The sequence below is a fragment of the Aeromicrobium sp. genome, assembly GCF_047606445.1.
In the GTDB taxonomy this organism is placed as follows: Bacteria; Actinomycetota; Actinomycetes; order Propionibacteriales; family Nocardioidaceae; genus Aeromicrobium.
This window is the reverse complement of the sequence record NZ_JASGEK010000079.1, coordinates 1-41,800: the sequence shown is the minus strand read 5'-3', so window position 1 is coordinate 41,800 and position 41,800 is coordinate 1. Positions and strand designations below refer to the sequence as shown.

The 41,800-nt window shown below is 68.7% G+C and carries 48 protein-coding genes, 1 tRNA gene and 1 pseudogene; 18 read left to right on the top strand and 32 right to left on the bottom strand.

Annotated features, from left to right (window positions below; translation table 11 throughout):
• Positions 1 to 293: 293 nt before the first annotated feature.
• Both QM621_RS14745 and QM621_RS14740 read left to right on the top strand, forming a co-directional pair.
• Entirely contained in the window at positions 294 to 485 is a 192-nt protein-coding gene (locus tag QM621_RS14745; protein WP_414991144.1) for a hypothetical protein, read from the top strand.
• 120 nt (positions 486 to 605) lie between these two features.
• Positions 606 to 1,130, top strand: a complete 525-nt coding sequence (locus QM621_RS14740; protein WP_414991143.1) for a hypothetical protein — start codon at positions 606 to 608, stop codon at positions 1,128 to 1,130.
• A 7-nt stretch (positions 1,131 to 1,137) separates the two neighbouring features.
• Here QM621_RS14740 and QM621_RS14735 read toward each other — a convergent pair whose 3' ends face one another.
• Positions 1,138 to 1,278, bottom strand: coding sequence for a hypothetical protein (locus tag QM621_RS14735; RefSeq protein WP_414991142.1), 141 nt, complete (start codon positions 1,276 to 1,278; stop codon positions 1,138 to 1,140).
• 382 nt (positions 1,279 to 1,660) lie between these two features.
• Here QM621_RS14735 and QM621_RS14730 point away from each other — a divergent pair, with 382 nt between their 5' ends.
• The 8 genes from QM621_RS14730 (at position 1,661) to QM621_RS14695 (ending at position 6,330) form a co-directional block, all read left to right on the top strand.
• On the top strand, positions 1,661 to 2,059 hold the full coding sequence (locus QM621_RS14730) for a helix-turn-helix domain-containing protein (RefSeq protein WP_414991141.1): 399 nt from the start codon (positions 1,661 to 1,663) through the stop codon (positions 2,057 to 2,059).
• 238 nt (positions 2,060 to 2,297) lie between these two features.
• A complete protein-coding gene (locus QM621_RS14725) occupies positions 2,298 to 2,450 on the top strand; it encodes a hypothetical protein (protein WP_414991140.1) in 153 nt (50 codons plus the stop codon).
• A complete protein-coding gene (locus QM621_RS14720; RefSeq protein WP_414991139.1) occupies positions 2,447 to 2,647 on the top strand; it encodes a hypothetical protein in 201 nt (66 codons plus the stop codon). The genes QM621_RS14725 and QM621_RS14720 overlap by 4 nt, the downstream gene beginning before the upstream one ends.
• Positions 2,648 to 2,809: 162 nt before the next feature.
• Positions 2,810 to 3,046, top strand: coding sequence for a hypothetical protein (locus QM621_RS14715; protein ID WP_414991138.1), 237 nt, complete (start codon positions 2,810 to 2,812; stop codon positions 3,044 to 3,046).
• A gap of 13 nt (positions 3,047 to 3,059) precedes the next feature.
• Positions 3,060 to 3,311, top strand: coding sequence for a hypothetical protein (locus QM621_RS14710; protein ID WP_414991137.1), 252 nt, complete (start codon positions 3,060 to 3,062; stop codon positions 3,309 to 3,311).
• A gap of 89 nt (positions 3,312 to 3,400) precedes the next feature.
• Positions 3,401 to 4,027 carry a hypothetical protein gene (locus tag QM621_RS14705; protein WP_414991136.1) on the top strand — a complete coding sequence of 209 codons (627 nt, stop codon included), beginning with the start codon at positions 3,401 to 3,403 and terminating at the stop codon, positions 4,025 to 4,027.
• Positions 4,024 to 5,076 (top strand): helix-turn-helix domain-containing protein, encoded by a 1,053-nt coding sequence (locus QM621_RS14700; protein WP_414991135.1) that lies wholly within the window; start codon positions 4,024 to 4,026, stop codon positions 5,074 to 5,076. The genes QM621_RS14705 and QM621_RS14700 overlap by 4 nt, the downstream gene beginning before the upstream one ends.
• 93 nt (positions 5,077 to 5,169) lie before the next feature.
• Positions 5,170 to 6,330 carry a tyrosine-type recombinase/integrase gene (locus QM621_RS14695; protein WP_414991134.1) on the top strand — a complete coding sequence of 387 codons (1,161 nt, stop codon included), beginning with the start codon at positions 5,170 to 5,172 and terminating at the stop codon, positions 6,328 to 6,330.
• 119 nt (positions 6,331 to 6,449) lie between these two features.
• Here the strand turns inward: QM621_RS14695 and QM621_RS14690 are convergent.
• The 6 genes from QM621_RS14690 to QM621_RS14665 all read right to left on the bottom strand — a co-directional run bounded on the left by QM621_RS14690 (position 6,450) and on the right by QM621_RS14665 (position 9,625).
• Positions 6,450 to 6,522 (bottom strand) — tRNA-Ala (locus QM621_RS14690).
• 70 nt (positions 6,523 to 6,592) lie between these two features.
• Positions 6,593 to 7,237 carry a histidine phosphatase family protein gene (locus QM621_RS14685; RefSeq protein ID WP_414991133.1) on the bottom strand — a complete coding sequence of 215 codons (645 nt, stop codon included), beginning with the start codon at positions 7,235 to 7,237 and terminating at the stop codon, positions 6,593 to 6,595.
• A complete protein-coding gene (rsfS, locus tag QM621_RS14680) occupies positions 7,234 to 7,587 on the bottom strand; it encodes a ribosome silencing factor (protein WP_414991132.1) in 354 nt (117 codons plus the stop codon). Before rsfS ends, QM621_RS14685 begins: the two co-directional genes overlap by 4 nt.
• Positions 7,574 to 8,206, bottom strand: a complete 633-nt coding sequence (gene nadD / locus QM621_RS14675) for a nicotinate-nucleotide adenylyltransferase (protein WP_414991131.1) — start codon at positions 8,204 to 8,206, stop codon at positions 7,574 to 7,576. Before nadD ends, rsfS begins: the two co-directional genes overlap by 14 nt.
• A gap of 2 nt (positions 8,207 to 8,208) precedes the next feature.
• Complete coding sequence (locus tag QM621_RS14670; protein WP_414991130.1) at positions 8,209 to 8,352, bottom strand: hypothetical protein; 144 nt, start codon at positions 8,350 to 8,352, stop codon at positions 8,209 to 8,211.
• A 13-nt stretch (positions 8,353 to 8,365) separates the two neighbouring features.
• Entirely contained in the window at positions 8,366 to 9,625 is a 1,260-nt protein-coding gene (locus QM621_RS14665) for a glutamate-5-semialdehyde dehydrogenase (RefSeq protein ID WP_414991129.1), read from the bottom strand.
• 59 nt (positions 9,626 to 9,684) lie between these two features.
• Between QM621_RS14665 and QM621_RS14660 the strand changes: the two genes are divergently transcribed.
• On the top strand, positions 9,685 to 10,410 hold the full coding sequence (locus QM621_RS14660) for a hypothetical protein (RefSeq protein WP_414991128.1): 726 nt from the start codon (positions 9,685 to 9,687) through the stop codon (positions 10,408 to 10,410).
• 66 nt (positions 10,411 to 10,476) lie between these two features.
• Here QM621_RS14660 and proB read toward each other — a convergent pair whose 3' ends face one another.
• The 8 genes from proB to vapB form a co-directional block, all read right to left on the bottom strand.
• On the bottom strand, positions 10,477 to 11,568 hold the full coding sequence (gene proB / locus QM621_RS14655; RefSeq protein WP_414991127.1) for a glutamate 5-kinase: 1,092 nt from the start codon (positions 11,566 to 11,568) through the stop codon (positions 10,477 to 10,479).
• Positions 11,568 to 13,112, bottom strand: a complete 1,545-nt coding sequence (gene obgE, locus QM621_RS14650; protein ID WP_414991126.1) for a GTPase ObgE — start codon at positions 13,110 to 13,112, stop codon at positions 11,568 to 11,570. Before obgE ends, proB begins: the two co-directional genes overlap by 1 nt.
• Before the next feature lie 82 nt (positions 13,113 to 13,194).
• Positions 13,195 to 13,452, bottom strand: coding sequence for a 50S ribosomal protein L27 (gene rpmA, locus QM621_RS14645; protein WP_414991125.1), 258 nt, complete (start codon positions 13,450 to 13,452; stop codon positions 13,195 to 13,197).
• A gap of 11 nt (positions 13,453 to 13,463) precedes the next feature.
• Positions 13,464 to 13,769 (bottom strand): 50S ribosomal protein L21, encoded by a 306-nt coding sequence (gene rplU, locus QM621_RS14640; RefSeq protein WP_414991146.1) that lies wholly within the window; start codon positions 13,767 to 13,769, stop codon positions 13,464 to 13,466.
• 101 nt (positions 13,770 to 13,870) lie between these two features.
• Positions 13,871 to 16,312 carry an Rne/Rng family ribonuclease gene (locus tag QM621_RS14635; RefSeq protein WP_414991124.1) on the bottom strand — a complete coding sequence of 814 codons (2,442 nt, stop codon included), beginning with the start codon at positions 16,310 to 16,312 and terminating at the stop codon, positions 13,871 to 13,873.
• A gap of 343 nt (positions 16,313 to 16,655) precedes the next feature.
• A complete protein-coding gene (locus tag QM621_RS14630) occupies positions 16,656 to 17,369 on the bottom strand; it encodes a TIGR03936 family radical SAM-associated protein (RefSeq protein WP_414991123.1) in 714 nt (237 codons plus the stop codon).
• The gene (locus QM621_RS14625) at positions 17,362 to 17,772 is read right to left on the bottom strand and encodes a type II toxin-antitoxin system VapC family toxin (protein WP_414991122.1); all 411 of its coding nucleotides are present in this window, start codon (positions 17,770 to 17,772) and stop codon (positions 17,362 to 17,364) included. The genes QM621_RS14630 and QM621_RS14625 overlap by 8 nt, the downstream gene beginning before the upstream one ends.
• Positions 17,769 to 18,002 carry a type II toxin-antitoxin system VapB family antitoxin gene (vapB, locus tag QM621_RS14620; RefSeq protein ID WP_414991121.1) on the bottom strand — a complete coding sequence of 78 codons (234 nt, stop codon included), beginning with the start codon at positions 18,000 to 18,002 and terminating at the stop codon, positions 17,769 to 17,771. Before vapB ends, QM621_RS14625 begins: the two co-directional genes overlap by 4 nt.
• On the opposite strand from vapB, the pseudogene QM621_RS14615 reads away from it, so the two are divergent.
• Positions 17,968 to 19,155 (top strand): annotated as a pseudogene (locus QM621_RS14615) (MFS transporter); the annotation flags it as partial. The gene vapB and the pseudogene QM621_RS14615 overlap by 35 nt on opposite strands.
• A gap of 202 nt (positions 19,156 to 19,357) precedes the next feature.
• Here the strand turns inward: QM621_RS14615 and QM621_RS14610 are convergent.
• Positions 19,358 to 21,286 carry a TIGR03960 family B12-binding radical SAM protein gene (locus QM621_RS14610; protein ID WP_414991120.1) on the bottom strand — a complete coding sequence of 643 codons (1,929 nt, stop codon included), beginning with the start codon at positions 21,284 to 21,286 and terminating at the stop codon, positions 19,358 to 19,360.
• Positions 21,287 to 21,320: 34 nt separating this feature from the next.
• On the opposite strand from QM621_RS14610, the gene QM621_RS14605 reads away from it, so the two are divergent.
• Positions 21,321 to 21,965, top strand: coding sequence for a hypothetical protein (locus QM621_RS14605; RefSeq protein ID WP_414991119.1), 645 nt, complete (start codon positions 21,321 to 21,323; stop codon positions 21,963 to 21,965).
• 143 nt (positions 21,966 to 22,108) lie between these two features.
• On the opposite strand, the gene ndk is transcribed toward QM621_RS14605, so the two are convergent.
• The 3 genes from ndk to QM621_RS14590 are packed head-to-tail and all read right to left on the bottom strand — an operon-like array spanning position 22,109 to position 24,220.
• Positions 22,109 to 22,516: a nucleoside-diphosphate kinase gene (gene ndk, locus QM621_RS14600; RefSeq protein ID WP_414991118.1), complete on the bottom strand. Its 408-nt coding sequence runs from the start codon at positions 22,514 to 22,516 to the stop codon at positions 22,109 to 22,111.
• Positions 22,517 to 22,526: 10 nt separating this feature from the next.
• Positions 22,527 to 22,871, bottom strand: coding sequence for a DUF4233 domain-containing protein (locus QM621_RS14595; RefSeq protein ID WP_414991117.1), 345 nt, complete (start codon positions 22,869 to 22,871; stop codon positions 22,527 to 22,529).
• Positions 22,871 to 24,220 (bottom strand): bifunctional folylpolyglutamate synthase/dihydrofolate synthase, encoded by a 1,350-nt coding sequence (locus QM621_RS14590; protein ID WP_414991116.1) that lies wholly within the window; start codon positions 24,218 to 24,220, stop codon positions 22,871 to 22,873. The genes QM621_RS14595 and QM621_RS14590 overlap by 1 nt, the downstream gene beginning before the upstream one ends.
• Positions 24,221 to 24,286: 66 nt before the next feature.
• On the opposite strand from QM621_RS14590, the gene QM621_RS14585 reads away from it, so the two are divergent.
• From QM621_RS14585 to valS, 4 genes are read left to right on the top strand one after another with little or no spacing between them, the layout of a single operon-like run.
• The gene (locus QM621_RS14585; protein WP_414991115.1) at positions 24,287 to 26,473 is read left to right on the top strand and encodes an MMPL family transporter; all 2,187 of its coding nucleotides are present in this window, start codon (positions 24,287 to 24,289) and stop codon (positions 26,471 to 26,473) included.
• A gap of 43 nt (positions 26,474 to 26,516) precedes the next feature.
• Positions 26,517 to 26,747 carry a ribbon-helix-helix domain-containing protein gene (locus QM621_RS14580; RefSeq protein ID WP_414991114.1) on the top strand — a complete coding sequence of 77 codons (231 nt, stop codon included), beginning with the start codon at positions 26,517 to 26,519 and terminating at the stop codon, positions 26,745 to 26,747.
• The gene (locus QM621_RS14575) at positions 26,744 to 27,070 is read left to right on the top strand and encodes a type II toxin-antitoxin system RelE/ParE family toxin (protein WP_414991113.1); all 327 of its coding nucleotides are present in this window, start codon (positions 26,744 to 26,746) and stop codon (positions 27,068 to 27,070) included. Before QM621_RS14580 ends, QM621_RS14575 begins: the two co-directional genes overlap by 4 nt.
• A gap of 29 nt (positions 27,071 to 27,099) precedes the next feature.
• The gene (valS, locus tag QM621_RS14570) at positions 27,100 to 29,682 is read left to right on the top strand and encodes a valine--tRNA ligase (RefSeq protein WP_414991112.1); all 2,583 of its coding nucleotides are present in this window, start codon (positions 27,100 to 27,102) and stop codon (positions 29,680 to 29,682) included.
• A gap of 108 nt (positions 29,683 to 29,790) precedes the next feature.
• Here the strand turns inward: valS and clpX are convergent, their stop codons facing one another.
• From clpX to QM621_RS14525, 9 genes are all read right to left on the bottom strand, one after another.
• The gene (clpX, locus tag QM621_RS14565) at positions 29,791 to 31,068 is read right to left on the bottom strand and encodes an ATP-dependent Clp protease ATP-binding subunit ClpX (RefSeq protein ID WP_414991111.1); all 1,278 of its coding nucleotides are present in this window, start codon (positions 31,066 to 31,068) and stop codon (positions 29,791 to 29,793) included.
• A gap of 16 nt (positions 31,069 to 31,084) precedes the next feature.
• Positions 31,085 to 31,687: an ATP-dependent Clp protease proteolytic subunit gene (locus QM621_RS14560; RefSeq protein ID WP_414991110.1), complete on the bottom strand. Its 603-nt coding sequence runs from the start codon at positions 31,685 to 31,687 to the stop codon at positions 31,085 to 31,087.
• Between the two features lie 79 nt (positions 31,688 to 31,766).
• The gene (locus QM621_RS14555) at positions 31,767 to 32,345 is read right to left on the bottom strand and encodes an ATP-dependent Clp protease proteolytic subunit (protein ID WP_414991145.1); all 579 of its coding nucleotides are present in this window, start codon (positions 32,343 to 32,345) and stop codon (positions 31,767 to 31,769) included.
• Between the two features lie 152 nt (positions 32,346 to 32,497).
• Positions 32,498 to 32,980, bottom strand: coding sequence for an SRPBCC family protein (locus tag QM621_RS14550; RefSeq protein WP_414991109.1), 483 nt, complete (start codon positions 32,978 to 32,980; stop codon positions 32,498 to 32,500).
• Positions 32,977 to 33,438 carry an SRPBCC family protein gene (locus QM621_RS14545; RefSeq protein ID WP_414991108.1) on the bottom strand — a complete coding sequence of 154 codons (462 nt, stop codon included), beginning with the start codon at positions 33,436 to 33,438 and terminating at the stop codon, positions 32,977 to 32,979. Before QM621_RS14545 ends, QM621_RS14550 begins: the two co-directional genes overlap by 4 nt.
• 21 nt (positions 33,439 to 33,459) lie before the next feature.
• Positions 33,460 to 34,713 carry a lipase family alpha/beta hydrolase gene (locus tag QM621_RS14540; RefSeq protein ID WP_414991107.1) on the bottom strand — a complete coding sequence of 418 codons (1,254 nt, stop codon included), beginning with the start codon at positions 34,711 to 34,713 and terminating at the stop codon, positions 33,460 to 33,462.
• 142 nt (positions 34,714 to 34,855) lie between these two features.
• Complete coding sequence (tig, locus tag QM621_RS14535; protein WP_414991106.1) at positions 34,856 to 36,220, bottom strand: trigger factor; 1,365 nt, start codon at positions 36,218 to 36,220, stop codon at positions 34,856 to 34,858.
• A 126-nt stretch (positions 36,221 to 36,346) separates the two neighbouring features.
• Positions 36,347 to 36,748 (bottom strand): hypothetical protein, encoded by a 402-nt coding sequence (locus QM621_RS14530; RefSeq protein WP_414991105.1) that lies wholly within the window; start codon positions 36,746 to 36,748, stop codon positions 36,347 to 36,349.
• A gap of 166 nt (positions 36,749 to 36,914) precedes the next feature.
• Positions 36,915 to 37,814 (bottom strand): hypothetical protein, encoded by a 900-nt coding sequence (locus tag QM621_RS14525; protein ID WP_414991104.1) that lies wholly within the window; start codon positions 37,812 to 37,814, stop codon positions 36,915 to 36,917.
• A gap of 229 nt (positions 37,815 to 38,043) precedes the next feature.
• Here QM621_RS14525 and QM621_RS14520 point away from each other — a divergent pair, with 229 nt between their 5' ends.
• On the top strand, positions 38,044 to 38,520 hold the full coding sequence (locus QM621_RS14520; RefSeq protein ID WP_414991103.1) for a hypothetical protein: 477 nt from the start codon (positions 38,044 to 38,046) through the stop codon (positions 38,518 to 38,520).
• Between the two features lie 368 nt (positions 38,521 to 38,888).
• Here QM621_RS14520 and QM621_RS14515 read toward each other — a convergent pair whose 3' ends face one another.
• The 4 genes from QM621_RS14515 to QM621_RS14500 form a co-directional block, all read right to left on the bottom strand.
• Positions 38,889 to 39,347 (bottom strand): hypothetical protein, encoded by a 459-nt coding sequence (locus tag QM621_RS14515; RefSeq protein ID WP_414991102.1) that lies wholly within the window; start codon positions 39,345 to 39,347, stop codon positions 38,889 to 38,891.
• 173 nt (positions 39,348 to 39,520) lie between these two features.
• Positions 39,521 to 39,973: a hypothetical protein gene (locus QM621_RS14510; RefSeq protein WP_414991101.1), complete on the bottom strand. Its 453-nt coding sequence runs from the start codon at positions 39,971 to 39,973 to the stop codon at positions 39,521 to 39,523.
• Between the two features lie 658 nt (positions 39,974 to 40,631).
• On the bottom strand, positions 40,632 to 41,372 hold the full coding sequence (locus QM621_RS14505; protein WP_414991100.1) for a nucleotidyl transferase AbiEii/AbiGii toxin family protein: 741 nt from the start codon (positions 41,370 to 41,372) through the stop codon (positions 40,632 to 40,634).
• Positions 41,373 to 41,800: hypothetical protein (locus QM621_RS14500; RefSeq protein WP_414991099.1), on the bottom strand; the 428-nt coding region annotated here is incomplete at its 5' end. It lies immediately after the preceding gene.

The following is a 41,800-nucleotide window of genomic DNA, read 5'->3' as shown; positions in this document are numbered from 1 at the left end:
TTCGGCTTGCTCGGCTCGACGTGCGTCGTCGTTGGCCCAGTAGCAGCAGCGGGCCGCCCAGAGACACGCGCAGATCGTGACCGTGAGACAGATCGAGGCGAAGACCTCCGCGAGCATGCTCATGCCGACGCCACCGCCTCAGCCTCGACAGGCTCCGTGGGGACGGCCTCGTCCCGGTCTGACGCTGGCGGGACAGCAGAAGAAGAAACTGTCCCGCCAGTGTCAGTGGGCTCTCCTGCGCTTGAAAGACACGACGGCGTAAGGGCACCGTCGGCAGCAGAAGGAGAAGTCTCATGTTCAAGAAGGCCCGTAACATCCAGTCGACGATTCGTTCCGTCCTCGGTGCCTCGGCGAACGACCTTGTTCGCGTCTCCGAGATCCAGAACGAGACGGTCGAGGACGCGATCCACAAGATCCAGATCCAGATCTTCGAGTTGTCCGACGCGCTCGCCGAGCTCGTACGTGATCTCGACAACCGGGTATAAGCCTGCCTCGGCTGCGAGGCGAGCCACCTCACCCAAACGAGCGGACGGCGTGAGATAGGACGACTGGATGCTCATGCCAGCACCCCCTCGGCCTGGGCGGCAGGGTGGGATGCTGCGGGCATGACTTGGGTGACGATCGGTGCGGTTGCCACGCTGGCTACGGCCGTGTCGGCCGTGGTGACGGTGGTGACGTCGATCTGGTGGCGTTGGCGTGACCGGCCCGCTGCGGAGTGGATGGCGGTCAGTTCCTCGGCGTGCTGGCTGGAGGAACGACCCGGCATTGGGGCCGACTCGTTTCCGACTTTGTGGTGTGCGATCTCGAACGTCGGTGACGGGTCGGCGTATCGGGTGGCTGTGTCAGCACCGACCGCACGGTGGCTTGTGACGAACTTGCCGGAGGAGTTACGGCCGGCGAAGGTCAGCGATCCGAAGGTGATCGGCGCGATGCGGCCCGGTGACACGTTCATTGTGGACATGGGCTGTGACGCAGAGCTGTGGGACTCCTGCGAGATCGTCGTGGAGTGGTCCGCGCCGCCGACCAGACGCCGTAGGAAGTGGTTTGGTGTCGTGTCGACGAGGCAGCGGCAACGGCTCCGGCTGCCAGCGATCGAGGCTCGGCCGGAGATCGAGCCGTATCGGCCGTGACGGGTGCTCATAGTCCCAACCACTCACCGATCGCGCCGAGAAACAGGGCGAAGATGGTCAGCGTCACGTTGAACCAGATCACCTCGGCGGGCACGCCGACCGCGATGCCGAACAAGAGCGCCAAGAAGCTCGGGATGCTCGCGACCACAGCCAGGCCTAGCACGACGCCACCGCCTCGGGAACCGGCTCAGCCTGAGCGCCCGCGAGAACACGCTCGGCTGTCCGCGACAGATCACTCGCGGAGGTTCCGCATGTCGATGCGATGCGGATCAGTTCGGAGAAGGTGAACGAGCGATCTCCGTTCAGCCCTCGTAAGAACGTCCTCTCGGACATTCCGCTCGTCGCGGCCACCTCCGAGTGAGACCTGCCAGCGATGGCGGCCGCGCTCTTGACCGCTCGCCCGATGGCAACCGCCTCGGGATCAACTCTGCTTGCCATGCCTGACACGTTACGTGCCAGATTTGGAACAGTCAAGTCTTAATCGTGCCAAATCTGGCGTAAAATGTACCTAGCGGGTATCGTTTCGTGTCATGACTGAACAGGAAGCGCAACGATTTCTCGTCGCGCTGGGCGCTGAGATCGCCTCGTGGCGGAAGTTCAAGAAGCTCAGCCGGGAACAGCTCGCCGACAAGGTCGGCGTGTCCCAGAGCACCATCGGGCGAATCGAACGGGGCGACTCCGTCACCGCTGCCGGCGCGAGCGATGTCTGGCGTATTGCGCGGGCCTTGGGCCTCAGTCTCAGTTCCCTTGTCTCGCGCGCGGAGGAGACCATGCAGCTCGCCGCCCAAGAACAGGCCCAGGGCGCTCAGGCTCAGCAGCAGTCTGCGCCGACGAAGCCGGTGTTCCCTGATCTGCCTGACGGGTACGTGTTGGCGGCGAACCGGGGCGAGCCGGAACCATTCGACGACGAGCCCGGTGACGGTGCCTGACCGTGGCTGTCCTGTCCTTGCCAAACAATCAGAGTAATGCTATGATAGTTACATCAACTCAAGAAAGGAGGAAACATGACAGAAGTGACAGACGCTATCGCGAAGCTCATGACCGCCACGGCGGCGCTCATCGCCGCGATAGCCGCTCTCATCAAGGCCCGCAAGGGCAAATGAGAGACGGGGAGGGAGCCAGAGTGAGTGGCTCCCTCCCCACCGTCACCCTGACATGACAACCGCCATGGACACAACCATGCTCAAGATCGCCGCAGCACTCACACTCATCATCGGCGCGCTCGCCCTGCTCGACGTCAACCGGTACGCCACCGGTGTGCTCGCCATCGCCACCAGCGTGCTCATCGTCACCAGCCTGCCCCGTGAGGATCAGCGATGACCACCCGCTACCTGTCCTACGGGGAGGTCGCCGACCGGCTCGGCATCACCACCGGGGCGCTCGGCTCGGCGAACCTGCCCGACCCCGACGCGCTCATCGGCCGCACCCGGGGATGGCGCGAGGCCACCATCGACGAGTGGGCCGCGAACAGGCCCGGCCGGGGCGTCGGGGGAGGGAGGCCGCGCAAGGGCGCGTGAGGCCCGCACGCGGGCGCGCTCGCCCACCTCCTCGGCGTCACTCCACGAATCGTGTTCGCCTACCGTCGCGTGTTGGCTCGGCGGGCGTTGGCGGCGTGACCCGCCTACTCGTTCGTAAACCTTCCCTTGACATTACCTCATTCGTAAAGGTATTATTTACACGTGGAGATCACGCAGTCCGCCCGTGAACACGGCGTCACCGACGCCGACATCCTCCACGCCTGGGACAACGCCATCCGCACCGTCGAGGCCGAACAGTACGGCGAGGACCGTCTCATCGTCGTCGGCCCCGACCGGCACGGAGCGCTCCTCGAACTCGTCGCCGTCCCAGCAGGCGAACCCACCCGTGTCATCCACGCAGACCGACTCCGCCCCAAGTTCTACGACCTTCTCCGATAGGAGGGTGACCCCCATGAGCAAGAACACCACCAGCCCCACCGACACCGAAGCGTGGCTCGACTCACTCGACCCGGCCGCCCTCGAAGCCCGCGACGCCTCGAACTTCCGACGCATCATCGCCGCCCGCAAAGCCGTCGCCGACGCCGACGCCGAACTCCGTGCCGCCGTCGCGGCGGCACGTGAGGCCGGCGACTCGTGGACCGTCATCGGAGCCGCCCTCGACATCACTCGACAGGCGGCCTTCCAACGCTTCGGCCGTGACTGAGACGCGCCGGATGGGCGAGCCGATGGCCCCGCATGAGTCCGTCACTGGCCAGATCTACCTACCGGTATATTTCCTGGTATATTTTCGACATGTTTTCACCACGTGACCAAGACGCCGTCCTCACCGAACTCGGCAGCAAGTTCCCCGCCGCGCTCATCACCGCGACCAACTCAGCGAGGAACGATCTCGACGCGCTACGCGAGTGGCGACCCGGCTGGGTGCTCGCCATGTTCCAACGTGAGGTCGCCGGGTTCATCCACTCGCGGATCTGGGACCACCTCACCACCGAACTCGACAGCGTCGACGGCATCACCTTCCGCACCGCCGAACCCCACCGCGAGGCGACCGTCTCCACGCCGCTCGGACGGAGCTTCAAGATCCGAGTCAAGCGCCACAGCGAAGGCGACCAGATCAGCTCCTACCCGACGATCTCAGACCTCGAGTTCTGGGGCGGCGCTTCGATCTCCTTCGAAGGGCTCGAACAGATCTCGCTCGCGGCCGGCTACCGGTGGGACTCGACGCTGGGGCAGATCGGCGCGCCGGTCCTCTCCTACCGCGAGGGCAAAGAGAACGTCATCTGGGCCGTCGAAGTGGACGCCGGCGAAGCCGACGGCCTGACTCCGATCACTTACACGCCGATCCTGCCCGACCTCCCGCGGATCGATCTCGCCGACGCTCTGGCCGACGAGAGCCGGACAGGGGGCCGGTCGTCATGACCGGTATCGGTGAAGTCCTCGCGACCGCCCGCCGTGCCCGCGGCATGACCCAAGAAGAACTCGCCTCACGCGCGGAGGTGACCCAGGCGGCGCTGTCACGCTACGAGCACGACCTCCGTACACCCGATGAGGAAGTGCTCGCACGGCTCGCACGCGCCCTCGGCGTCACACCACAACTCCTCCAGCGCGGCGGACGCATCGAGGGCGGCATCGCGGTCGGCGCCCACATGCGACGCCGCGCGACCGCGAAAGCGACCGTGTGGCGCGAGCTGGAAGCCAAGCTCAACATGCTCCGCCTGCACACCGCCCAGCTCATGGACGAGGTCGCCATCCGAACCGACCGGCAGGTGCCGACGTTCGACCCGCTGGAGGTGGAGCCGGAAGCGGCCGCGCGCATGCTCCGCGCCCAATGGCGGATGCCCGTCGGGCCGGTGCACTCGCTGAGCGCCTGGCTGGACGCGGCGGGGATCGTCGTCATCGCCGAGGACTTCGGCCCGTCAGCGCGGGTCGACGGACTCTCCCAGTGGTCGGGCGCGTACCCCGTGGTGCTCGTCAACAGCTCGGCCCCGACAGATCGGAAACGGCTCACGCTCGCTCACGAGCTCGGCCACCTGGTGCTGCACTCCGATCACGTCGACGAGGACGTGGAAGCCCAGGCGAACGTGTTCGCCGCCGAGCTGTTGATGCCGCGAGACGAGATCACACCGATGCTCCGGCAACGGCTCACCCTCGACCGGCTCGCCGACCTCAAACGCTATTGGGGTGTGTCGATGCAGGCGCTCATCGAGCGGGCACACGCGCTCGGAACACTCACAGCGACGCAGCGCGCCTCTCTTCACAAGACGCTGAGCGCCAAAGGATGGCGCACCCGTGAGCCGCTGAGCGACGGCCTGGCCCCAGAAGAGCCCCGACTCGCTCGGCATATCGCCGAGTCGTTGAAGACTCGGGGCCTTTCAGAGAGGGAGATCGCCCGGCTGACGGGTTTCTCCTCTCCTGAAGAGAACACTCTCGCGCCGAGTCCACGATCAAGGCGGCTTCAGGTCGTCTGAGACCGTCGCGGGGCGCGTCAGATCCCACTCCCCTTCGCAGACGAGGGAAACGATGAGAACGAGGGCCGGTGAACGGCCGAGGAGGTAGCCGTCGTGGCTGAGTTCCGGCAATTGCCGTCCGGGAAGTGGCAGGCGACCGTGTCGACGCCGCTGCGTGACGCTCAGGGGCGTCCACGGCGGGCGACGAGGACGCACCCGTTGAAGAAGGTCGTGATGGATTGGGCCGCGACCGAGGAGGCGGCCATCTCGGCGGGCAGGTGGCGTGACCCTCGTCTGGCTGAGATGACGCTCGGCGAGTACCGGGAGCGGTGGCGGACGTCGCGGATCGCCGACGACGCGACCCTCGCGAAGAACGACTCCCACTGGCGCACCCACGTCGAGCCGGTGTGGGCGGGGCATCCGTTGAAGCTCATCGTCCGTGAGGACATCAAGACGTGGATCCACCGGATGCACACCTCGCAGTGTCCCCGCTGCCGCACGTATCCGACGCTCACGCCGTCCGGGACGCTGCCGAAGCACAAGAACCCCGCCGGGAACGAGTGCGGCGCGTCAGGCGGCGATCCGGGGCTCGGCGCGTGGACGATCAAGGGCGCGGTGTCGCACCTGTCGGGGCTGCTGGCGTCGGCGGTCGAGGAAGGCGTGCTCCCCGCGAGCCCGGCGACGAAGCTGGACCTGCCGCAGGCCGCTCCGAAGCCGGTCTTCTACTGGCTCAAGGAGGAGGCCGACGCGATCGTCGCGCAGTTGGAGGGCAGCGACCAGGTCGCGGTCGATCTGGACATGCACGTCGGGATGCGGCCGGGCGAGTTGTTCGGGCTGCGGCGGCGGTACGTGTCGCCGGCGGTCGACCAGATCCACGTCTACGGCGTGTCGACGCGCACCGGGTGGCGGCCGTACGCGAAGACGATGATGTCGCACCGGGCCGTGCCGGTGCCGCCTCGGCTGCGCGATCCGCTCGGCGATCTGATCGCGGGGCTCGACGAGGACGCGATCGTGTTCCCTGCGCCCGAGGGCGGGCTGTGGGACGACCGGAACTTCGCGCAGCGGGTGTTCACTCCGGCGATCGGCGCGGCGGGCGTGCGTCATTCGACGCCGTACGGGATGCGGCACACGGCGGCGTCGTGGCTGGTGCAGGCGGGCGTGCCGTTGATGGACGTGCAGCGGCTCCTGGGGCACGAGAAGTACTCCACGACGCTTCGTTACGCGCACTTGCAGCCGGGGCAGTTCAACGCGATCTTGGCGGCGTGGGGAGCCTGATCGCGTTTGCTCCATCCGCACCAGATCCGCACGGAGCCTCTGATCGGCGTTTTCCAGCGCACCCGGACAATGCGAGACGCCCCCGGAATTCGTTGGAATTCCAGGGGCGTCTGCCGGTGTGGAGCATAGGGGATTCGAACCCCTGACCTCTTCCATGCCATGGAAGCGCGCTACCAACTGCGCCAATGCCCCGTGTTCTGTTGTGGGCCCGAAGGCCGAGTCAAGACTCTAGTACACGACGCCCCGTCCCTCCTCACCGGGGTCAGGCGTCGTCGGTCATCACCGGTTCCGGCAGGGTGCCGGCGTTCCACTCGGTCAGCCGCCAGAAGCGATGCCGGGACGGGCCGTACTCGGTCAGCACCGACCACGAGCAGTTGCTCAGCGCGCCGAACGTCCGCCAGTTCTGCTGCGGGATCCCGAGGAACGCGCACACACCGGTGCGGATCACCGCGCCGTGGGCGACGATCACCAGCGTCTCCTTGGGCGGCAGCTCCCACAACAGCTCCTTCACACCCGAGGCGAAACGCTCGCCTGCCTGGGCGTGCGTCTCCGCGTCGGGGATCTTCGTCTCGTCGCCCCGCACCCACGCGCGCATGCCCTCGGGGAACCGTTCGAAGGACTCCTCCCAGGTGAAGCCCTCCCTCGCGCCGAAGTTCATCTCCCGGAACCGCTGGTCGGGCTCCACCGGGACGCCGCTCACCCGCCCCAACGCCTCGGCCGTGTCACGCGCCCGCTGAAGGTCGGAGCAGACGATGCGATGCGGACGCAACACCGCCAACCGCCGCGCGGCGCTCTCGGCCTGCTCACGGCCCACCTCGTCGAGCGGGACGTCGGTCTGACCCTGGACCCGTCCGGCGACGTTCCACGCCGTGCGCCCATGACGCCAGACGACGACCTGACGGCTCACGGCAGGGCGACCTCGGGGCAGTCGCTCCACAGCCGTTCCAGCGCGTAGAACTCCCGCTCCTCGGTGTGCTGGACGTGCACGACGATCTCGCCGAAGTCGAGCAGCACCCACCGGGCCTCGCGCTCCCCCTCCCGGCGCACCGCCTTGACGCCCTGCTCGCGCAGCCGGTCCTCGACCTCGTCGCGCACCGCGCCGGCCTGCGGCGGGCTCGTGATCGAGCAGATGACGAACACGTCGGTGATGTACAGCTGGTCGGACACGTCGAAGGCCCGGATGTCCGTGGCGGACTTCTCCGCCGCCGCCTCCGCGGCGATCCGGGTCAGCGACAGGGCGAGCTCAGAGGCGGGCATGGACGGCTCCTTCGGACGGCTCGTACAAGCCGTGCTTGGCGATGTATTGGACGACGCCGTCGGGCACGAGATACCAGACCGGCTCACCGCCCCGGGCGCGCTCGCGGCAGTCGGTCGAGGAGATCGCGAGCGCCGGGATCTCCAAGATCTGCACCCGGCCCGCCGGCAAGTGCGCCAGCGTCATCTCATCGAGCTCGTGCCCCGGACGGGTGCACGCGACGAACTGGGCCAGGTCGAACAGCTTCTCGTGGTCGCGCCAGGTGAGGATCGCGGTGATCGCGTCAGCGCCGGTGATGAAGAACAGGTCGGCGTCAGGACGCTGCTCGGTCAGGTCGCGCAGCGTGTCGATCGTGTACGTCGGGCCGTCGCGGTCGATGTCGACCCGGCTCACCGTGAAACGCGGGTTCGCGGCCGTGGCGATCACCGACATCAGATAGCGGTGCTCGGCCGGCGACACGTCGCGTCCGGCCTTCTGCCACGGCTGGCCGGTCGGCACGAAGACGACCTCGTCGAGGTCGAAGGTCGCCTGCGCCTCGCTCGCGGCGACCAGGTGGCCGTGGTGGATCGGGTCGAAGGTCCCGCCCATCACACCGACGCGACGGCGTCCCGGCGCGCTCACGCTCAGGTGTGCTCGCGTCCCTTGCCGAAGACCAGCAGGATCATCAGCAATGTCAGGAGGATGCCCAGCGCGACGCCGCCGATGACATAGGGGTTGACGGACGCCTCTTCGGCGTGCTCGGCCGAGGCGAGAATCGTGGTCAGCATGGGCGACAATCTATCAGCGAACGTGCCCGTCGCCCTCGACCACATAGGTGGTGGTCGTCATCTCGGTCAGCCCCATCGGCCCGCGCGCGTGCAGCTTCTGCGTGGAGATGCCGATCTCCGCGCCGAAACCGAACTCGCCGCCGTCGGTGAAGCGGGTCGAGGCGTTCACCATGACCGCCGCCGAGTCGACGCCGAGGGTGAACCGTCGCGCGGTGGCCGCCGAACGGGTGACGATCGCCTCGGTGTGGCCCGAGGAGAACCGGCGCACGTGGGCGATGGCCTCCTCGACGGAGTCCACGACGCGCGCCGATATCTCCAGGCCGAGGTACTCGGTGGCGTAGTCCTCGTCGGTGGCCTCCACAACCGAGGAGCCGACGGCGCGGAAGGCCGCGTCGCCGTGGATCAGCACGTCGTGCTCGCGCAGCGCCGCGACCACACGCGGCAGGAACTCGTCGGCGACGGCCTTATGCACCAGCAGCGACTCGGCGGCGTTGCACACGCTCGTGCGATGGGTCTTGGCGTTGACCGCGACGGCGAGCGCCATGTCGAGGTCGGCCTCGGCGTCGACGTAGACATGGCAGTTGCCGGTGCCGGTCTCGATGACGGGCACCGTCGACTCCTCGACGACGGCCTTGATGAGTCCGGCGCCGCCGCGCGGGATGACGAGGTCGACCAGACCGCGGGCCCGCATCAGCTCGGTGGCCGATGCGCGGTCCTCACTCGGCAGCAGCGTGACGAGGTCGGCGGGCAGGCCAGCGCCCTCGATCGCGGCGCGCATCACCTCGACGATGGCCGCGTTGGAGTTGGCCGCCGAGGCCGAGCCGCGCAGCACGACCGCGCTGCCGGCCTTCAGGCAGATGGCGGCGGCGTCGGCGGTGACGTTCGGGCGGCCCTCGTAGATCATGCCGATGACGCCCATCGGGACGCGGATCTGCGTCAGCCGCAGGCCGTTGGGCAGCACCGAGCCGCGCACCACCTCGCCGACGGGGTCGGGCAGCGCGGCGACGTCGCGCACACCCTGCGCGAAGGCGGCCACGCGGTCGGCGTCGAGACGCAACCGGTCGATCAGGTGCTCGCCGACGTCGGCGGCGCGGGCGGCGGCCACGTCGAGCTCGTTCGCCGCGACGATCTGGTCGGTGGCATCGATCAGAGCGTCGGCCGCCGCGACCAGCGCCGTGTCCTTCGTCGCACGGGTGGCGGTGGCCAGGGCGATGGACGCTTCCTTGGCCCGTCGTGCCGTCGCATGGACCTGGTCGCGTGTCGTCGTGCTCATGGCGCCGATGGTAGTCAGTCCTCCGGCGCGTGTCCGTGACGACCACTAGGCTGCCTGCCATGAAACGCACCGCAACGATCCTGACCACCGCCGCGCTCCTGTTCATGGGCGCCTGTGGCTCCGACAACGCCAAAGACGACACCGACTCCAAGGATGACGACAAGAAGTCCGAGGAGACGATCGAGGACCTCGACCCCGAGGAGATCCTCGACCTCGCCACCGAGTACATCCTCGACGCCGACCAGGTCACCCTGAGCGGTGAGATGGTCGAGGACGACGAGGAGATGGAAGTCACGATGTCCTACGACGGCGACAATAGCCACGGCCTGATCGTCACGCCCGCTGGAGAGTTCGAAGTGCTCCAGGTCGACGGCAGCTCCTATTTCCGTGCTGACGACGCCTTCTGGAGCAACGAGGCCGGCGCCGAGGCGCAGCTGTTCGTCGACGCCCTCGGCGGCCGCTGGCTCGACGTCACCGACGACCCGGACATGGGGGACCTCACTCAGATGACCGACCGTCAGAGCTTCGTCGACGAGGTCTTCGACGCGGAGGGCGAGGTGACCGTCGGCGATACGAAGAAGGTCGAGGGCGTGGAATGCCTCTCCCTGAGCGACGGCGAGAGCCCGCTATGGGTCGCACTCGACGACGCCCGGCCGATCGCGCTGGAGGCTCCCGAGGACGAGGAGGGCGAACTCGTCTTCGACTACGACGAGGCCGACGTCCCCGACGCGCCCAGCGCCGACGAGGTCACCACGATGGACGAGTTGATCGCCTCGTTCGGCTGATCTCTCGCGACGTCCGAAGGGCGCGGGCTCACCGCCGTGGTGGTGAATCCGCGCCCTTCGTGTCGTTCACGGCGTGAGCAACATGAGGTCGTCGCGGTGGACGACGGTGCGGTCGTAGTCGGGGCCGAGGTCGGCGACCAGGTCGGCGGTCTGACGGCCGAGCAGCCGCGGCAGCTCGTCGGCGTCGTAGTTGACCAGGCCGCGCGCGACGACCGCGCCGTCGGGGCCGACGATGTCGACGGGGTCGCCCGCGCTGAAGTCGCCACGGACGGCGGTGACGCCGGCCGCCAGCAGGGACGCGCCGCGCTCGGTGAGCGCTGTGACCGCGCCGGCGTCGAGGGTGACCGCTCCTTTGGTCTGGCTCGCGTGCGCCAGCCACAGCAACCGCGACGGACGGCGTTTGCCGGTGGGCTCGAAGCGGGTGCCGACCTTCTGTCCCGTCAGCGCGGCCGCGGCCTGGGCGGCGCTGGTGAGGACCACCGGGATGCCGGCCGCCGTCGCGATGCGGGCGGCCTCGACCTTGGTGACCATGCCGCCGGTGCCGACCGCCGAGCCGACGCGGGCGATGTCGACGCCCTCCAGGTCCACCTCTCCTGCGACCGTCTCGATGAGCGCCGAGCCCGGCTCGGACGGATGGCCGGTGTAGAGGCCGTCGACGTCGGACAGCAGCACCAACAGGTCGGCCTGGACCAGGTGGGCGACGAGCGCGGCCAGCCGGTCGTTGTCGCCGAAGCGGATCTCGCTCGTGGCGACCGTGTCGTTCTCGTTGACGATCGGCACGATGCCCAGTTCCAGCAGCTTGCCGAAGGTCTGGCGGGCGTTGCGGTAGTGGCTGCGGCGGGTGACGTCGTCGACGGTCAGCAGCACCTGGCCGACGGTGAGGCCCGCCTCGCCGAACCGGGCCGCGTACTCGGCGAGCAGCGCGCCCTGGCCGACGCTCGCCGCGGCCTGTTGGGTGGCGAGGTCGCGCGGCCGCGCAGGCAGGCCGAGCGGCCCGAGGCCCGCCGCGATGGCGCCAGAGCTGACCAGCACGACGTCGTCGCCGCGCTCGCGCAGCGCGACGAGCGCCGCCACGAGGGAGGCCAGCCGCTCCGGCGCGATGTGGCCGCCAGCGGTGGTGAGCGACGACGAGCCGACCTTCACGACGACGCAGGCCATCAGTCCTCCTCGAATTCCTCGTCGAGGTCGTGCTCGAAGTACTCCTCGTCCTTCTGCGCCGCGCGTAGCTCCCGGGCCTCGGCCTCGGCGGCCCGCTTGGCGGCCAGCGCCTCACGGCGCTCGCGGTTGGTGCGGCGCTCCGACGGGTCGAAGCGGAGGTCGGCGCCGCGCGGGCCCAGCGTCTCCGCGCCCACCGGCGTCTGCGGGTCGAAGTCGAACACGACCGCGCCCTCGTCGTCGGGGCCGACGCCGCCGATGATGACGTCGTCGCCCTCCTGCGCGCCGAGCTTCAGCAGCTTGTCCTCGACGCCGAGCCGGTTGAGCCGGTCGGCGAGGAAGCCGACCGCCTCGTCGTTGGTGAAGTCGGTCTGGCGCACCCAGCGGGCCGTCTTCTCGCCGCGGACCACCCACTCGGGCGCGTCCTCCGGGCCGCGACGGCGGATGGTGAACTCCTCGCCCACCCCGGCGTCGGCCTGCGGACGCAAGACGATGCGGGTCGGGGCGGCCTCCGGCGCGGCGGCGCGCTGGGCGGCGACGATGTCGGCCATGGCGAAGCTCAGCTCGCGCAGGCCGGCGTGGCTGGCGGCCGACACGTCGAAGACCCGCAGGCCGCGCGCCACGAGGTCGTCGCGGACGAAGGAGGCGATCTCGGCGGCGTCGGGCACGTCGGTCTTGTTCAGCGCGACCAAGCGCGGACGCTCCAACAAATCGGTGTCGGTGGCCTCGGCGTAGCGGGCCAGCTCGTTCTCGATCACGTCGAGGTCGGTGAGCGGATCGCGGCCCGGCTCGACGGTGGCGCAGTCGATCACGTGCACCAGGGCGGCGCAGCGCTCGATGTGGCGCAGGAAGTCGTGGCCGAGGCCCTTGCCCTCGCTGGCGCCCTCGATGAGGCCCGGCACGTCGGCGACGGTGAAGGTGACGTCGCCCGCGCGCACGACGCCGAGGTTCGGCACGAGCGTGGTGAACGGATAGTCGGCGATCTTCGGACGCGCCCGCGACAGCGAGGCGATGAGGCTCGACTTGCCCGCGCTCGGGAAGCCGATGAGGCCGATGTCGGCGACGACCTTGAGCTCCAGTGTGACGCTGCGCTCCTCCCCCGGCTCGCCCTTGAGCGCGAAGCCGGGAGCCTTGCGCTTCGACGAGGCGAGCGCGGCGTTGCCGAGGCCGCCGCGACCACCCGCCGCGATCACCAGCTCGGTGCCGACGCCGACCAGGTCGGCCAGCTCCTCGCCGGTGGCGGCGTCCTTGACGACCGTGCCGTCGGGCACCGGCAGCACGAGATCGGCGCCGTTGGCCCCGCTGCGGTTCGACCCGGCGCCGGGCGCGCCCTTGCCACCGGAGCGGTGCGGCTCGTGGTGGTAGTCGATGAGCGTGGTGACGTCGGCGGCCACCCGCAAGATGACGTCGCCGCCCGTGCCGCCGTTGCCGCCGTCCGGGCCGCCGAGCGGTTTGAACTTCTCGCGGTGCACCGAGGCGACACCATGTCCGCCGTCGCCGCCGGCGACGTGCAGGGTCACACGATCGATGAAACTCGGGATCGCCACGAGTCAGCTCCTAGGGAAAAGACGACAGGACGGCCCGCCGCCGCGGACCGTCCTGTCGTGAAGATGTGTCGTCAGCGCCGCGTCACTCGGCGGCCGGGACGATGTTGACGACCTTGCGGCCGCGCTTCGTGCCGAACTCGACCGCGCCGGGGGCGAGGGCGAACAGCGTGTCGTCGCCGCCGCGGCCGACGTTGACGCCGGGGTGGAAGTGCGTGCCGCGCTGGCGGACGATGATCTCACCGGCGTTGACGGCCTGGCCGCCGAAGCGCTTCACGCCGAGCCGTTGCGCGTTGGAATCGCGACCGTTCTTCGTGGACGCCGCGCCCTTTTTGTGTGCCATTGCTCAGATCCTCACTTGATTCCGGTGATCTTGACCTGGGTGTACTGCTGACGGTGACCCTGGCGCTTCTTGTAACCGGTCTTGTTCTTGTACTTCTGGATGACGATCTTCTCGCCCTTGGTCTCACCGAGCACCTCGGCGGTCACGTCGACCTTGGCCAACTTGTCAGCGTCGGCGGTGACGGCGTCGCCGTCGACCAGGAGCACGGCCGGAAGCGAGACGGACTCGCCGACGGCCTGGCCGACCTTGTCGATCTCGATGACGTCGCCGACGGCCACCTTCTGCTGGCCGCTGCCACTGCGCACGATTGCGTACACCACGGGAAATCCTTCGTCGAAAGCCTTGCGGGGATGATGCGCGGTCCGCGCACCGGGAGAACAGGGCGCGCTGCGGAGATCGCGCACGCCGACGGCCCAGTCTACGGAGCCTGACCCTCGTCGGTCAAAACGGGGTCGGTCGAAGCGGGTTCGGGGATGTCGAACGGCGGAGGGGGCGGCGGGGGCACGCTGCCCAGCGTCGGCGTGGACGCCTGCTCCGGAGCGGGCTGCTCGACCACGGGCTCGGCGACGGGCTGCTCCGCCACCGACTCGACCGCCGTCGCCTCGACCACCTCGGCCGACTCCGGCTGGTCGTCCTGCGGCTGCTCCGCGGGCTTGCTCTCCGTCTGAGGCTTCTCAACCCTGCTCTGACCGTTCTGCTGCTGGCTCTGATCGCCCCTCGCGCCCTGCTGGCCCTTGGCCTTGTTGCGGCCGCCACGGCCGCCACGACGACGCCCCTCGTCCCTCCTCGGCTCGACGGGCTCGGCGTGGATCTGCACACCCCGACCCTTGCAGTGCTCGCACTCGCTGCCGAAGGACTCCAGCAGGCCCGTGCCGATGCGCTTGCGGGTCATCTGCACCAGGCCGAGCGAGGTGACCTCGGCGACCTGGTGGCGGGTGCGGTCGCGGCCCAGGCACTCGACCAGACGGCGCAGCACGAGGTCGCGGTTGGACTCCAGCACCATGTCGATGAAGTCGACGACGATGATGCCGCCGATGTCGCGCAGCCGCAGTTGACGCACGACCTCCTCGGCCGCCTCCAGGTTGTTCTTGGTGACGGTCTCCTCGAGGTTGCCGCCCGAACCGGTGAACTTGCCGGTGTTGACATCGACGACCGTCATCGCCTCGGTGCGGTCGATGACGAGCGAGCCGCCCGACGGCAGCCAGACCTTGCGGTCGAGCGCCTTGTGGATCTGCTCGTCGACCCGGTACTCGGCGAAGACGTGGGAGGCGGTGTCCTCGCCCGGCTCCCAGCGGACGACCCGGTCGGCGAGGTCGGGGGCGACGTGCGCGACGTAGCTGGCGATGCTGTCGCCGGCGTCGCGGCCCTCGACCACGAGCGCGCTGAAGTCCTCGTTGAACAGGTCGCGCACGACCTTGATGAGCAGGTCGGGCTCGGCGTACAGCAGCTCGGGGGCCTTGCCCTCGGCGGCCTTGCGCTCGATGTCCTCCCAGCGGGCTTTGAGCGAGGTGATGTCGCGGGTCAGCTGCTCCTCGGTGGCGCCCTCGGCGGCGGTGCGCACGATGACGCCGGCCTCCTCCGGCAGCGCGCCGGACAGCAGCTTCTTGAGCCGCGACCGCTCGGTGTCGGGCAGCTTGCGGGAGATGCCGTGGTTCTGGCCGCCCGGCACGTAGACCAGGTAGCGGCCGGGCAGGCTGATCTGGCTGGTCAGCCGGGCACCCTTCTGGCCGATCGGGTCCTTGGAGGCCTGCACGAGCACGGTCTGGCCCGGCGTCAGCGCCTCCTCGATCTTGCGCTGCTTGCCGCCCGCGAAGGACGACCAGTCGACCTCGCCGGCGTACAGGACGGCGTTGCGGCCCGCGCCGATGTCGACGAAGGCGGCCTCCATGCTCGGCAGCACGTTCTGGACCTTGCCGAGGTAGACGTTGCCGATGATCGAGGTCTGCGACTCGCGGGCGACGTAGTGCTCGACGAGGACTTTGTCCTCCAACACCGCGATCTGGGTGTAGTCGTCGTGCTGGCGCACGATCATCTGACGGTCGACCGACTCGCGGCGGGCCAGGAACTCGGCCTCGCTGACGATCGGCGCGCGGCGGCGTCCGGCCTCGCGGCCCTCGCGGCGGCGCTGCTTCTTGGCCTCCAGACGGGTCGAGCCGGTGACGCCGGTGATCTCGTCCTCGGCACTGCGGCCCTCGCGGACCTTGACGACGGTGTTCTCGGGGTCGTCGGGGGAGTTGTTGGCGTTGTCGCCGGCCCGGCGACGGCTGCGACGGCGGCGGCTGGAACCGTTCTGACCGGTCTCGTCGCCCTCGGCGTCGGCGTTCTCCGACTCGGACTCCTCGGACTCCTCGGAGGCGTTCTCCTCGCCGTCGGCCTGCGCTCCCCCGGACTTGCGACGGCGACGGCCGCCCCGGCTACGGCGGCGGCGCTTGTTGGCTCCGCCGTCCTCGTCGGCGTCGTCGGAGGTCTCGTCGACGGACTCGTCGTCCGGCTCGTCGACGCTCTCGGGGACCTCGTCCACGACCGGCTCGGACTTCTTCGGCAGCGCGGGGGCGAGCGTCGCGGGCGGAGCCTGGAACAGCAGACCGCCGATCCCCGGCGACGCGGTCGGCTCGGGCTCCTCGTGAGGCTCGACGTCCTCGACCGTCTGGTCCTCGACGGACTCGTCGGGCTCGACCGCCTCGTCCTCCTCCGGCTCCGGAGCGGGCTCGGCGGCTTGCGGCACGGCGCTGCCGGGGACGGCGAAGATGTCGCCGCTGACCGGCCTGGGCGGCCCGGCCGGGCGGCCCGCCGCGCGACGGCGCGGGCGCGAGGTGACGGTGACCCGAGGCTGGGCGGGGGCGGTGTCCTCGTCGAGCATGTGCTCTCCTTCACCTCGCCCGCCGCGGGCGGCGCGAGGGGTGTCAACGGCCCGCGGACGGACCGGAAGTCTGATGGGATCGGGCTCGGATGAGCCCGGGCGGCGCTCCCTGAGCCGCCCACGCGGGGGTCCGTCGCCGCGGTCGTCACCTGGTGGGCGCGTCGCGGCCGATACGGTCCCCACGATGGTGGTCCCGGTCGTGCCGTCCGGCCGAACAGCGTCGACGACGCAGGAACGACCGAGGTCAGTATCGCACAGTCATCCGTCGTCCATCTCGAAATCATGTCGCCGTCGCCCCGGCGACACGCGTTTCCGTCGGGGATTCCGGGGAGAAATCCCTTGTTCAGGCGAGCGGGTCGGTGACCGTGTCGCCGACGAGCGGGCCCTGCTCGACCCGGGTGGCCACGAGGACGCCGGGGACCTCGGCCCCGGCAGCTTTGAGGGCGCTGACGACGTCGTCGGGGCGCACGGTCGGGACGGTGCTGCGGACCACCGCCTCCACCGTCGATCCCTCGACCCGTAGCGACACGGCCGCGCCGCGCACGTCGATGTCGCGCAGGCCGCGCTTGGTCATGCGCGGAGTGGTGAACTCCTCGGCGGCGAGGAAGGTCTCGGCAGCAACCTCCAGGCCGCTCGCGCCCGGCGCCTCGATCCGCCACAGCGACGCTTCCAGCCGGTCGGCCAGGCTGCCGCTCACCGCGGGCACGACCGCGACGACGTCGAGGCCGGGCGGCAGCGCGTCGTCGAGGCTCGCCCGGATCCGCTCCGGGTCGCACGCCCTCGTCAGGCCGATCTCCAGGAACTCCGCTTCGCTCGCGGCCCCGGTGGGCGCGGCGTTGGCGTAGGAGATCTTCGGGTGCGGGGTGAAACCCGAGGAGTACGCGATGGGCACGCGGGCACGCCGCACCGCCCGCTCGAAGGCGCGCCCGAAGTCGCGGTGGCTGGTGAAGCGCAGCCGGCCACGCTTGGCGTAGCGGATCCGCAGCTTCTGCACGATCGGCAGCTGCGGATTCGGCGCCTCGGGATTCGGCGTCCCCTGCAAGGTGGTGCTACTCATATTGCGTCCAATCCTCGACGACGAGTCCGGGGACACGATCGAACTCCCGGCGATTGTTCGTGACGACCGTCAAGCCCGCCGACCGCGCGTGCCCGGCGATCAAGACGTCATACGACCCGATCGACGTTCCCGCCGATGCTAGACCCGCCCGGATCTCAGCGGCGTGCTCGGCCGCCCGGGCGTCCATGTCCAGCACGTCGACCTGCGCGAGCAGCGACTCCACACCCAAGCGCGCCTGACGCGGGTCGCGGGAGCGCTCGACGCCGTAGAACAACTCCATCACCGACACCGTCGACACGGCCAGCCGTCCCTCGTTCGCCACCAGCCGCGGCCGCAGCACCTCATCCCTCCGACGCAGCAGGAAGATCAGAATGTTGGTATCGAGCAGGTAGCGGAGACTCACCACGCCTCCCGTTCCTGCGCCTCGGGCTGATCCCGTTCCGCCATGAAATCGTCAGGGACGGGCTCGCCGTGGTCGAACCAGTGGTCCCAGCCGGAGCCGACCGGCACGATCACCCGAGCCCGGCCGGACACGCTGACGTCGACCTGACGCACCGTGTCCGGCAGCGCCACATCCTTGGGCAGACGAACCGCCTGAGTGGTGTTGTTACGAAAAATCGTCGACCTCGCCATATGCGCGCCTCCTCGACCACCTTGCATATACAAGAAGGATATACACGACCGGCGACCCGCCTCGACCCACGATGGAGGCGAGGCGTTTCATGGGGCGGTGACGTCGCTCCCCTCTCCAGTTCGCCCTGGACCCGCGTGGCTGCTCGGCACGGGCATCGTGCTGCTGGCGCTCAACCTGCGGGTGGCCGTCGCCAGCGTCGGCGTGGTGTTGGAGCAGTTGCGCGACGACCTCGGCATGAGCGCGGCCACAGCGGGCTTGCTCACCACGATCCCGGTGCTCTGCTTCGCGCTGTTCGGACCGCTGACCGCGCGGATCGTCCGGGCGGTCGGACTCGACCGGACCGCCGCGCTACTGCTGACGGTGACCGCGACGGGGCTCGCGCTGCGTCCGCTCGTCGACGTCCCGGCAGCGTTCATCGCGCTGACGGTGGTCGCGCTGGCCGGTTGCGCGGTCGGCAACGTCGTGCTGCCCGCGCTGACCAAAGAGCATTTCCCCGACCGGGTGCCGCTGGTCAGCTCGCTCTACGGCGCGGCGTTGATGGCCGGAGCGACGCTCGGCTCGGTGTTAACGGTTCCAGTCGCGGACGCCTTCGGCGGCGACTGGCGGCCCGGCCTCGGCGTGTGGGCCGCGCTGGCGCTCACCGCGCTGCTGCCCTGGGCGCTCCCGGCGATCCGCTCCGGGCACGACCGACGGATCGACGGCCCCGCCGGCCTGCGACTGGCCGACCTCGCCCGCAGCAAGCTCGCCTGGACCTGCGCGCTCATGTTCGGCGTGCAGTCGGCCCAGGCCTACGCGCAGTTCGGCTGGTTCCCCGCGATCCTCACCGACGCCGGACTCGACGCCTCCACCGCAGGCCTCATGCTGGGGATGCTAGCCGCCGTCGGCATCCCGATGACGCTGCTGCTGCCCCCGCTCATCGCCCGCGCCGGGAACGGCCCCCTGCTGCCGTGGACGTTCGCACTGTTCACCTCGGCGGGATGGGCCGGTGTGCTGTTCGCACCGACCGCCGCCCCGTGGCTCTGGACGATCTTCCTCGGCGTCGGCGGCTGCGCCTTCACCTGGCTGCTGACCATGTTCGGACGGCGCACCGCGACCCCGGCGGGCACCGCCGCGCTGTCGTCGTTCGCGCAGTCCATCGGCTATGTGATCTCCGGGATCGGACCCTTCGGCTCCGCACTGCTCCACGACCTGAGCGAATCATGGACGCTGCCCGTCGCCGTGCTCATGGTCGCCGCGCTCGTCGTCGGAGCCCTCGGCGCGCTGGTCAACCGACCGCGTGCTGGAGGAGGAGCCGGCCGCTCAGCCGACGTCGAAGCGCTGATCGAGCAGGCCCACGACGAAGCCGACCGCCGCGTCACACCACGCTCAGCGGGAGCAACGTCTTGCCGGTGGGGCCGATCTGGATGTCGGTGTCCATCGACGGGCACACGCCGCAGTCGAAGCAGGGCGTCCAGCGGCAGTCCTCGACCTCGACCGGATCGGGGTCGAGGGCGTCCTGCCAGTCCTCCCACAGCCAGTCCTTGTCGAGGCCGGAGTCGAGGTGGTCCCACGGGAGGATCTCCTCGGGACCGCGCTCGCGGGTGGTGAACCAGTCGAGGTCGACGCCGAACTCGGCCAGCGCCTCGGCCGACTTCGCCTCCCAGCGCTCGTAGGAGAAGTGCTCGCTCCAGCCGTCGAAACGGCCGCCGTCGCGCCACACCGCCTCGATCACCCGGCCGACCCGACGGTCGCCGCGTGACAGGAGTCCTTCGACGATGCCGGGCTTGCCGTCGTGGTAGCGGAAGCCGATGGCCCGGCCGTACTTCTTGTCCGACTGCACCGACTCGCGCAGCTTGCGCAGCCGGGCGTCGGTGGACTCGTGATCGAGCTGGGCGGCCCACTGGAAGGGCGTGTGCGGCTTCGGCACGAAGCCGCCGATGGAGACCGTGCAGCGGATGTCCTTGCGACCGGAGACCTCGCGGCCGGTGTCGATGACCTTCTTGGCGAGCTCGCCGATCTGCAGGACGTCCTCGTCGGTCTCGGTGGGCAGACCGCACATGAAGTAGAGCTTGACCTGCCGCCAGCCGTGCGAGTACGCCGCCGCGACCGTGCGGATGAGGTCTTCCTCGCTGACCATCTTGTTGATGACCTTGCGCAGCCGCTCGCTGCCGCCCTCGGGCGCGAAGGTCAGGCCCGAACGGCGGCCGTTGCGGCTGAACTCGTTCGCCAGGGAGATGTTGAAGGCGTCGACGCGGGTGCTCGGCAGCGACAGCGAGGTGTTGGTGCCCTCGTAGCGGTCGGCCAACTGCGTGGCGAGCTCGCCGATCTCGGAGTGGTCGGCGCTCGACAGGCTCAGCAGGCCGACCTCGTCGAGTCCCGACTTCTCCAAGCCGCCCTCGACCATGCGACCGATGCTCTGCAGCGACCGCTCGCGCACCGGACGGGTGATCATGCCCGCCTGGCAGAACCGGCAGCCGCGCGTGCAGCCCCGGAAGATCTCGACGCTGAACCGCTCGTGCACCGTCTCGGCCAGCGGCACCAGCGGATTCTTCGGGTAGGGCCACTCGTCGAGGTTCATCAGCGTGTGCTTGGCGACCCGGTCGGGCGCGGCGGCGTCGTTGGGGACGATCGCGTCGATCCTGCCGTCGGCGTCGTAGTCGACGTCGTAGAAGCGCGGGACGTAGATGCCGCCGGTGGACACAAGGCGGCGCAACAGCTCCAGGCGTCCGCCCGGGCTGCCCTCCTCGCGGAACTCGCGGACGATGTCGCTGATGGCCAGCACGATCTCCTCGCCGTCGCCGAGCACCGCGGCGTCGATGAAGTCGGCGATCGGCTCGGGGTTGAACGAGGCGTGGCCGCCGACCAGCACGATCGGATCGTCGTCGGCGCGGTCGACCGCGTGCAGCGCGACGCCTGCGAGGTCGAGGGCGGTGAGCAGGTTCGTGTAGCCGAGCTCGGTGCTGAACGAGACGCCGAGCACGTCGAAGGCCTTGACCGGGCGGTGCGCGTCGACGGTGAACTGGGGGATGTCGTGCTCGCGCATGACCTTCTCCATGTCGGGGAAGACCGCGTAGGTGCGCTCGGCGAGGATCCAGTCGCGCTCGTTGAGGATCTCGTAGAGGATCTGGACGCCCTGGTTGGGCAGGCCGACCTCGTAGGCGTCGGGGTACATGAGCGCCCAGCGGACGGCGACGGAGTCCCAGTCCTTCAGGCTGGCGTTGAGCTCGCCGCCGACGTACTGGATGGGCTTGCTGACCAGCGGCAGCACCGGCTCCAAGCGGGGGAACAACGACTCGACGGACATACCGCTAGCCTAACGGCCCGTCTAGGGTCGTCCCATGGGTCTGTTCTCGAAAAAGCAACCGCAGTTGAGCGTCGCGTACACGGCGCGGGGCGCCGGCGGCGGACTCGACCAGCTCGTCACGATGACGAACCCCACCGACGACGACCTCGTCCCGACGTTGCGCTTCCGTCCGCTGACGGCCTACGGGCAGGAGATCCCCGGCGTCACGGTGACGTCGGTGCAGGGCCTCGACCGCGGCATGCTCAAGGTTCCGGCCCGTTCGACGGCTCGCGACCTGCTGCGCTTCGACGGCCCGGGCTGCCGCCAGGTGTGCCACGTTCAGACCGAGGTGCTCGATCTCTTCACGGTGGAGCCGGTCAGCGGCCTGACCATCCCACCGACCGTGGTCATGGTCGACCTCGACAAGTTGGCCGTCGCCGATCCGGAGAATTTCTGGGGCATCGGCGTCGCCAACGACAACGAGGAGCCGATGCGCGTGCGGGTCAGCGTCGTCGAACTCGAGCCGCCGCACACCGACCGCAAACTGCGTAAGGCCTCCCGCCAGCCGGTCGACTGGGGCACGCTGGAGGGCGACGTGCTGCTGGAGCCCAAGAGCCACGACGTCGTCTGGCTCCCCGACGAGATGCGCGGCCGCTACCACGCGGTGCTCGGCGGGGTCACCGCCCTCGACCTGGGGTGACGACCCCCTGAGGCGGTGAGTCATCCACCTTTCGTTTTCGCCGGTGGCTCGTCCACCCTATGAGCGCTCATAGGGTGGATGACTCACCGACCAGGCGGCAAAGGCGGACAACTCACCGCCCTGACGGGGCCGGTGACGGTCGGTCAGAGGGAGGGGAACCAGAGGGCGATCTCGCGGGCGGCGGACTCCTCGGAGTCCGAGGCGTGCACGAGGTTCTCGCGGTTCGACAGGGAGAAGTCGCCGCGGATGGTGCCGGGGGCGGCGGAGCGGCCGTCGGTGGCGCCGTTGAGCGCGCGGACCACGGCGATGGCCTCGTCGCCCTCCAGCACGAGCGAGACGAGCGGGCCGGAGACCGCGAACTCGCGCAGCGGCGGGTACCAGGCCTGCTCGACGTGCTCGGCGTAGTGCGCGTCGGCCATCGCGGCGTCGATCGCGCGATGCTCCATCGCGACGATCGTCAGGCCCTTGGCCTCGAAACGGCTCAGGATCGCGCCGACCAGACCACGCTGGACGGCGTCGGGCTTGAGAAGCACCAGTGTGCGTTGCGTCATGGCTCGTAACCTACTGGTCGACCTCGGCGGCGGCCCACCGCGCCCGGTCCTCGTCGATCGTGCCGCCGAGGAAGAACGCCCCGAGCCACAGCGCGCCGAACAGGCCGCCGACGAAGAACATCGCCGGAGCCAACAGGCCCAGCGCGATCGCGGCGACCTGGAGGGCGTGGCCGAGCCACATCCCCCACGGCTTGCGGACGACGCCCGCGACCACCACGCAGGCGACGCACAGGCCGATGCCGAGCCACAGCGCGAGCGTCTTGTCGACGCCCTCGACGGTGATCATGACGGGCGTCGACAGGCCGAGCAGGATCGCCTCGAAGCACAGCATCGCGGCGCACAGCCGCGCCCGCATCATCGCACCCCTCCCTCAGCCGACCCGGTGAGCAGCGTGCGCGCCTCGCCGACGGTCACCACCGACCCGGTCACCAGCAGGCCGCCGCTGCCGACGGCGTCCTCGAAGCCCTCCAGAGCCTCGGTCAACGCGACCCCTCGCTCCAACGCGTCGTCGAGGCGCGGCAGGACCGTCACCCGGTCCTCGCCGAAGCGGTCCTCGGCGATCTCGCCCAGCTCGGCGGCGGGCAGGCAGCGGTCGGAGGCGTTCTGGGTGCAGACGATGTGCGCGACCACCGGCTCCAGCGCGGCGACGATCTCGTCGACGTCCTTGTCGGCCATCACCGCGACCACCGCGACGAGCGGGGCGAAGCTGAACTCCTCGGTGACCGCCGCGAGCGAGGCGGCGACGCCGTGCGGGTTGTGCGCGGCGTCGAGCAGGATCGTCGGGCCGCGACGCACGATCTCCAGGCGGCCGGGCGAGGTGACCGACGCGAAGGCCGTGCGCACCAGCTCGGGGTCGAGCTCGCGCTCGCCGAGCAGCGCCTCGACCGCCGCCAGCGCGAGCGCGGCGTTGCGCGCCTGATGCGCCCCGTGCAGCGGAAGGAAGACGTCCTCGTACAGGCCCGACAGCCCTTGCAGGTCGAGCTGCTGGCCGCCGACGGCGGCGAGCCGCGCGGCCACCCCGAAGTCGACGCCCTCGCGGGCGAAGCTCGCGCCGACCTCGGCGATCCGGCGGCCGATCACGTCGAGCACCTCGGGGGTCTGCTCGGCGATGACGACCCGCGCGCCGGGCTTGACGATGCCGGCCTTCTCGTGCGCGACGTCCTCGGGCGTGTCGCCGAGGTAGCGGGCGTGGTCGACGGCGACGGGCGTCAGCACGGCCACGTCGGCGTCGGCGACGCTCGTGGCGTCCCAGGCGCCGCCCATGCCGACCTCGACCACGGCGGCGTCGACCGGCGCGTCGGCGAAGGTCGCGTAGGCCATCGCCACGATCATCTCGAAGAACGACAGCCGGTGCGGCTGCGCCTCGTCGACCATCGCCGCGTACGGGGCGACGTCCTCGTAGGCCCGCACGAAGGCGTCCTCGGTCAGCGGCTCGCCGTCGAGGCAGATCCGCTCGGTGACCGACTGCAGGTGCGGGCTGGTGAACCGGCCGGTGCGCAGGTCGAGGGCGCGCAGCAACGCGTCGACCATGCGGCTGGTGGACGTCTTGCCGTTGGTGCCGGACAGCTGCACGACCCGGCTGGCCCGCTGGGGGTCGCCGAGCAGCTCGCAGAGCGCGGCGATCCGGTCGAGCGACGGCTCCAGGCGGGTCTCGGGCCAGCGTGCCAGCAGCGCGGCCTCGACCTCGGTGAAAGTAGGACTCATCGTCGGCCAGTATCGCAGGTGAGGCGGGACTTACCTCCGGGCGGCGAGTCCGGCAAGATGATCCCCATGAACCGACAGATCGCCGGCTGGATCACCCATCGCACCGTCAAGTGGGTCGTGCTGGCCGTCATGCTCGTCGTCGCGGTGTCGATGTCGGTCGCCTTCGGCTCCAAGCTGAGCAGCGCGCAGTCCAACGACGTGTCGGCCTGGCTGCCCGCCGACGCCGAGTCGACGAAGGTGATCGAGCAGTCCGAGGCCTTCGCCACCGAGGACGAGTTGACGGCCATCGTCGTGTACGTCGACGAGGACGGGATCACCGGCGACGACCTCCAGGCAGTCGCGGCCGACCTGCTGCGCTTCCCGCAGATCGACGAGGTGTCGTGGGCGCTGCCGCCGGCGCTGGCGGGCATGAGCCAGGCCGAGCTCGCCGACTTGCAGTCCCGTCTCGACAGCCTCACCGACGAGGAGATCGCGCGGTTCACCTCCGAGGACGGCCAGGCCGTGCAAGTGTTCGTCGGCATCCACATCGACCCGGTCACCGGCTGGGAGGAGCTGCCCGACGTGCTCGACGAGCTGCGCGACGTCGCGGGCGACGGCTCCGGCGACCTCACCGCGCACATCGGCGGCCCTGCCGCCTTCGAGGCCGACAACTCCGCGGCCTTCGCCGGCGTCGACGGCATCTTGCTGCTGGCCGCGCTGATCGTCGTCGTGGTGATGCTCCTGCTCACCTACCGCAGCCCCGTGCTGTGGCTGATCCCGCTCGTGTGCGGGCTGTTGTCGGTGGGCACCGCGCAAGGCGTCGTCTATCTGCTGGCCGAGCACGCCGATCTGACCGTCAACGGCATGAGCGCGGCGATCCTCAGCGTGTTGGTGCTCGGCGCGGGCATCGACTACGCGCTGCTGCTGGTGGCGCGGTATCGCGAGGAGCTGCGCAATTTCGAGGACCGGCACGAGGCGATGAGCCACGCGCTGCACCGCGCCGCCCCGGCGATCCTGGCCAGCGGGGCGACCGTCGTCATCGGCCTGCTCTGCCTGAGCTTCGCCCAGCTCGGCTCGACGGAGGGCCTGGGTCCGGTCGCCGCCGTCGGCATCGTGGCCTCGCTGCTGCTCATGCTGGTGCTGCTGCCGGTGCTGCTGGTCGTCTTCGGCCGCTGGGTGTTCTGGCCGTTCATCCCGCGCCACGGCGACCCCCAGCCCGCCGACTCGGGCGTGTGGGGCAGGGTCGGCGGATCCATCGCGCGGCGGCCGAGGGTCGTGTGGATCGCCACGACGGTCGCGCTCGCGGCGGCCTGCCTCGGCCTCGTGCAGTTGAACGCCGTCGGCCTGAGCCAGTCCGAGACCTTCACGACCGAGCAGAAGTCGACAGTCGCCGACAGGGTGATCGCCGAGCACTTCCCCGCCGGAGAGGGGACGCCGGTCCAGGTGGTCGCGAAGTCCGGCCACGCCGAGGAGGTCGCCGCCGCGCTGGAGCAGGTCGAGGGACTGGAGCCGGCCGAGGACGACCCGTCGAACGCCGCGACCGGGCCGGGCCTCGTCGCCGACGGGCTGGTCTACTTCGAGCGCACGCTCACCGCCGCGGGCGACTCCGCCGACGGCTACGCGACCATCGAACGCGCCCGCGATGCGGTGCACGAGGTCGAGGGGGCCGAAGCGCTCGTCGGCGGCGTCACGGCCGTCAACCTCGACGTCAACGACGCCGCGACCGCCGACAACCGGCTCATCATCCCGATGATCCTGGTGGTCGTGCTGCTGATCCTCACCGCGCTGCTGCGGTCGCTCGTGGCGCCGCTGATCCTGCTCGGCACGGTCGTGCTGTCCTTCGGCGCGGCGCTCGGCGTCAGCACGCTGGTCTTCCGCCATGTCTTCGGGTTCGAGGCCGAGGACTCCGCCTTCCCGCTGTACGCCTTCGTGTTCCTGGTGGCGCTCGGCATCGACTACAACATCTTCCTGATGACCCGGGTCCGCGAGGAGGCGTCGGTCCGCGGAACCCGCACGGGCGCGCTGGTCGGGCTCGCGGCGACCGGCGGCGTCATCACCTCGGCCGGCCTCGTGCTGGCGGGCACCTTCTCGACGCTGGCGACGCTGCCCATCGTCTTCGTGGCGCAGATCGGCTTCACCGTGGCGCTCGGCGTCCTGCTCGACACCTTCGTCGTCCGCTCCGTGCTGGTCACCGCCCTCTCCCTCGACCTCGGGCGCGCGATGTGGTGGCCCAGCAAGCTCTGGCGCGAGGAGGAGCAGGCGTCGGCGGACTGACCGTTCGATGACAAAGCTTGCCATCGGTGACTAGTCTGACCCCATGGCCACCATGAACGTCTCGCTTCCCGACCAGCTGAAGGAGTACGTCGACCAGACGGTCACGCGCAACGGGTATCAGTCCAGCAGCGAGTACATCCGCGAGCTGATCCGCAAGGACCAAGACGTCCAACGGTTCCGCGAACTGATCCTGGAGGGTCTGAACTCACCCGTCGAGGGAGTCGTCGACGACGCTTTCTTTGACGAGCTGCGGCGTCGTGCCTCGGCGTCATGAGCGCTGCCGGAGTACGCCGAACTCTCCGGTTTCGGCTTGACCTCGAGCAGATCATCGATGACTACCGAACTGATGCCGGCACAGAAATCGCCGTTCGATTCGTCAAGAGCTTTGAGCAGGCGTTGACCCGGATCACCGCCTTCCCCAGTCTGGGATCACACCGCTTTACCGAGTTCAGCGACCTCGCGGATATCCGCGCTGCGGCCGTGCCTTCCTTTCCCTACTCGATCTTCTATCTGTTCCGCGACGAGATCGTCGTCGGCTTACGTGTCCTCCACCACCGCCGCGACCTCCCCGAACTTCTCAGGGAGCCCGACGCCTGACGACGGCCAGCCCGCCTAGACTGGGGCGGGTGACCACAGCGAATCGCGTCCCGAGCAAGCCCGTCCTCGAAGGCCTGGAGGAGCGGTGGAGCCAGGTATGGGAGGAGCAGGGGACCTTCCGGTTCCAGCGTCCGTCCAGCCGTGAGGCCGTCTACTCGATCGACACCCCTCCCCCGACGGTGTCCGGCTCGCTGCACGTCGGCCACGTGTTCAGCTACACCCACACCGACGTCATCGCACGGTACAAGCGCATGCGCGGCTACGAGGTGTTCTACCCGATGGGCTGGGACGACAACGGCCTGCCGACCGAGCGCCGCGTGCAGAACTACTACGGCGTGCGCTGCGATCCGTCCATCGCCTACGACCCCGACTTCACGCCGCCGGCCAAGCCCGACCCGAAGAAACAGATCCCGATCAGCCGTCGCAACTTCATCGAGCTGTGCAACGAGCTGGTCGCCGAGGACGAGTTGGTCTTCGAGAGGCTGTGGCGCACGCTGGGCCTGAGCGTCGACTGGACGCAGACCTACACGACCATCGGCGCCGACGCGCAGACCACCAGCCAGCGCGCCTTCCTGCGCAATGTCGCGCGCGGCGAGGCGTACACGCAGGACGCGCCGACCCTGTGGGACGTCACCTTCCAGACCGCGGTCGCGCAGGCCGAGCTGGAGGCGCGCGACTACCCGGGCGCCTACCACCGCGTCGCCTACCACTTCGCCGACGGCACGAAAGTCCATGTCGAGACGACCCGCCCGGAGTTGACCCCGGCCGCCGTGGCGCTCATCGCGCACCCTGACGACGAGCGCTACGCCCACCTGTTCGGGCAGACCGCGACGTCGCCGATCTTCGGAGTGGAGGTGCCGGTCGTCGCCAGCACGCTCGCCGACCCGGAGAAGGGCTCGGGCATCGTCCACTGCTGCACCTTCGGCGATCTGACCGACGTCCAGTGGTGGCGCGAGCACCAACTGCCGAACCGCACCGTCATCGGCCGTGACGGCCGGCTGCTGCGCGAGACGCCGGAGTGGATCGCGGGCGGCCCCGGCGAGCAGGTGTACGCCGAGCTGGCCGGCAAGACCACGTTCACCGCGCGCGAACTGATCGTGCGGGCGCTGCGCGACAGCGGCGACCTCGACGGCGAGCCGGAGAAGACCGAGCGCAAGGCGAACTTCTACGAGAAGGGCGACAAGCCGCTGGAGATCGTCTCGACGCGCCAGTGGTACATCGCCAACGGCGGCCGCGACGCCGACCTGCGCGCGAAGCTGGTGGCGCGCGGCGACGCGATCGACTGGAAGCCCGGCTACATGCAGAGCCGGTACACGAACTGGATCGAGGGGCTCAACGGCGACTGGCTGGTCAGCCGTCAGCGCTTCTTCGGCATCCCGTTCCCGGTCTGGTACCGCCTCGACGCCGAGGGCGAGCCCGACTACGACGACCCGATCTTCGCCACCGAGGACCAGTTGCCGGTCGACCCGGCCTCGCAGGCCCCGGAGGGCTTCGAGGAGTCTCAGCGCGGCGAGCCGGGCGGCTTCATCGCCGACCCCGACGTGCTCGACACCTGGGCGACGAGCTCGCTGACCCCGCAGCTGGTCACCGGCTGGGAGCGCGACCCGGAGCTGTTCGACCTCACCTATCCGATGGACCTGCGCCCGCAGGGTCACGACATCATCCGCACCTGGCTGTTCAGCTCGGTGGTCCGCTCGCACCAGGAGTTCGGCGGCGTGCCGTGGAGCCACGCGGCGCTGTCGGGCTTCGTGGTCGACCCCGACCGCAAGAAGATGAGCAAGTCGAAGGGCAATGTGGTGGTGCCCGACGAGATCATCACCAAGTACGGCTCCGACGCGGTCCGCTGGCGGGCCGCTGGCGCGCGTCCGGGCGCGGACTCGCCTTTCGACGAGGCGCAGATGAAGGTCGGCCGCCGGTTGGCGATGAAGGTGCTCAACGCGGCGAAGTTCGTGCTGGCGCCCACCGATGCCTACGGCCTCGGCGCGGACGCCTCCTTCCTCGATCCGGCGAAGGTCACCGAGCCGCTCGACCGGGCGATGCTCGCCGGGCTGCGCGCGGTGGTCGAGCAGGCGACCGAGCAGTTGGAGTCCTACGACTACGCCGCGGCGCTGGAGATCGTCGAGAAGTTCTTCTGGGACTTCTGCGACGACTACCTGGAGCTGGTCAAGGAGCGCGCCCGTCGTGAGGACGCCCAGGGCGACTCGGCGAAGGCGGCCTTCGTGCTGGCCCTGTCGACGCAGCTGCGCCTGCTCGCGCCGTACCTGCCGTACGCGACCGAGGAAGTGTGGTCGTGGTGGCAGGAGGGCTCGATCCACCGCGCGAGCTGGCCGACGGCCGACGAGTTGGCGACGGCCGAGGCCGACGCGGGCGTGCTCGCCGCGGCCGGCCAGGTGCTCGCGGGCATCCGTGGCGCGAAGTCGGTCGCGAAGGTGAGCCAGCGGACCGAGGTCGAGGCGGCCACCGCCACCGGCCCGGCCGCCGTGCTCGACCTCGCCGCCCTCGCGCTCGACGACGTCAAGGCCGCCGGCCGCGTCACCGGCGACCTCGCCCTGTCCCCCTCCGCCGACGCCACCGAGGTCACCGTCGACGCTACCCTCGCCCCCACCGACTGAGAGGTCGCCTTCTCACCAGATTTGCGCCGAGTTCAACCGAATCCCCCAAGGAAAACGGTTGAACTCAGCGCAAATCTGGGAAGAGGGGCGTGCTGTACGTCGCTCGACTCAGGAGGCGAGCTTCTTGGCGACCTGGTCGCGGGTGAGGACTGCGGGCGGGGCCTCGCCGCGCACCACGGCTCCGTCGACGAGCACGCGCGCGGCGAGGTCGTCGCTCGGCACCTCGAACATCGTCTGCTGCAGCACCTCTTCGATGATCGAGCGCAGACCGCGGGCGCCCGTGTCGCGGCGTAGCGCCAGGTCGGCCATCTCGCCGAAGGCGTCGTCGGTGAACTCCAACTCGATGCCGTCGATCTCGAACAACCGCTGGTACTGCTTGCTCAGCGCGTTGCGCGGCTCGGTGAGGATGCGGATCAGCGCCTCCTTGTCGAGCTTCTCGACGCTGGCGATCACCGGCAGACGGCCGATGAACTCCGGGATGAGGCCGAACTTGAGCAGATCGGTCGGCTCCACCTGCGAGAACACCCGGGTCGGCGCGGCCGAGACCGCCTGCCGCACGGTCGGGTCGGCGTTGAAGCCCACCCCGACCTTGCCGTGGCGCTGCTCGATGATCTCCTCCAGGCCCGCGAACGCCCCGCCGACGATGAACAGCACGTTGGTGGTGTCGATCTGGATGAACTCCTGGTGCGGGTGCTTGCGCCCGCCCTGCGGCGGCACCGAGGCGGTGGTGCCCTCCAGGATCTTCAACAGCGCCTGCTGCACGCCCTCGCCCGAGACGTCGCGGGTGATCGACGGGTTCTCGCTCTTACGGCTGATCTTGTCGATCTCGTCGATGTAGATGATGCCCGTCTCGGCCTTCTTGACGTCGTAGTCGGCCGCCTGGATGAGCTTGAGCAGAATGTTCTCGACGTCCTCGCCGACGTACCCGGCCTCGGTCAGCGCCGTGGCGTCGGCGATGGCGAAGGGCACGTTGAGCATGCGCGCGAGCGTCTGGGCGAGATAGGTCTTGCCGCAACCGGTCGGGCCCACCATGAGGATGTTCGACTTGGCCAGCTCGACCTGCTCGTCCTTGGCCCGCCCGCCCATCTGCTGGGCCTGCACCCGCTTGTAGTGGTTGTAGACCGCCGTGGCGAGCGACTTCTTGGCGCCGTCCTGCCCGATCACATAGCCGTTGAGGAACTCGTAGATCTCGTGCGGCTTGGGCAGCTCGCCCAAGGTCAGCTCGGAGTTCTCGACCATCTCCTCTTCGATGATCTCGTTGCACAGGTCGATGCACTCGTCGCAGATGTACACCCCCGGCCCCGCGATGAGCTTCTTGACCTGCTTCTGGCTCTTGCCGCAGAACGAGCATTTCAGCAGGTCGGCGGTCTCCCCCATGCGTGCCACGATGTGTCCCTCCCCCTCAGACGGCCGGCGTCTTGAGCGTGTCGAGCACCTGGTCGATCAGGCCGTACTCGAGCGCCTGGGCGGAGGTGAGGATCTTGTCGCGGTCGACGTCCTTGCTGACGTCCTCGGGGCTCTTGCCGGACGCCTCGGCGATCATGCGCTCCATCAGCGCGCGCATGCGCAGGATCTCGTTGGCCTGGATCTCCAGGTCGGAGATCTGGCCGCCGGTGCCCTCCGTGTACGGCTGGTGGATGAGGATGCGGCTGTTCGGCAGCGCGAACCGCTTGCCCGGGGTGCCCGCGGCCAGCAGCACGGCGGCGGCCGAGGCGGCCTGGCCGAGGCAGAAGGTCTGCACGTCGGGCTTGAGGTAGCGCATCGTGTCGTAGATGGCCGTCATCGCGGTGAACGAGCCGCCGGGCGAGTTGATGTAGAGGCTGATGTCGCGGTCGGGCTCCATCACCTGCAGGCAGAGCAGCTGCGCGATGACGGCGTTGGCGACGTCGTCGCTGATCGGCGTGCCGAGGAAGATGATGCGGTCCTCGAACAGCTTGGCGTAGGGGTCGATGCGGCGGAAGCCGTACGAGGTGCGCTCTTCCCACTGGGGAATGTAGTAGCTCATGCGGTCCTCCCCGCTGAAGAAACGACAGAATACGGGAATCCCCGCATGAGACCCTGATTGTTCACTCGCTGGCGCTCGTTCACCGGTTGACCTCTCCCGCGCTGGTGACCACATGGTCGATGAAGCCGTACTCCTGGGCCTGCTGGGGGGTGAACCAGCGGTCGCGGTCGGCGTCGGCCTCGATCTGCTCGATGCTCTGGCCGGTGTGCACCGACTGGAGCTCGTTGAGCTGCTTCTTGAGCAGGATGGACTGCTCGGCCTGAATCTTGATGTCGGAGGCCGAGCCGCCGATGCCGCCGGAGGGCTGGTGCATCATGATGCGCGCGTGCGGCAGGGCGTACCGCTTGCCCTTGGTGCCCGCGGCGAGCAAGAACTGCCCCATCGACGCGGCCAGGCCCATGCCGACCGTGGCGACGTCGTTGGAGATGAACTGCATCGTGTCGTAGATGGCCATGCCGGCGTCGACCGAGCCGCCCGGCGAGTTGATGTAGAGGTAGATGTCGGCCTCGGGGTTCTCCGCGTTCAGCAGGAGCATCTGCGCGCAGATCGCGTTCGCGTTCTCATTGCGCACCTCCGACCCGAGGAAGACGATGCGCTCCTTGAGGAGCCGTTGGTAGATGTGCCCGTCCAGATCGGACGGACCCGCCTGCGCGGACATGCGAGGGGAATCGGACTGTGAGTTCACGCTGACGAGACTAGACGCCGACACGGACGAAAACACGGGAGAACACGCCCTGTTCGCCCATGGCGTACAACCCGCTCACGCCGGCGCGAAACTCCAGCCCCAGCAGAACCACCGACCGCGCGGACTCAGGCCGACGCGCCCTCGGCCTCGGCCTTGATCCGCGCGAGGGTGGACTTCATGCCGTCGACCAGCTCGTCGTCGTGGCTGGCGACGCCGCCGAGCAGCGAGCCGGCGACAGCGAGCGACAGCCAGGTGCGTCGGTCGTTCTTGAGGCGGCGGCGCTCGGTGAGCTTGGTGCGGGCGCCGTCGTCGAGCGGGGTGAGCTCGTAGCTCCAGATCGCGGCCGGGCCGACGACGTGGAACTCGAGCTTCTTCTCCGGCTCGACCGTCAGATAACGGCTGAGCGTCGGCCACAGCACGGCCTTGCGCTTGTTGACGTTGACGCTCAGCGTGCCCCGGCGCAGCGGCTCGCCGATGAAGTACTGGCGGTGCGTCTCCGGGCTCCACTGGTTCATCCGGCGCTGGTCGGCGACGACGCGCCACACCTGCGCCGGGGTCGCGTCGATCTCGACGCTGGCCGCGAGCGGCGCGACGGGCCCCCGGCTCACGCCTTCTCCGCCTCGGCCTTGATGCGGGCGAGCGTCTGCTCGATGCCCTTCTGCAGGCCGTCCTCGAAATTCTCGGTGCCGCCGAGCACGTACTTGGTGAGCACGTTCGAGACGTCGGAGACCCCTCCGGGGGCGAGCCGCGACTCGGTCAGCTTGGTGCCCGTCGCGGTGGGCTCCAGCTCGTAGGTCCAGACCGTGCCGTTCTCGGCGATCTTGAGCGCGAGCTTGCGCTCCGGCACGAACTCCTTGACATAGGAGCGCGTCGGCCAGACCTTCCAGCCCTGACGGTTGATGTTGACCGTGCGCGTGCCCTGCTTGACCTCCCCGCCGCGGACGATCATCTTGCGGCACTGCGGGCTCCACTCGCCCATGCGCTTGAGATCGGAGACGATCGACCACACCGTCGCGGTCGGGGCGTCGATGTCGATGCTGGCCGTGATGACCTCACGATTGGCCACGGGGACTCCTTGGAGAGTTGTTCAGCTGATGCTGGCGGTGATCGCGCGACGCTCGCGCGCCGACGCCTTGACCCACTCGACCAGCCAGTCACCCACCCGCGGGTGGTTGAGCAGGGCGAAGTGGCTCGCGCTAGGAAGATACTCGAAGCGCGCGCCGTCGACGATGGAACCCGACCGTCCGATGCCCGCGGCCGAGGAGAAGTGCACGAGCATGTCGCCGAGCACGGCGCTCAGCGGGTGCCTGCGGGTGGCGCCGAGCGTGGCGGCGACGAAGTGGTATTCGGCGTGAGCGAGCGGCGCGGCGGCGATCCGGTCGAGGCCCCAGCGGGCGGTGAGGTCCTGTCCCTCCCACTCGTCAGCGCTGATGTAGCCGTGCCGCAGGTCGACGATGCCCGCCGAGCGGGTGTCGAGGATCGTGCCGAAGGGGCGCGACTCGGGCAAGAAGCGCAGCACGCGCGCCCCGGCGTGGGCGGCCTTCTCCAGGGCCGCGCCGGCGTGCGGGGTGCCGAGGCAGACGACGTCGCGGACGAGGCCGGTCCAGGTGCCGCTGGTGGCGGTGGCGTGGTTGGTGGCCGCCCGCACGACCAGGCCGCCCATCGAGTGGCCGACGAGCGTGACCCGGGTGACCCGGGTCGGCCAGTTCTCGACGAGCTGGCGCATGAGGGCGTCGAGGTGCTTGCCGTTCTCGGAGATGTGCAGGCCGGTGTTGTAGCGGACGAAGACCGGCGTGCCGTCGGTCTCGGCGACGATCCGCTCGCCGTAGGTGGAGCCTTGCGACTTGCGCATCGCGTTCCAGGACTCGTCGTCCTCGCACAGGCCGTGTACGAAGACCACGACGTGGCTGGTGGCGTCGCGGAAGGCCTCGCGCAGCGGCCATCCGGTCGCGGGCACGTCGGAGCCGTCGACGCGGATCGCCATGGTGATCGCCTGCGGGTCGTCGAGGCGGCGCAGCTCGTCGCCGACGAGGCCGTTGACCGCCGCGACGACGCCGCGGCCGAGCCGGCTGGACTCGACCGGGCGGCCGACGCCGCGCGCCGAGAGGGCGCGGACGGTGCCGCTGGAGACGCGCAGGACGCCGCTGATGGCACCGTAGATCGACGTGGCGACGGCGTCGTGCAGCGACTCGGGCACCCGGCTGCCGACGACGCGGGTGGCGCGGAAGGCGCGGCTGGCGACGGCCTGGTGGACGTCGCGGACGGCGCCGACCACGAGGCGGTCGCCGTATTCGAGCATGAGGGCGGCGACGTCGGTGGTGCGTGCGGGCTCGGAAGGCATACCTTCATTGTGCGGGTCAACCCAAGCCCCTGCCAAGCCCGCGTATCCGAGCGTTGCATCACGTGACGCCGGGCACGCGCCCGACAGCAGAGCGCCCCGACCCCTCGCGGGGCCGGGGCGCTCTGGCGCGTTCGGAGAGGACTCACGCCTCGTCGGCGGCGTCCTCGTCGGCGCTCTTGAGCGAGCCGTCGCCCTGGAGGGCCTTGAGGTCGACGGCGTTCCCCGCCTTGTCGGTGACCTTCGCGCCCTCGACCAGCGAGGCCAGCGCCTTGCCGCGCAGCACCTCGCCGACCATCTCGGGCACGTGGTTGTGCTCCATGATGTGCTGGACGTAGGAGTTCGGGTCCTGGCCGGACTGCTGTGCCCGACGCATGATGTGCTCCATCAGCTCGTTGTCCTCCAGGCCGATCTCCTCGGTGGCGACGATCTGGTCGAGGACGAACTGCGAGACGACCGAGTCGCGCACGGCCTTCTCCAGCTCGGCCTCGAACTCGTCGACCGTCTGCTCCTCGTCGTCGAGGTAGGCCTCGAAGGTCATGCCGGCCTGGGCGAGCTGGGTCTGGATCTGCTCGCGACGGGCGTTGACCTCCTCGGTGACCAGGTTCTCCGGCAGCGGCGCGTCGACCGCGGCGAGGATCTCGTCGAGGACGAGGTCGCGGGCCTGAGCGGCCTGCTCCAGGCGCTTGCCGCGGGTGAGGCGCTCGCGCAGGTCGTCCTTGAGCTCGTCGAGGGTGTCGAACTCCGAGGCCATCTGGACGAACTCCTCGTCCAGCTCGGGCAGCTCGGTCTGCTTGACCTCGGTGACCTTGACCGTCACGTCGACGTCGGTGTCCTTCAACTCTCCGCCGACCAGCGTGGTCGCGAAGGTGGCCTCCTCGCCGGCGGCCAGGCCGGTGACGGCCTCGTCGAGGCCGTCGAGCATCTCGTCGCCGCCGACACGGTAGGGCAGGCCCTGCGCCGTGGCGTCGTCGATGGCCGTGCCGTCCTTGTGCGCGGCGGCCAGGTCGATGGTGATCTGGTCGCCGGACTCGGCGGCCCGCTCGACGTTGGTGAACGCGGCGAAACGCTCGCGCAGCGCCTCGAGCTGCTCGGCGACGTCGTCGTCGGAGACCGACGCCTCGTCGACCTCGACGGCGATCGAGCCCAGGTCGGGCAGCGTGATCTCGGGACGGACGTCGACCTCGGCGGTGACCACGATGTCCTCGCCGTCGGCGAACTTCGCGAGGTCGATGTCGGGCTGGCCCAGCGGCTGCAGCTCGGCGGAGGTGACAGCCTCGCGGTACCAGTCGGGCAGCACCGAGTTGATCGCCTCGTCGAGCACGACGCCCCGGCCGACCCGCTGGTCGACCACGGCAGCGGGCACCTTGCCGCGACGGAAGCCGGGCACCTGGATCTGCGAGCCGATGGTCTTGTAGGCCTTGTCGAGAGCGGGCTTGAACTCCTCGAACGGCACCTCGATGGTGAGCTTGACCCGCGTCGGGCTCAGGTTCTCGGTGGTGCTCTTCACGTGGCTGACTCCTGCGATCGGTTCTGCGCGCAAGCGATGGGCCGCGCGCTGGACAAAGCGGCCCGCGGACAACGCACGCGGGCCAGCGGTCAGTCTACGGGCTGGGTCGGCTAGCGGTCCGTCCGGCTACACCGTGGGCGGCGGCGGGGCCGGGCGGCCTGCGGGAGCGGCCGTGACGCCGACCGGCCGCGTCCGGCTCGAGCCCGCGTTGAGGGCCAGCGCCAGCAGCACCGCGCCGCCGATGATCAGCGCCGAGCCGACGATGGTCAGACCCAGACCCCCCGCGCGGTCGTTGGACAGGCTGCTCTCCTCCTGCTGCACCACGGCGAGGAGCTCCGGCGGGGAGGTGCCCTGCCAGCTGCACTCCTGCCAGTTCTTGCCGCCGTCGGGCGGGTAGCAGTACTCCTGGCCGAGCGTGGGCACGAAGTCCGGATCCTTGACGTTGCCGAGCGCGATCAGGCCCACGACCGCGACGGCGGCGCCCAATCCCAGTGCTAAGAATCCCATGACCAGCGACAACGCGCGCATTGACGGCCCTTCCCCCGGAGTGTTCTTCGACGCGCCCAGGCTAGGCCCTTTCGTCCCCGCGCGCCGACGAACGACACGAACGGCGGCGCCTCGCCGCCGGACCACGCGCCGAGGCCCGGACCCCCCTGCCAGGGGTCCGGGCCTCGTCAGCGGGAAGGCGAACGCCTCAGGAGGCGTCGGCGTACCCCTCGAGCGCGTCGTTCAGCGCGTCGACCTCGTCGCCGGTCGGCGCGTCGGAGGCGTTCGCCCAGGTCGGCGACGGGAGGATCTGCTCGGTCGCCGTGCCCTCCTGGACCTCGCGGATCGCGTCGACGATGTCGGCGATGTTGGTCGGCACCGCCCGCCCGCAGGCCTCCAGCTCGCTCTCGATCTTCAAGGTCAGACGCGGCTTGCCCGCCTCGACCGCCTCGGCGGTCGTCCCCGAGGAGACCTCGCTGCTCTTCAAGTCCGAGACGTCGCCGCAGACGTGGTAGACCTGGCCGCCGCCGGCCCAGTAGACCGTGTCCTCCCCCAGCAGCTGCACCACGGCCTGCTTCTCGGCGGTGTACTTCTCGACCGACGGCGGGTCGTAGTCGGCGCCGAGCAGCGCGGCGGCGATGGCGACCACGACGCCCACCGCCGAGGCGATGGTCTTCTGCTTCTTGTCCATGTCCTCGTTCATGAGGATCAGGACGATGATCGGCACGAAGGCGATCAGCGGGATGGCCGCGCCGAGCTGGTTCTGGACGAAGAACTTGACCTTGTCCTTCTCCGAGGCCGGGTCGAACTGGTTGGCCTTCTTCCACAGCATCGAGCCGATGACGACCACGACGCCGTCGAGGATCAGCAAGGCGATCAGCGTGAGGAGCGCCCAGGTCGGGAACGACTCGGTGGTGGTCAGGACGCCCCGGTCGTCCGGCTTGGCCGAGACGGTCAGGATCGACTTGTTCAGCAGCAGCCCGAAGATCGCGCCGACCTCCAGGGCGATGCCGAGCAGCCAGAGGAGCACCGCGAAGACACGCAGCTTCTTCGCTTTCGCCTTCGACTCCGGGGTGGCCTTCCAGGCCTCGGTCTTCTTCTCCGTCATGTGTCTCTCCAGTTCGGGGCGTGGATGGGCACAGCGTAGCCTTATTCGAGCCTCCCGGACGGAGGCGGTGAGTCATCCACCTTTGCCGCCTGGCTGGTGAGTCATCCACGCTATGAGCGCTCATAGCGTGGATGAGCCACCGATCAGAACCGAAACGTGGATAGCTCACCGCCCGACGGGAGTGCCGACGCCAATGGTCGCCCCTTCTGACCTTGACTACAACCTAAAGATGTTGGCTCATCAGCTATGGAGCCTGATCGAGGAGATTCGCGACCAGGACATGCACGACTGGGAGTCCATAACCAGGACGCTCGAAAAATGCCTGGCCATGAGGGCGCTCCCACCCAAGCCAGACCTGCCCGCTGACGTTCCTGCCAAACCTCGAGTGCGCCAGAAAACGTGGCTGAGTGATGAGCAGAAGGCTGACATCGTCACCGCCTACAAGGGCGGCGCGAAGGTCAAGGGACTGGCGAAGCAGTACAGGGTCGACCCGACCACGGTGTCGGGAATCCTCCGACAAGCCGGTATCAAGGTCAAGCGAACCGGTCTGCTGCCCCAAGAAATCCCCGACGCCATACGGCGCTACGAAGCCGGCGACTCCCTCGCGACCATCAGCGAGGCGATGGGCGTCAGTCGGGCAACCGTACGCCTCCGCCTCCTCGAGCACGGAGTGAAGATGCGCGACAGTCATGGACGACCGCGCTAGCCCAAGGCAATCACGCACTCCGTATCCTCCTCAAGCCGCACGCCTGTACGAGGAAGGAGCATCGCTCGCCACTCTGGCCAAGCGGTTCGAGACTAGCCCCGAACATATCCGGGTGCGCCTGCTCGACGCCGGAGTGACGATGCGGCCTCGTGGAGGACGAGGGGCAGGTAAGTAGCTCGTCCGAGCCAGGCCGCCGAAGCACCAAGATGTCCGGCTGCTTGGTCAAGATCGCCATTGTCAGCATTGTGTTTTACGACGTACCTGACTGGCCGCGGGCGAACGAACCCGCAGGAGGGCAAAGAAACGGGGCGCTCGATGGTGGAAGCATCGAGCGCCCCGTAGGTAGGTTGACAGGGCGATAACGCTGGCTACCCGCTCCGCGTCCCTCGGTAGATACCGCCATCATCACGAGTGCCGATGCCCCAGAACTCGGTCTGGCTGAGCCACTCGCGCGAGCTCTGTGCCCAGAGACGCGGGACGTCCCTCGAATCAGAAACGACCTCCAGCCTGGGCTGAAGGTCGTGGGAATCGTCGTTCTCGGAGTCGTTGAACGGGAGCAGGCCATCGATGACGGGAGCCAGACCGTCTGGAATGCCCTCGTTCTCGCAGATCAAACGGCCGATGATAGCCGCCAGCACGTCACCGAGCTGTTCGTACGATAGCTCAAGGACGGCAGTGATCGTGTCCTTGTCGGGTGAGATACCGAACTGCTCTATGAGGATATCCCGCACAGCTGACTTCGGAAGGTGCGGCAGTGCTGCGCAGATGGCAGTCTGACGTTTCAGACGCTCGCTACCGGGGTCCCCGGCGGGGGGCGCGTTGACCATGGCCTGATCCTTTCATGCGGAGGTTCGATCCATGTGGAGATCGATCCGGGTGGGGTCGGATCCGGGTGGAGGTCGACCCGAGGCCAGGCTAGCGGCCAGATGAGTCACCCGCAAGCGCATAACGAAACGGCTGGAGGACTAAGCCTGCCAGCCGACGAGAACTCTGTCGATTCCTAGAGTTTGGTTACGCTTAGCTCACCCCTCACCGCAGCGCGGAGGTCAGCGATTCTGACCACTACTTCCTCGGAACCTGCAAGTGGTCCCAAATATTTCAGAACACTTTCACCAAACGCCCGAATGAGTTCTGGCTTGTCATGGCATATATCACCAGCAGCAAATTGGCACATAAAACGCCCATTGGTGCTAGTGGCAGCCGCTATACGACCCTGCAAGTTAGCCTCAACCGCACGGAGCATGCTGCGATGAACTTTAAGGTTAGACGCCGCAAGATCAGTCTCGACAAACACAAAAAACCGCTTGTCTGCTGGGTTTAACTTTTCGCCAACACTTAAATCAACGATTCCCGTGCCCTCGGGCGGCACCACCCTGGTCACTGGCCGATCCGCAGCTTCCTGATAATCCGAAAGCTGACTAACAGAAGCCCCGTTCTTCTGCGGCTCTACCATGTCATCACCGGTAGGGGTAGGAGGGCTCCGCTCCATAGCCTCCTTAGGGTACACAAAATAAATCTCGGCGTCAAGATACTTGACGCCGAGATAGCTTGCCGGGAGCCGACGGAGGCTAGGGGCGAGACTTCGCCCCTAAGAATGAGCGCGCCCGGGAGAGTCATAGCCTCACCGCCTAGATTGCTTGGGTTCGTCGGGTTCGAGGTGTTCTCTGCAAGCCGATGAGGGGTAACCCGCGCTTCACGCGTGCACCCCTCACTTGATCCTGGGACCGCGATGACCTGGATCTGCTTAAGGAAACCACAACATCCTAGCCGTTCGCCTGCCGCCGAGTCAACTCGGGTAACGATTCGCTCAGGCGTGGCATATGTTGACGCGCAAGTAACTCGCGAATCGGCGTAGGGGATGTTCACCGTGGCTTGCTCTGCCGTGGGGCTACCAGGTGGGAATACTGAGTCGCGGAGCGAACTGAGCTTCACACTTTTCATTAGACCAGACAAAGCGGCCACATGGGTGACAAACGGCGAAAAGGAATGAAACCATTGTGTTGCCAGTAGATGACAGGACCGCGGTGGTTGCACACTGGAACCTGAGACCCTGACATCTTCTGGCGGACTAGGGCAAGTCCGCTCGGCATGACATCAGGGGGGGGTTACCCTCAACTTCCTTGCTCTCTGCTGAGGTCGTGCGCCCTCTCAACCAGCTCCAGCACGATGGACTCAAGGTCGTGGGCGCGTAGTAGTGAGTCGTTCTCCATCAGGGCGTAGAGACCGTCTTCGCCCAGCTCGTCCACCTTCGTACGGATGCCGACAGCCTGCTCGTCGGTGATGACGTCGCGGTATCGGGTGAGGAGGAACCAGACGTCGAAGACGTCGCGTCCTTTCTCACGGTTGAGGAAGGCGTCGATCTTGAGCGCGGCGAGACGTTCGATCTTGTAGACACGGAACCCATTGACCACGGTCACGTCGTCTTCGTCGATCTCGCCGGCCTGCCGGAAAGAGGTCTCGATCTTCAACGGATCCGGCTGGGACGGGCCACCGTAATGGAGCATATAGCGCTTCGTCGTCGGAGTGTCCTTCTTAAGTCCGAGAGACTCGACCGTCGCTCCAGCCGCGAAGGCTCCTCGTTCGATACTGCGGGTGAGGTTGGTGTTCGGCCGTCGTCCATCGAAGTCCAGATCGGTCGAGTGACGCGGCAGCCCGTACGCCAGCAGCAAGGCAGTGCCGCCCTTGAGGACGAAGTTGTCTCCGGTGTCCCGGGTGATCTGCTGGGCGACGGAGAGCATCAGCGCGACGTGCTGTTGCTGCTCACGGCTGAGGTGCGGTGCTTCGAAGACCACAGGGTCCGACTCCTTCTGGTCGCCAGCGGCGGCGTCATTTCGAGTCGGATCGGAGTCCATCTACGCGGCCTCCCGATACTCGCGCTCGATCCACGACGCGAGCGCCCGCTGCCCCTCGACGTCGAGGACCTCGGCCAGGCGGGTGGCCCGCTTGAGGACGAGCCGCTGCTGCTCGGGCGTGTCGAGCCAGTCGGTCGTCGCGCCATTCAGGTTCAGAACACGTCCATACTTGGTGAGCGAGTGATACAACAAATCGAGAATCGCTCGAAAATGGTCAGCGATGAACACCTCGCCCATGTCCGCCGGGACATCAAGCCCCTTGGCGATCAACCGGTCACGCCCCTCATAGACACCCCAATCGCCGTAGAGCGCGTTCGTGTCGACCTCGGCGCTGCCGCCGAGCGTCACCTGATGAGGCCGGTCGACACCGTCGCGCCAGTGAAACATGTCATGCCAGTCGCCCGTCGTCCCATCAGGCGTGTGCACGT

Coding starts and splice junctions, on each gene's coding strand:
- QM621_RS14745 (WP_414991144.1), top strand. CDS start 294: ATGTTCAAGAAGGCCCGTAACATCCAGTCGACGATTCGTTCCGTCCTC.
- QM621_RS14740 (WP_414991143.1), top strand. CDS start 606: ATGACTTGGGTGACGATCGGTGCGGTTGCCACGCTGGCTACGGCCGTG.
- QM621_RS14730 (WP_414991141.1), top strand. CDS start 1,661: ATGACTGAACAGGAAGCGCAACGATTTCTCGTCGCGCTGGGCGCTGAG.
- QM621_RS14725 (WP_414991140.1), top strand. CDS start 2,298: ATGGACACAACCATGCTCAAGATCGCCGCAGCACTCACACTCATCATC.
- QM621_RS14720 (WP_414991139.1), top strand. CDS start 2,447: ATGACCACCCGCTACCTGTCCTACGGGGAGGTCGCCGACCGGCTCGGC.
- QM621_RS14710 (WP_414991137.1), top strand. CDS start 3,060: ATGAGCAAGAACACCACCAGCCCCACCGACACCGAAGCGTGGCTCGAC.
- QM621_RS14705 (WP_414991136.1), top strand. CDS start 3,401: ATGTTTTCACCACGTGACCAAGACGCCGTCCTCACCGAACTCGGCAGC.
- QM621_RS14700 (WP_414991135.1), top strand. CDS start 4,024: ATGACCGGTATCGGTGAAGTCCTCGCGACCGCCCGCCGTGCCCGCGGC.
- rsfS (WP_414991132.1), bottom strand. CDS start 7,587: ATGCCCGCCTCTGAGCTCGCCCTGTCGCTGACCCGGATCGCCGCGGAG.
- QM621_RS14670 (WP_414991130.1), bottom strand. CDS start 8,352: ATGCTGACCACGATTCTCGCCTCGGCCGAGCACGCCGAAGAGGCGTCC.
- QM621_RS14665 (WP_414991129.1), bottom strand. CDS start 9,625: ATGAGCACGACGACACGCGACCAGGTCCATGCGACGGCACGACGGGCC.
- QM621_RS14660 (WP_414991128.1), top strand. CDS start 9,685: ATGAAACGCACCGCAACGATCCTGACCACCGCCGCGCTCCTGTTCATG.
- proB (WP_414991127.1), bottom strand. CDS start 11,568: ATGGCCTGCGTCGTCGTGAAGGTCGGCTCGTCGTCGCTCACCACCGCT.
- rpmA (WP_414991125.1), bottom strand. CDS start 13,452: ATGGCACACAAAAAGGGCGCGGCGTCCACGAAGAACGGTCGCGATTCC.
- QM621_RS14635 (WP_414991124.1), bottom strand. CDS start 16,312: ATGCTCGACGAGGACACCGCCCCCGCCCAGCCTCGGGTCACCGTCACC.
- QM621_RS14630 (WP_414991123.1), bottom strand. CDS start 17,369: ATGAGTAGCACCACCTTGCAGGGGACGCCGAATCCCGAGGCGCCGAAT.
- vapB (WP_414991121.1), bottom strand. CDS start 18,002: ATGGCGAGGTCGACGATTTTTCGTAACAACACCACTCAGGCGGTTCGT.
- QM621_RS14610 (WP_414991120.1), bottom strand. CDS start 21,286: ATGTCCGTCGAGTCGTTGTTCCCCCGCTTGGAGCCGGTGCTGCCGCTG.
- QM621_RS14605 (WP_414991119.1), top strand. CDS start 21,321: ATGGGTCTGTTCTCGAAAAAGCAACCGCAGTTGAGCGTCGCGTACACG.
- ndk (WP_414991118.1), bottom strand. CDS start 22,516: ATGACGCAACGCACACTGGTGCTTCTCAAGCCCGACGCCGTCCAGCGT.
- QM621_RS14595 (WP_414991117.1), bottom strand. CDS start 22,871: ATGCGGGCGCGGCTGTGCGCCGCGATGCTGTGCTTCGAGGCGATCCTG.
- QM621_RS14590 (WP_414991116.1), bottom strand. CDS start 24,220: ATGAGTCCTACTTTCACCGAGGTCGAGGCCGCGCTGCTGGCACGCTGG.
- QM621_RS14585 (WP_414991115.1), top strand. CDS start 24,287: ATGAACCGACAGATCGCCGGCTGGATCACCCATCGCACCGTCAAGTGG.
- QM621_RS14580 (WP_414991114.1), top strand. CDS start 26,517: ATGGCCACCATGAACGTCTCGCTTCCCGACCAGCTGAAGGAGTACGTC.
- QM621_RS14575 (WP_414991113.1), top strand. CDS start 26,744: ATGAGCGCTGCCGGAGTACGCCGAACTCTCCGGTTTCGGCTTGACCTC.
- QM621_RS14560 (WP_414991110.1), bottom strand. CDS start 31,687: ATGAGCTACTACATTCCCCAGTGGGAAGAGCGCACCTCGTACGGCTTC.
- QM621_RS14555 (WP_414991145.1), bottom strand. CDS start 32,345: ATGTCCGCGCAGGCGGGTCCGTCCGATCTGGACGGGCACATCTACCAA.
- QM621_RS14540 (WP_414991107.1), bottom strand. CDS start 34,713: ATGCCTTCCGAGCCCGCACGCACCACCGACGTCGCCGCCCTCATGCTC.
- QM621_RS14530 (WP_414991105.1), bottom strand. CDS start 36,748: ATGCGCGCGTTGTCGCTGGTCATGGGATTCTTAGCACTGGGATTGGGC.
- QM621_RS14525 (WP_414991104.1), bottom strand. CDS start 37,814: ATGACGGAGAAGAAGACCGAGGCCTGGAAGGCCACCCCGGAGTCGAAG.
- QM621_RS14520 (WP_414991103.1), top strand. CDS start 38,044: ATGTTGGCTCATCAGCTATGGAGCCTGATCGAGGAGATTCGCGACCAG.
- QM621_RS14515 (WP_414991102.1), bottom strand. CDS start 39,347: ATGGTCAACGCGCCCCCCGCCGGGGACCCCGGTAGCGAGCGTCTGAAA.
- QM621_RS14510 (WP_414991101.1), bottom strand. CDS start 39,973: ATGGTAGAGCCGCAGAAGAACGGGGCTTCTGTTAGTCAGCTTTCGGAT.
- QM621_RS14505 (WP_414991100.1), bottom strand. CDS start 41,372: ATGGACTCCGATCCGACTCGAAATGACGCCGCCGCTGGCGACCAGAAG.